The organism is Segetibacter sp. (genome assembly GCF_025963695.1).
Taxonomy (GTDB): Bacteria; Bacteroidota; Bacteroidia; order Chitinophagales; family Chitinophagaceae; genus Segetibacter.
The window spans coordinates 57,672-115,342 of sequence record NZ_JAOQAH010000031.1; the positions used below are offsets into that span (position 1 = coordinate 57,672).

General features: G+C 39.7%; 51 protein-coding genes (2 of these 51 cut by a window edge). 22 read left to right on the forward strand and 29 right to left on the reverse strand.

Annotated features, from left to right (window positions below; genetic code table 11):
* Positions 1-462: the 5' portion of a nucleoside deaminase gene (locus JWR87_RS04860; protein WP_297816249.1), read on the reverse strand. The gene continues 12 nt to the left of window position 1, outside the view; 462 of the gene's 474 nt are visible here — the first part of the coding sequence; the start codon lies at positions 460-462; its stop codon lies off the left edge, out of view.
* Positions 463-731: 269 nt separating this feature from the next.
* Here JWR87_RS04860 and JWR87_RS04865 point away from each other — a divergent pair, with 269 nt between their 5' ends.
* From JWR87_RS04865 to JWR87_RS04885, 5 genes are all read left to right on the forward strand, one after another.
* Complete coding sequence (locus tag JWR87_RS04865; RefSeq protein WP_297816251.1) at positions 732-1,181, forward strand: YhcH/YjgK/YiaL family protein; 450 nt, start codon at positions 732-734, stop codon at positions 1,179-1,181.
* Between the two features lie 33 nt (positions 1,182-1,214).
* Positions 1,215-3,080, forward strand: a complete 1,866-nt coding sequence (locus tag JWR87_RS04870; protein WP_297816253.1) for a M1 family metallopeptidase — start codon at positions 1,215-1,217, stop codon at positions 3,078-3,080.
* 509 nt (positions 3,081-3,589) lie between these two features.
* On the forward strand, positions 3,590-5,035 hold the full coding sequence (locus JWR87_RS04875; protein WP_297816255.1) for a circularly permuted type 2 ATP-grasp protein: 1,446 nt from the start codon (positions 3,590-3,592) through the stop codon (positions 5,033-5,035).
* A 357-nt stretch (positions 5,036-5,392) separates the two neighbouring features.
* Positions 5,393-6,331 (forward strand): alpha-E domain-containing protein, encoded by a 939-nt coding sequence (locus tag JWR87_RS04880; RefSeq protein WP_297816257.1) that lies wholly within the window; start codon positions 5,393-5,395, stop codon positions 6,329-6,331.
* A gap of 14 nt (positions 6,332-6,345) precedes the next feature.
* Positions 6,346-7,317, forward strand: coding sequence for a transglutaminase family protein (locus JWR87_RS04885; protein ID WP_297816259.1), 972 nt, complete (start codon positions 6,346-6,348; stop codon positions 7,315-7,317).
* Between the two features lie 148 nt (positions 7,318-7,465).
* Here the strand turns inward: JWR87_RS04885 and JWR87_RS04890 are convergent, their stop codons facing one another.
* From JWR87_RS04890 to JWR87_RS04950, 13 genes are all read right to left on the reverse strand, one after another.
* On the reverse strand, positions 7,466-8,167 hold the full coding sequence (locus JWR87_RS04890) for a hypothetical protein (protein ID WP_297816261.1): 702 nt from the start codon (positions 8,165-8,167) through the stop codon (positions 7,466-7,468).
* 157 nt (positions 8,168-8,324) lie between these two features.
* Complete coding sequence (locus JWR87_RS04895) at positions 8,325-9,110, reverse strand: urease accessory protein UreD (protein WP_297816263.1); 786 nt, start codon at positions 9,108-9,110, stop codon at positions 8,325-8,327.
* 23 nt (positions 9,111-9,133) lie between these two features.
* Positions 9,134-9,541: a putative toxin-antitoxin system toxin component, PIN family gene (locus JWR87_RS04900; protein ID WP_297816264.1), complete on the reverse strand. Its 408-nt coding sequence runs from the start codon at positions 9,539-9,541 to the stop codon at positions 9,134-9,136.
* A complete protein-coding gene (locus tag JWR87_RS04905) occupies positions 9,538-9,774 on the reverse strand; it encodes a hypothetical protein (protein WP_297816266.1) in 237 nt (78 codons plus the stop codon). Before JWR87_RS04905 ends, JWR87_RS04900 begins: the two co-directional genes overlap by 4 nt.
* A 62-nt stretch (positions 9,775-9,836) precedes the next feature.
* On the reverse strand, positions 9,837-10,475 hold the full coding sequence (gene ureG, locus JWR87_RS04910; RefSeq protein ID WP_297816268.1) for an urease accessory protein UreG: 639 nt from the start codon (positions 10,473-10,475) through the stop codon (positions 9,837-9,839).
* Positions 10,476-10,500: 25 nt separating this feature from the next.
* Entirely contained in the window at positions 10,501-10,878 is a 378-nt protein-coding gene (locus JWR87_RS04915; protein ID WP_297816270.1) for a hypothetical protein, read from the reverse strand.
* A gap of 99 nt (positions 10,879-10,977) precedes the next feature.
* On the reverse strand, positions 10,978-11,667 hold the full coding sequence (locus tag JWR87_RS04920; protein WP_297816271.1) for an urease accessory protein UreF: 690 nt from the start codon (positions 11,665-11,667) through the stop codon (positions 10,978-10,980).
* Positions 11,660-12,175: an urease accessory protein UreE gene (gene ureE, locus JWR87_RS04925; protein ID WP_297816273.1), complete on the reverse strand. Its 516-nt coding sequence runs from the start codon at positions 12,173-12,175 to the stop codon at positions 11,660-11,662. Before ureE ends, JWR87_RS04920 begins: the two co-directional genes overlap by 8 nt.
* A gap of 126 nt (positions 12,176-12,301) precedes the next feature.
* Complete coding sequence (ureC, locus tag JWR87_RS04930) at positions 12,302-14,023, reverse strand: urease subunit alpha (RefSeq protein WP_297816275.1); 1,722 nt, start codon at positions 14,021-14,023, stop codon at positions 12,302-12,304.
* The gene (locus JWR87_RS04935) at positions 14,020-14,394 is read right to left on the reverse strand and encodes an urease subunit beta (RefSeq protein WP_297816277.1); all 375 of its coding nucleotides are present in this window, start codon (positions 14,392-14,394) and stop codon (positions 14,020-14,022) included. Before JWR87_RS04935 ends, ureC begins: the two co-directional genes overlap by 4 nt.
* Before the next feature lie 147 nt (positions 14,395-14,541).
* Positions 14,542-15,120, reverse strand: coding sequence for a Uma2 family endonuclease (locus tag JWR87_RS04940; protein ID WP_297816279.1), 579 nt, complete (start codon positions 15,118-15,120; stop codon positions 14,542-14,544).
* Positions 15,121-15,180: 60 nt separating this feature from the next.
* Positions 15,181-15,483, reverse strand: a complete 303-nt coding sequence (ureA, locus tag JWR87_RS04945; RefSeq protein ID WP_297816281.1) for an urease subunit gamma — start codon at positions 15,481-15,483, stop codon at positions 15,181-15,183.
* A gap of 142 nt (positions 15,484-15,625) precedes the next feature.
* The gene (locus JWR87_RS04950; RefSeq protein WP_297816283.1) at positions 15,626-16,126 is read right to left on the reverse strand and encodes a phosphoribosyltransferase family protein; all 501 of its coding nucleotides are present in this window, start codon (positions 16,124-16,126) and stop codon (positions 15,626-15,628) included.
* Positions 16,127-16,223: 97 nt separating this feature from the next.
* On the opposite strand from JWR87_RS04950, the gene JWR87_RS04955 reads away from it, so the two are divergent.
* Entirely contained in the window at positions 16,224-17,540 is a 1,317-nt protein-coding gene (locus JWR87_RS04955; RefSeq protein ID WP_297816285.1) for a (Fe-S)-binding protein, read from the forward strand.
* Between the two features lie 438 nt (positions 17,541-17,978).
* On the opposite strand, the gene JWR87_RS04960 is transcribed toward JWR87_RS04955, so the two are convergent.
* A complete protein-coding gene (locus JWR87_RS04960; RefSeq protein ID WP_297816287.1) occupies positions 17,979-20,558 on the reverse strand; it encodes a phosphoenolpyruvate carboxylase in 2,580 nt (859 codons plus the stop codon).
* Between the two features lie 294 nt (positions 20,559-20,852).
* A complete protein-coding gene (locus tag JWR87_RS04965; RefSeq protein WP_297816289.1) occupies positions 20,853-21,572 on the reverse strand; it encodes a head GIN domain-containing protein in 720 nt (239 codons plus the stop codon).
* Positions 21,573-21,859: 287 nt separating this feature from the next.
* Between JWR87_RS04965 and guaA the strand changes: the two genes are divergently transcribed.
* From guaA to JWR87_RS04985, 4 genes are all read left to right on the forward strand, one after another.
* A complete protein-coding gene (gene guaA / locus JWR87_RS04970) occupies positions 21,860-23,398 on the forward strand; it encodes a glutamine-hydrolyzing GMP synthase (protein ID WP_297816291.1) in 1,539 nt (512 codons plus the stop codon).
* Between the two features lie 38 nt (positions 23,399-23,436).
* Positions 23,437-24,630, forward strand: a complete 1,194-nt coding sequence (locus JWR87_RS04975; RefSeq protein ID WP_297816293.1) for a hypothetical protein — start codon at positions 23,437-23,439, stop codon at positions 24,628-24,630.
* 274 nt (positions 24,631-24,904) lie between these two features.
* Positions 24,905-26,014: a lipid-A-disaccharide synthase gene (lpxB, locus tag JWR87_RS04980; protein ID WP_297816294.1), complete on the forward strand. Its 1,110-nt coding sequence runs from the start codon at positions 24,905-24,907 to the stop codon at positions 26,012-26,014.
* 352 nt (positions 26,015-26,366) lie between these two features.
* Positions 26,367-27,953: a hypothetical protein gene (locus tag JWR87_RS04985; RefSeq protein WP_366090163.1), complete on the forward strand. Its 1,587-nt coding sequence runs from the start codon at positions 26,367-26,369 to the stop codon at positions 27,951-27,953.
* 186 nt (positions 27,954-28,139) lie between these two features.
* Here JWR87_RS04985 and JWR87_RS04990 read toward each other — a convergent pair whose 3' ends face one another.
* Positions 28,140-29,624, reverse strand: a complete 1,485-nt coding sequence (locus JWR87_RS04990) for a M28 family peptidase (protein ID WP_297816296.1) — start codon at positions 29,622-29,624, stop codon at positions 28,140-28,142.
* Positions 29,625-29,837: 213 nt separating this feature from the next.
* Between JWR87_RS04990 and JWR87_RS04995 the strand changes: the two genes are divergently transcribed.
* Together JWR87_RS04995 and JWR87_RS05000 are read left to right on the forward strand one after the other, a co-directional pair.
* Positions 29,838-31,349 (forward strand): DUF4394 domain-containing protein, encoded by a 1,512-nt coding sequence (locus JWR87_RS04995; protein WP_297816298.1) that lies wholly within the window; start codon positions 29,838-29,840, stop codon positions 31,347-31,349.
* Positions 31,350-31,742: 393 nt separating this feature from the next.
* Positions 31,743-32,741: a methyltransferase gene (locus JWR87_RS05000; RefSeq protein WP_297816300.1), complete on the forward strand. Its 999-nt coding sequence runs from the start codon at positions 31,743-31,745 to the stop codon at positions 32,739-32,741.
* Between the two features lie 164 nt (positions 32,742-32,905).
* On the opposite strand, the gene JWR87_RS05005 is transcribed toward JWR87_RS05000, so the two are convergent.
* On the reverse strand, positions 32,906-33,826 hold the full coding sequence (locus JWR87_RS05005) for an alpha/beta hydrolase (RefSeq protein WP_297816302.1): 921 nt from the start codon (positions 33,824-33,826) through the stop codon (positions 32,906-32,908).
* A 172-nt stretch (positions 33,827-33,998) separates the two neighbouring features.
* On the reverse strand, positions 33,999-35,237 hold the full coding sequence (locus JWR87_RS05010) for a M20 family metallo-hydrolase (protein ID WP_297816304.1): 1,239 nt from the start codon (positions 35,235-35,237) through the stop codon (positions 33,999-34,001).
* A 294-nt stretch (positions 35,238-35,531) separates the two neighbouring features.
* On the opposite strand from JWR87_RS05010, the gene JWR87_RS05015 reads away from it, so the two are divergent.
* From JWR87_RS05015 to JWR87_RS05035, 5 genes are all read left to right on the forward strand, one after another.
* The gene (locus JWR87_RS05015; protein ID WP_297816306.1) at positions 35,532-36,755 is read left to right on the forward strand and encodes a serine hydrolase; all 1,224 of its coding nucleotides are present in this window, start codon (positions 35,532-35,534) and stop codon (positions 36,753-36,755) included.
* 82 nt (positions 36,756-36,837) lie between these two features.
* A complete protein-coding gene (locus tag JWR87_RS05020; RefSeq protein ID WP_297816309.1) occupies positions 36,838-37,371 on the forward strand; it encodes a low molecular weight protein-tyrosine-phosphatase in 534 nt (177 codons plus the stop codon).
* Positions 37,372-37,467: 96 nt separating this feature from the next.
* Positions 37,468-38,829 carry a histidine--tRNA ligase gene (gene hisS / locus JWR87_RS05025; protein ID WP_297816312.1) on the forward strand — a complete coding sequence of 454 codons (1,362 nt, stop codon included), beginning with the start codon at positions 37,468-37,470 and terminating at the stop codon, positions 38,827-38,829.
* A gap of 224 nt (positions 38,830-39,053) precedes the next feature.
* Positions 39,054-40,145, forward strand: coding sequence for a 23S rRNA (adenine(2503)-C(2))-methyltransferase RlmN (rlmN, locus tag JWR87_RS05030; RefSeq protein WP_297816315.1), 1,092 nt, complete (start codon positions 39,054-39,056; stop codon positions 40,143-40,145).
* Positions 40,146-40,274: 129 nt separating this feature from the next.
* Positions 40,275-41,288 (forward strand): fatty acid desaturase, encoded by a 1,014-nt coding sequence (locus JWR87_RS05035; protein ID WP_297816318.1) that lies wholly within the window; start codon positions 40,275-40,277, stop codon positions 41,286-41,288.
* A gap of 394 nt (positions 41,289-41,682) precedes the next feature.
* On the opposite strand, the gene JWR87_RS05040 is transcribed toward JWR87_RS05035, so the two are convergent.
* Complete coding sequence (locus JWR87_RS05040) at positions 41,683-42,717, reverse strand: hypothetical protein (protein WP_297816321.1); 1,035 nt, start codon at positions 42,715-42,717, stop codon at positions 41,683-41,685.
* 166 nt (positions 42,718-42,883) lie between these two features.
* Between JWR87_RS05040 and JWR87_RS05045 the strand changes: the two genes are divergently transcribed.
* A complete protein-coding gene (locus JWR87_RS05045; RefSeq protein ID WP_297816324.1) occupies positions 42,884-43,453 on the forward strand; it encodes an alpha-ketoglutarate-dependent dioxygenase AlkB in 570 nt (189 codons plus the stop codon).
* A gap of 204 nt (positions 43,454-43,657) precedes the next feature.
* The gene (locus tag JWR87_RS05050) at positions 43,658-45,325 is read left to right on the forward strand and encodes a gliding motility-associated C-terminal domain-containing protein (RefSeq protein ID WP_297816327.1); all 1,668 of its coding nucleotides are present in this window, start codon (positions 43,658-43,660) and stop codon (positions 45,323-45,325) included.
* Between the two features lie 170 nt (positions 45,326-45,495).
* Here JWR87_RS05050 and JWR87_RS05055 read toward each other — a convergent pair whose 3' ends face one another.
* The gene (locus tag JWR87_RS05055; RefSeq protein WP_297816330.1) at positions 45,496-48,432 is read right to left on the reverse strand and encodes a hypothetical protein; all 2,937 of its coding nucleotides are present in this window, start codon (positions 48,430-48,432) and stop codon (positions 45,496-45,498) included.
* Positions 48,433-48,454: 22 nt separating this feature from the next.
* Positions 48,455-48,868: a hypothetical protein gene (locus JWR87_RS05060; protein ID WP_297816332.1), complete on the reverse strand. Its 414-nt coding sequence runs from the start codon at positions 48,866-48,868 to the stop codon at positions 48,455-48,457.
* Positions 48,869-49,144: 276 nt separating this feature from the next.
* On the opposite strand from JWR87_RS05060, the gene JWR87_RS05065 reads away from it, so the two are divergent.
* The 3 genes from JWR87_RS05065 (at position 49,145) to JWR87_RS05075 (ending at position 50,945) form a co-directional block, all read left to right on the forward strand.
* Positions 49,145-49,639, forward strand: a complete 495-nt coding sequence (locus JWR87_RS05065; protein ID WP_297816335.1) for a metallophosphoesterase family protein — start codon at positions 49,145-49,147, stop codon at positions 49,637-49,639.
* A gap of 93 nt (positions 49,640-49,732) precedes the next feature.
* Complete coding sequence (locus JWR87_RS05070; RefSeq protein ID WP_297816338.1) at positions 49,733-50,470, forward strand: SDR family NAD(P)-dependent oxidoreductase; 738 nt, start codon at positions 49,733-49,735, stop codon at positions 50,468-50,470.
* A 217-nt stretch (positions 50,471-50,687) separates the two neighbouring features.
* On the forward strand, positions 50,688-50,945 hold the full coding sequence (locus tag JWR87_RS05075) for a hypothetical protein (RefSeq protein WP_297816340.1): 258 nt from the start codon (positions 50,688-50,690) through the stop codon (positions 50,943-50,945).
* 118 nt (positions 50,946-51,063) lie between these two features.
* On the opposite strand, the gene JWR87_RS05080 is transcribed toward JWR87_RS05075, so the two are convergent.
* The 7 genes from JWR87_RS05080 to JWR87_RS05110 form a co-directional block, all read right to left on the reverse strand.
* Entirely contained in the window at positions 51,064-51,882 is an 819-nt protein-coding gene (locus JWR87_RS05080; RefSeq protein ID WP_297816344.1) for a glycosyltransferase family 2 protein, read from the reverse strand.
* A 177-nt stretch (positions 51,883-52,059) separates the two neighbouring features.
* Positions 52,060-52,629 carry a WcaF family extracellular polysaccharide biosynthesis acetyltransferase gene (locus JWR87_RS05085; RefSeq protein ID WP_297816347.1) on the reverse strand — a complete coding sequence of 190 codons (570 nt, stop codon included), beginning with the start codon at positions 52,627-52,629 and terminating at the stop codon, positions 52,060-52,062.
* Positions 52,580-53,188, reverse strand: coding sequence for an exosortase/archaeosortase family protein (locus tag JWR87_RS05090; RefSeq protein ID WP_297816350.1), 609 nt, complete (start codon positions 53,186-53,188; stop codon positions 52,580-52,582). Before JWR87_RS05090 ends, JWR87_RS05085 begins: the two co-directional genes overlap by 50 nt.
* A 321-nt stretch (positions 53,189-53,509) precedes the next feature.
* Positions 53,510-54,643 carry a glycosyltransferase gene (locus JWR87_RS05095; RefSeq protein WP_297816352.1) on the reverse strand — a complete coding sequence of 378 codons (1,134 nt, stop codon included), beginning with the start codon at positions 54,641-54,643 and terminating at the stop codon, positions 53,510-53,512.
* Positions 54,644-54,825: 182 nt separating this feature from the next.
* Positions 54,826-56,214 (reverse strand): hypothetical protein, encoded by a 1,389-nt coding sequence (locus JWR87_RS05100; protein WP_297816355.1) that lies wholly within the window; start codon positions 56,212-56,214, stop codon positions 54,826-54,828.
* On the reverse strand, positions 56,211-57,389 hold the full coding sequence (locus JWR87_RS05105; protein WP_297816358.1) for a glycosyltransferase family 4 protein: 1,179 nt from the start codon (positions 57,387-57,389) through the stop codon (positions 56,211-56,213). Before JWR87_RS05105 ends, JWR87_RS05100 begins: the two co-directional genes overlap by 4 nt.
* A gap of 14 nt (positions 57,390-57,403) precedes the next feature.
* A protein-coding gene (locus JWR87_RS05110; RefSeq protein WP_297816362.1) for a glycosyltransferase crosses the window boundary here: on the reverse strand, positions 57,404-57,671 show its final stretch. Its footprint extends 689 nt past the window's final position; only the last 268 of its 957 coding nucleotides appear in the window; the start codon falls outside the window, past its right edge; the stop codon is at positions 57,404-57,406.

Here is a 57,671-nt window from a genome sequence, read left to right on the forward strand (position 1 = left end):
TTTATCCTCCTTATTTTTCCATTGTTCAAAAACCTTTAACGCCTCACTTCGGCCAATTGAAATGATAGGTATTTTACGCGCGGCGTGATCGCAACTCAACTCTTCGTAAATCATAGAATCATCGAAACCTATGGCAGCAGCGTCGGTTCGGGTGTTAGCAAAATAGACTTTTTTAGGACGGGCCCAATAAATGGCACCCATACACATGGGGCAAGGCTCGCATGAAGTATACACTTCACAATCGCTTAGCTGAAAAGTTTGAAGATTTTTGCAAGCATCGCGTATAGCTACCACTTCTGCATGTGCAGTTGGGTCATTTGTAGAAGTTACGCTATTATTTCCCTGGCCAACAATGGTATCGCCTTTCACTATCACACACCCAAAAGGCCCGCCCTGGTTGCCTGCAATTCCGCGGGCAGAAAGTTCAATAGCCTTTTGCATAAAAAACGCTTCTCTTGTCATTTACTTTACTTTTCGGTACACATGTAAATATAGTTTAGCCTCACCATTTATTGCAGATGCGATACTTTTATAAGGTAACGAATAAAATGCAGCTAAACATAGCATGAGCTATAGTTGCACAATGAGATGCGGATGAAAGGATTGCGACGCAACAATGAATAAACAAGGTTATACAGCCGGTATTAAAGAAGTTGACAGATATAGCCGACAACTAGTTAATATGACGGTACGAAAATGGCAATTACTAACCAAAATATTAATAATACAAAATGATTACAGATGTTATACAAAACGCCCATTTATACGAAGGGTTGAATGAAAGATTTAAAAGGGCTTTTACGTATTTGAATGAAACCGATTTTTCTGCGATGGAGATGGGCAAACACGAGATTGAAGGTGATAACATATTTGCAATCGTTAATGAATTTGAAACAAAAGACAAGCACGAGTGTGAGGCAGAAGCACATAAAAAACACATCGATATTCAATATTTAGTAAAGGGAACTGAAATGTTTGGTTATGCGCCGCTAACAACTCAAAAGCCAGTTACAGATTATGATGAAGCAAATGATGTGGCGATTTACAAAGAGGCGGTCTCTTATTTAAAACTTGAAGCAGGCATGTTTATCATTTTTTACCCAACAGATTTACATCAACCCGAAGTGCGCGAATTTGAACCAGTGCTGGTTAAAAAAGTCGTCGTAAAAATCAAGATCTAACATTTCTCAAAACTTACATTCCGATAGCATTACATGCGTAAACTTTGTATAAGTATAATAGTCGTTTTATTAATAGCAAGCTTCCATTCAGTTGCACAGCAAGCACTTCCAACCCCCAATAACATACAAAAGCTGTTTGCCAGTGGCACTCGTACACAAGACGGGCGCCCCGGCCCAAAATACTGGCAGAACGCTGCTAACTATGAGATAGCTGCCATTTTAAACCCATCAACATTACTACTAAAAGGGGCTGAAACAATTACTTATACCAACAATAGTCCGGATACTCTTTTTGAGATAGTTTTTAAGTTATATCCAAACATCTTTCAGAAAGGTGCAGAGCGCGAGACATCGGTGGCTGCAGAAGATATCGGTGAAGGGATGATAATAGATGGAATTAGTGTAGCAAACAGCCCGGTGCTCACATACTCTATCAACGGCACTAATATGAAGGTTGCCATTCCGCCAATGCTCCCAAAACAGCATATTGTTTTCCATATAAAATTTCATTACTCACTAAATAGTGGCCCAGGTATGCGTACAGGGCAAGTGGAAAAAAATACTGCTTTTGTGGCTTACTTTTTTCCACGCATTGCCGTGTACGACGATATAGATGGCTGGAACATGAATCAATATGTAGGAACGCAGGAATTCTACAACGACTTCTGCAATTTCAAAGCGACGGTAACGGTCCCGAAAAATTTTGTTGTTTGGGCTACAGGCGACTTAAAAAATTGCAATGAAGTTTTTACGGACACATATTGCAATAGGATAAAACAAGCGGAATTATCAGACTCCGTTATTGATATCATCGCAGCCCAAGACCTTGCTGCCGGCAACATTACCACTGACCAACCCATAAACACCTGGGTGTTTGAAGCAAAAAATGTTACTGACTTTGTGTTTGCTACCAGCGACCATTACGTATGGAAATCAGCGAGCCTGGTAGTGGATTCAACGACCGGGAGACGAACAAGAGCCGATGCAGTATTTAATCCAACGCATACGGACTATAACGAGGTTATTAATTACAACCTCGCAACCTTGCAGGCTATGAGCTATTCATTTCCCAAATGGCCCTACCCCTACTCTCATGAAACCGTTTTTGATGGACTAGACCAAATGGAATACCCGATGATGGTAAATGACAATCCAACCTCTACGGCTGCTGAGGCCATTACACTTACCGATCATGAGATTTTTCACACCATGTTTCCATTCTATATGGGCATTAATGAAACAAAGTATGGATGGATGGACGAGGGATGGGCAACCATGGCAGAATGGCTTATATCGCCCATGATTGACTCAACTATTATCGACACCTATGGACTGTCTTCTTACGAAAATGCAGCCGGTAAAGAAATCGACATGCCTGTTACCACACTTTCCACACAGCTTAGCGGTGCACCTTTTTTTCTAAACTCTTATGTAAAGCCTGCTTTGGGCTACCTATATATTAAAGACTATTTAGGTGATGAAGTGTTTACAAAAGCATTGCATTATTACATCAATCAATGGCAGGGAAAACATCCTATGCCATATGATTTTTTTAATTGTATGAACACCGGCTCCGGCAAAAATCTTAACTGGTTTTGGAAGCGATGGTTTTTCGATAACGGCGTGCCCGACCAGGCCATTAGTAACGTAAAAAAGAAAGGAAATAAGTATGAAGTAACGATTACCTTAAAAGGAACTAAACCTGTACCCGTAGACTTACAGGTTACGCTTGAAGACAATACAGTTATAAAACAGCACAAAAGCATTGAAGTTTGGCAGGATGGTAATACAACCACAAAAGTGTCTTTTAAAACAGCCAAGGGCGTTACCAAAATAGTTTTAGGCAGCACCTACGCGGTAGATATACATAAAGCCGACAACACCTGGACGGCGAAGTAGATTTTATAGTGGAACAAAATTTTGGAAGCCGGCTTCAGTTCTCTATTCATTATTTGTTGCGTCGCACCCTGTAGCAGCATAACCTCGTTAACCTTTTAATGCAAAATATCTACGGAATTTGTAGGAGTGATAGGTTTAACAACCAAAAAAGAAGTTCGGGAACAAATAACAGGCATTTTACTGGCGCACTATTAAGGTAAAAAAAGGGCCCCCTGTAGAAACAGCGGGCCTCTAACGATTGCTTGCCATATGAAAAAGGTAGAATATTTTCTTATTTGAGAGTAACTGTATTAAAAAGGTACGCTTTTAATACGTTCGCTGAAGCAAAAATAGGAGAAAAAAGCAAGCGAAAAACAAAAATATAAAACATTTTTATTTTACTAATATATTTATTACTGTCTCTTTTACGCATTTATTGTTATTACTTCTTATTTTTTGGTAGGTTTGCTGCTTCTTAATTTCATACTTTTAAGTATAATGGATTATAAAAACATAAAAGATTTTTTATAATGAAAGAATACTCGATCTTAGAATCCTACCAGGAACAACCCCATATTTGGGATGAAATGATTGCTTCTTCAGGTATCAGATCTTCGTATAAAAATTTCGTTTCTGCTATTGAAGATCTTTCGGGGACAGAAATGAACCACAAAGACGAACTGGCCAAGAAATTATTTATGAGCCAGGGAATTACTTTTACAGTGTATAATAGTGGAGAAGGCATTGAAAAAATTTTTCCATTTGATATTATTCCCAGGATCTTAGAAAACAAAGAATGGAAATTAATTGAGGCAGGAATAAAGCAACGGTTGAAAGCATTAAACATCTTTCTAAAAGACATTTATCATCTTCAATTTATTATAAAAGATGGAGTAATACCGGCGCAGCTCATTTACTCATGCCCGAACTTTTTAAGGGAAATGGTAAACGTAGATGTTCCTTTTGATATCTATACCCATGTTGCCGGGGTTGATCTGATTCGGGATTCTGATGGTTCATTTTATGTACTTGAAGATAATTTAAGAACACCCTCAGGCGTATCGTATATGCTGGAGAACAGGAGTATTACTTATCGCATTTTTCCTGACTTGCTCCCAAAAAACAATGTAAGGTCTGTAAAAGAATATCCTGACCTTTTATACAAAAATTTACTTTCTATTGCCAACCGCCAGATTAGTGACCCAACGGTTGTTTTACTCACACCCGGAATTTATAATTCTGCCTATTTTGAACATTCCACACTGGCAAGATTAATGGGTATTGAGCTGGTAGAAGGACGAGACCTTGTCGTAGACAATCACTTTGTTTATATGAAAACGACAAAAGGATTAAAAAAGGTCGATGTCATTTATAGAAGAGTGGATGATGAATTTTTAGATCCCCTGGTTTTTAGACCGGATAGTGCATTGGGTGTACCGGGAATTTATTATGCATACCGAAAAGGAAATGTAGCTATCGTAAACGCAATGGGAAATGGGGTGGCCGATGATAAAGCAATCTATACTTATGTGCCTCAGATGATTCGGTACTACCTGAACGAGGAGCCAATATTAAAAAACGTTCCAACTTATCAGTTGTCCGATGAGGATAACAGAAAATTGGTATTTGAGAAAATGGACGAGATGGTTATAAAAAAGACCAACGGATCAGGGGGATATGGAATGCTGATCGGCAACAGTGCAACAGAGGAGGAAATGGAAAGTTTTAAGAAAGCAATTATCGAAGACCCCAGAAGTTATATTGCCCAACCGATCATTAGTTTATCATCAACACCTTGCTATATAAACGGCGTTTTGCAACCAAGGAGGGTCGACCTTCGGCCTTTTGCTTTATGCGGACCAGATGGAATTGACATTGTTCCGGGCGGACTAACAAGGGTCGCATTGAGAGAAGGTTCTCTCATTGTCAATTCGTCGCAGGGTGGGGGCAGCAAAGACACATGGGTGCTGACTTAGCCCCGACCCTAAAGCGAGGAAGAAGGATCACGAAACATTGTAGGAACATGGAACACGGATGAGCCGTGTCGGGCGGAATAGAGCAAGATCTTTTTGCCAGCCAGCAGGATTGCTGCCAGGAAACGTTGTTACGTTGCACCTTTGTACAGCTTAGACATCTTTCATCGGCTGATAAAAAACATCGATGCGGGAAAGATAATAGAGCTGAAGAAAAAGCTGCACAAACAGTTGCCAGTACAAGTGAGTGACACAACGAAGATGCTATTGATGCAAATGTCGGCAACCAAAATACATTAGCAGTAGTTCGAAAATGATTAAATAAAATTTAAAAGCCCCTTTAGGGGTTGGGGTTAACATATGCTAAGCAGAGTTGCAGATACTATTTATTGGATGGCGCGATACATGGAAAGAACGCAGGGGATGCTTCAGATTTTGCGAACCAACTACATTTCTTCGCAGGATGAGATCAATGATTTTAGCTGGAAGCCTTTATTGAACACTTATGGAAGCGGACTAAATAAAGGAGAAATTGCAAAAATAGAGAAAGACACTCCGAAAGTTTTTGAATACCTGGTTTTGGATAAGTTGAATTCTTCGTCTGCCTATAACAACATCACACAGGCACGAGAAAACGCCCGTGCCATTCAGGATCACATAACGAAAGAATTGTGGCAATGCCTGAATAATTATTATCATTTTGTACGTGAACCCGAAATTGAGAACCAGGTAAAATATGGCGACCCGGTAACAGCAATTGATTTGCTGATAAGACACGGACTATTATTTACCGGCACCGTTAAAAATACGATGACGAGGGATGAAGGTTATACTTTTTTACACCTGGGCAAGTTTCTTGAACGTGGTATAATCACGACAGATATTCTGAGGATTAAAATAAATGAAATAGAACCTGAAGGGTTTCAATCGGTAGATGCAAGGGGTTTAAGATATCTTTTGTATTCCCTTTTTGGCTACGAAATTTACATGAAAACTTACAAAGGGAACTTTTCAATTGACCAGGTTTTGGAATTGGTTATTTATAACCCTTTTTTCCCACATTCCGTAATTTACAGCCTGGAGCAGTTGAACAAATATTTTCAACGGCTGCAACCGGAAAGCTTGCCGGAGAATTATGAAGAGCTTGAATTTCTGATAGGAAAAAGTTTGAATAATGTCAAGTACAGCAATTTAGAAGCTGAAAATGTAAAATCGCTCAACCAGTTTTTGATCCAAACAAGAAAGGATTTAATAGAGATCGGAAATGCTTTTAGCCGATACTATTTTGGAAATAGTTAAAATAGAAAAGAGAAATGCCCGCTTATAAAATAAAACACATTACCCGTTATACGTACGCCTCGCCGGTTATTGATTGCACTAACCAAATTATGTTGTACCCTGTGATTGATGACCGTTTGGAAGTAAAAAGTCATGAGATAAAAATTACCAATAATCCTGACATCGAAGTTTTTTCTGATTATTTTGGAAACAAGGTTGGAGCATTTAGCGTAATAAAACCACATACAGAATTATTGATCGAATCTACTGCCGAGGTCATTACAAAGCCGGTGTTGGTTCCGATGGATGAAATGTCGGCGGAAGATCAATGGCAGCATTTAGAGGATATAAAAGATGGCATTGAGTTTTTTGATTTTTTAAAACAGGAACCGTTTCCGTCGGCAACTGAAGCCAAAGAAACTTTAAGCGAAGTCGTTAACCTGGCAGAAAAGCCTTTAAAAAATGCGCTCGTTCTGTCTGAGTATGTCTACGACAACTTTACTTACCAAAAAGGTGTAACCAGTATTGAAACACCAATAGCTGAAATATGGAAACTCAAAGCCGGGGTTTGCCAGGATTTTGCGCATATGCTGCTCGTTATGTTACGCATGTTTAAAATACCCGCCCGATATGTGAGCGGGTATATCTGCCCTAAGGAATCTGGCGTTCGGGGCGAAGGTGCTACGCATGCGTGGGTAGAAGCATATATACCCTTCTATGGCTGGCTTGGTCTCGACCCAACTAACAATACGATTGTTACAGATGGTCATGTAAAAATAGCTGTAGGCCGAAACTTTGCCGATTGCACTCCTGTAAAAGGCACCTACAAAGGTTCGGGCGAACACACACTGCAAGTAACCGTGCATATTGAAAACGGCAAACCCCGGGCGATGCCTGCACCTACGGAAGTACCCAATTATACATATACAGTACAAAATAAAGAAGTACCTATAAACTCTTATAGAAAATACCTCGAAATACAGCAACAACAGCAACAACAGCAGTAGACTCTTGCCCCCCTTGCTCTTGCATATTGCCTATTGCCTATTGCATATTGCCTATTGCCTGTTGACTATTGCATATTGCCTGTTGCCCCTTGCCCGTTACCTGCAACCCCCACGTACCAACTGTTAAGCCCCAGCTTCCTCTCCCCTTTCACCATCCTAAAAACACCATCCCTACGCCGCAGATTAGAATGGTTAGGCCGCTCAAAGAATGCATGTATTTCTCAAGTTTCTCTGTTTTTAAAAAACCCAGTCCATAATAGCCAAACACGACCATTATTAGCATAACGGCTAAAGTGAAAATGGTATAAACAACTATGAGGAGAAGCATACCGGATGTAGAGTTTTTGGCTGCAGGAAAATAAAGCAATGGAATCATCGGTTCGCAAGGACCCAATACAAAAATCAGGAACATTACCCAAGGCGTTACTACATGCCTTTCGCCTGGTGCAACTGCCTGTCCATCTTTATGTTCGTAAACATAAATTGACTGGTCATCATATACATCGAAGTGTTTATGCAGCCGACCTCGTTTAGCTGTAACTAACCCCCACATGGCATATGCTGCGCCAAAAGCAACTAACGCCCATCCTGCTATTCCGCCTCTTACATTTTCAAACCAATTCACTTTCGACAACGACCAACCTAAAGCTGCACCGCCAAGGCCGAGTAAGACAGAACTCCATACATGTCCGCATCCGCATATAATTGTCCAGAAAATTGTTCTTGAAAAAGACCATCCGCGCGATTTGGATAAAGCAATGAACGGAACATAATGATCAGGCCCTGCCAGTGTATGCAAACAGGCAATTGTTACCGCCGCCATCATCAATACTTCTATTTCGGTTTGCATTATTTATGCCCTTTCTTTAAAATGCAATAAAAATTGCGCTTCGCTTAATGTTACTTTTGATACAAGCATTTGTTTTTCATAGCCCCACTGTTGCGACGCTCCGTTCATCGTCAACACTTATAGCATCTTCCGCTTTCACGATCGTTGTGCAGTAAAATCATACAAGCTGTTTAAGTGAAAAAAGATTATTCAAAGACTGTAAACAATTGTACAATTGCTCTGCTTTATACCCCAGCAAACGAACAATTACACCATTAACTGGCAAAGCAGAAACACCGAAACAAATATTCTCTTCAACTGAAAGCCTGTCATTTATTTCAGCGATCAATTCATTAACAATAATTGTTTCTTTTATATAAATCAGGCTAGCCTGGTGCGTAAAACCTTCCAATTGACCAATTGATTTTACATTGATCTTCGAAGGTATAATTAACAGGTTTTCTTTAACCACCAGCCTTCCATTCAAAAATATCTTTGCCAGGTTTTGATACTTTGTAAATGCAAATTCTTCCCCGTTTAGTTTCCTTCCGCAAGTAAGCACTTCACCCAATGTCAGGCTACAGCCTTCAGACAAATAGATATTATTTGTTGCAACAAAATCAGACGACTTATGTGGAACGGAAGGATGAGGCAAATAACAAAAAGAGGACCTTTTACCCATGTGTACTTCCATCGTCTGGGAAGCCCCTTTCTTCATATCGAACAGCCTCTGGTAAGATTGAGTTTGTAGCTGCAGAGAGCAATCTTCCTCAAGATCAATTTTTATCTGGTATTCATCACCATCCAAAATTCCCGGCGACGAACTCATCAACATCAACTGCAAACAATGATCATTTTTGTTTTCAGTTATGTCGGCGATTTTAAATGGCGGGGTGAAAAAGCAATTTTTCAGACTGGTCTTATTGTTTTTAACAGCTGTACGGATGTGAAGAAGTGCTTTCAAATTATTCTATCTGGGGTCTGCTTTTAAAGTTCCAATAACTCTTTTAACTGAACAATGGTTAAGATTTTAAGCGAAGGAAAGTCGAGCTGTTTTAATACATTAAAATCTTTATCCTCAGTAACTATTGCCACTGCATTTGCAGCTATAGCACAGTCGATGAATTTGTTATCATCCGCATCATTAGTTATAAGATTGAAATAAAAGTAACGGACAGTTTCTATAACAAAGGGAGAATTTATAAGCGTAGTAATAACAGATTGAGCTGTTTGTGCGTTCATGTGTTCTTCGATCTTCTCATGATATTCCAAAAGAATATCGTAGGTAACACACAGTTCAATAGTCCCATTAAGAATAGATTGAAAGATACAATGATAGGGAGATTTAGATGAAACACTAACTAAAAGAACATTGGTATCAACAACGATTCTCACAAAGAGTGTTTATGATAAGGCGTTTGCATGTTGGCACTAAGCAATTCCTCGACTTTCTTCTCATCCCAATTTTCATTTTCCCATATTTCGTCTGCATGCCTGATAGCCTTTTGAGCAAAATATTCTGATATCATTTTTTTAATGGCTAGCAAGTCTTTTTCATCGACATCACTTTTGCATAGCTGAAGAAGTTCTAATTGAATATTGCTAAAAGGAGATTGCAGAGCTTCCATTTCAAGATTATTTGTTTAAAGTTACAGCGCTTTGAGAAAAAAAAAATTTGTAAAATCTAACCTTATCTCCACAATTTTACATCTTCCACCTCTTCTACCAAGGCATACTTTTTCAACCAACCGATTACACTGTCTAATCCCTCTAATGTCATTAAATTGGTAAACACAAATGGCGTTCCTTTTCGCATTTTTCTTGCATCGCGTTCCATTACTTCGAGGCTTGCACCTACATAAGGAGCAAGGTCTATCTTATTAATTACTAAAAGATCTGAACGTGTAATGCCAGGTCCACCTTTCCTGGGGATCTTATCACCTTCTGCTACATCTATCACAAATATGGTCACATCAGCCAGGTCGGGACTAAAGGTTGCAGAAAGGTTATCTCCCCCACTTTCTATAAAAATGATCTCTATATCCGGAAACCTGCCAGCCATTTCATCTACAGCTTCCAGGTTCATGCTTGCGTCTTCGCGTATGGCGGTATGTGGGCAGCCGCCTGTTTCTACCCCAATGATCCTTTCGGCAGGTAATAAGCTGTTCTGTGTTAAAAACTCAGCATCTTCTTTTGTATAAATGTCATTCGTAATTACACCGATACTATACTTACCCATCAATTCCCTGCTCAATCTTTCGATGAGGGCAGTCTTACCCGAACCTACAGGGCCGGCGATTCCAACTTTAATATATTTTCTTTCAGACATTAATTTATAAATTCCGTTTACTTACTTAAATCAATTGCAGTCTTGCAACTTTTGGATCGACTTCAACTGTGTCGTATTCAAAGTTTAACTTAATTCGCCATTTTTGTAAAGTGGCTGCACCAATGATGGCTTCTTCACTAAGCCCAGGAACTAATAAAAATTCATCACTCAGCAATACGTCATTTATGTAAAACTCCACCGTTATCCTCTCTTTTACTTCTATGTAATGCCCTTCACTTGCAGTAGCAATCAATCTGGTTCGACCAAGGTTAACAGGAGTTTCCAGATTGTTTACATAATCAGGATTTATACAAGACAGATTAGCACCACTATCGAAAAGTGTATACAGATGTTTTTCTCCTTTAGATCCGACAAACAACAAAGGCAATTTTATTACTGACATATTCTTGCATTTTATTAAAGTTACACAACATTCGCTTCTATATCCCTCTTACAAATCCACATCCCGCTTCTCCAAGAAATCCCACATTCCCAGTTCCAACTACGACATATACAACCTCGAATACAACTGTTCATGTTGCATGCACCTAATGTCAAAACCACTGCAACACAAGCCAATTAAATTCCTGTCTGGCTCCAGAGAATGTTCAACGAGCTCAGCAATCAGTGGTTGAAGCGAAAACAATATTTGCTGTCCATCCTGCTGGCCAAGAGGGATTAGCTTAACACTATTTGTTACCATACCAACAGCGGCACTATAATAGAAGCCAGCTAATGCTTCACTTTTCGGGATTTGTAAAGCATGAGCATACAAACCAAACACAATGGAATAATGCCCCACTGTCTTTTGTTGATGTATTGCTTCTTTATACCTAATTGCCATTTCGCTTTCACATATCGGCTGGAAGATTTTCAATAACCTCATTCCTAGTTTTTGGCTTGCCTGCCTTATTTCCCTTGGAAGCTTTACTGCAGTACATTCATCATCTAGCTCCAATATTCGTTCAAAATTATTTTCAAGCGCGGCATCAAAAGCAAGTGAAACAAAAGCACCGTCGGTATACTGAAGGTTTTGAGAAAGCATTTCTGTTACATACTCTTTGGCTGTTGCCACATCTTTCACAATTCCTTTTTGCACATAAGTTTCCAAACCATTTGAATGTGCGTAGCCACCAATAGGCAAAGTAGGATCGGATAGCTGCAAAAGGCTTAACAGGCTTGTATTAAACATCAGTGGCAGAAGTTGTTAATTGAAGGATCTTAGAAAACAGACTTTGTTTACCTTCTACATTCAAATGGGGTGAAACGGTTGTCTTTAATGGGTTTACCAACTTCCGCATTTCTCTTTTTGGTTCATATCCTGCTACAGATAATAGTTTGAAAATCGGAGCTTCGAAAGGAATTAATATTTCCTCATTTTGAAAAAATAAGGGTAAATGTTTGTTACCAATTTCATAACAGGCAGAAGCCATTTGATACATTGAAGCAGGTTGAATAATGATCGCTTCACAAGGCATTATTTCAACCACCAGCACACGCCTTTCGTCTTCCCATAAAACATCTCCTTCAGTGAGCGATTGGGCTTCATTCATAAACTTCATTACAATCTCAGTTCCTGACTTTGCTCTTTTATGTAAGATGCGTTTGTTTGCTTCAAACCATTCGATTGAAACCAGGTCGATGCTTCTTCCTGATACTTCAAATGAATTTAGATTTCCTATTTTCTGCTTTATTACCATTAATGGTTTTACTAAAATTTAAGTAATTCTACAATGAAGACTAAAGTTGCTACTTGCACTGCGGATAAAGTGATTGCGACGCAACGGTGATGCTATGAAAAACCGCTGCCGGTATTCTCCCAAAAATCAAAACAGAAAATACCGCTGCGCCATGGGAACCACATCTACCGGTTCACAGGTTATATGAACACCATCTACCTTAACCTCGTAATTTTCAGGGTTTACTTCAATGTCAGGCGTAGCATCATTATGAACGAGGTCTTTCTTACCAATATTGCGGCAGTTTTTTACGGGCAAGATCATCTTCTGCAAACCATATTGTTGAACCACGTTTTTCTCCAAAGAAACTTTTGAAACAAACGTTACACAGGTATTAAATAAAGCTTTACCATAAGCGCCAAACATATGCCTGTAAATAACAGGTTGCGGCGTAGGAATAGACGCATTAGGATCACCCATTTTACTGGCTATGATCATTCCGCCTTTTATGATCATTTCCGGTTTTACTCCAAAAAAAGCCGCTTTCCATAAAACAATGTCGGCCAGCTTTCCAGGTTCCAGCGATCCCACATAATCACTTATTCCATGGGTGATGGCCGGGTTAATCGTGTATTTCGAAACGTATCTTTTTACCCTGAAATTATCGTTATTGTTCGCTTCGTCTTCGGCCAAAAATCCCCGTTGCTTTTTCATTTTGTCGGCAGTCTGCCAGGTACGGATGATTACTTCAGCAACGCGGCCCATCGCCTGGCTGTCTGAACTCATCATGCTAAAAACGCCCATGTCATGTAAAATATCTTCTGCTGCAATCGTCTCGGGCCTGATACGACTGTCGGCAAAAGCAACATCTTCAGGAACAGATTTATCGAGGTGATGACAAACCATCAGCATGTCTAAATGTTCATCAATGGTATTGACCGTGTAAGGCCGTGTAGGATTGGTAGACGACGGCAGAATATTAGGATACATAGCGGCTTTGATAATATCAGGTGCATGTCCCCCCCCCGCTCCCTCGGTATGATACGTATGTATTACCCTACCATTGATGGCGTTGATCGTATCTTCTAAAAACCCTGATTCGTTCAACGTATCTGTATGTATTGCTACCTGCACATCCAGTTCATCTGCTACCAGTAGCGAGGCGTCAATGACTGCAGGAGTAGACCCCCAGTCTTCATGGATCTTCAGCCCTATTGCACCCGCTTCAATTTGTTCAGTTAAAGGTGCAGTAGTAGCACAGTTGCCTTTGCCAAGAAAACCAAGGTTCATTGGGAAGGCATCAGCAGCTTCCAACATTTTTTGAATGTTCCATGCACCCGGAGTAACGGTAGTTGCATTGGTTCCATCAGCCGGGCCGGTACCGCCACCGATCATAGTAGTAACGCCGCTAAACAAAGCGTGATCAATTTGTTGCGGGCAGATAAAATGAATATGGGTGTCAATTCCACCAGCGGTCGCAATCAACCCTGCCCCACCGTGCACTTCTGTTGAGGCACCGATAACCATATTTGCATCCACACCATCCATTGTATCGGGATTGCCTGCTTTGCCTATGCCCACAATCTTTCCATCCTTAATTCCGATGTCTGCTTTTACAATCCCCCAATGATCAATGATCATTACACTTGTTATCACGAAATCCAGTACTCCATCTTTTCGGGTCGCTGTCGATGATTGAGCCATTCCATCACGTATCGTTTTTCCGCCACCGAACTTGCTTTCATCACCATAAACAGTATGATCCTTTTCAATCTCGATGATCAGGTCGGTGTCCGCCAAACGCACTTTATCGCCAACGGTAGGACCATACATGTTTGCATACTTAATCCTGTTGATGTTAAGGCTCATAGCGATGAATTTTTAAAATTCCGTGCAGTTATTTTTGAAAGCGCTTCTTCTTTCACATTCGCAGCAGTTGTATCTCCGTTGGTAAGATTGCTAAAACCAAAGGCTTTTCGATGACCGCCGTAGGTAACAAGCACTACTTCTTTTTCTTCACCCGGTTCAAAACGCACTGCAGTACCCGCTGCTATGTTAAGCCGCATACCAAAAGCCTTTTCCCTGTCAAACGCCATTTGTTTATTCACCTCGAAAAAGTGAAAATGAGATCCGACCTGTACAGGCCGATCACCAGTATTTACAACGGCAATCGATACAGTAAGCCTTCCAACATTACACTCAATGTTTCCTTGTGCGAGTATGTATTCTCCGGGTATCATGAATTGAAATTTTATGAAGCCAACATTTGAAATTTTATTTGGCAGCCGTTGCGTCGCACACTTGTACAGCAAGTTCATTGTGCTGCACGGCTCGCACTGCGAACTAGATATGGCAATCGGACATAAAGCAAGATCAAGAGACAATCGCTAGGAGACAGTTGTAGAAAATATATCAGCAAGATTAATTGTAAGACCTTCAAACAATGCAGATTTAAATTCCCCTTCAAATATCGTTGCTGCAGTATGTAATTCGTAACGGTTATTTCTGAGAGAGTAAATTTCAATGGCAGCGTATTGAGGATCGACCACCCAATATTCGCTCACACCCACCCGCTCATACAAATTCTTCTTTTCAATCCTATCGCGAATTAAAGATGTAGGAGAAATAATTTCAATTAGTAAATCAGGAATACCGATAATACCGTCATGGGTTATAATGGATTGCTTTTCATTAGAGACAAATACTAAGTCAGGCTGAGGCTTGTTATAATCGTCAAGAAAAACATCGATAGGAGACGGGAAAATTTCACCTAATTTTTTTTCCGTTACAAACTTATCAAGTGTAATAAGTAAAATTTTACAGATCCTCTGATGCATTGGTGTCGGCGCTGATTTCTGTATCATTTCTCCATTAATGATTTCATAATAGTAATTGTCATCCTCGTCAAACAACATTTCACGAAATTCCTTCACACTCACTTTTGTATTTGAGATTACCGTTTCCATACCAAATGCTTTAATTCAAATATAAGAAAAATTAAGGATGCCATAACGGGTCTCACGCGACTATCTTATCGGATCGTGCACCGTTACCAGCTTTGTTCCATCAGGAAATGTTGCTTCAATTTGTATCTCATGAATCATTTCAGGAATCCCTTCCATTACGTCTTGGCGGGTAAGAATTGTCGCTCCAAACTGCATCAACTCTGCAACAGATTTTCCGTCACGGGCAGCTTCCTGCAATTGGCTACTGATTAGTGCTATCGCTTCGGGATAATTTAATTTAAGTCCTCTTGCCCTTCTTTTTTCAGCCAGTTCCCCTGCCAGAAATAATAAAAGCTTTTCAGACTCTCTTGGAGTTAAGTGCATACGGTTGAAGATAAATTGGGTTGTTACTATGGCAAGCACTCAACTACGAAAAATACTAAAAACAAGATACTTTTTAGTAGGTTTTTTCGAATAATTCAAATTCCAGTTCAGAGGTCTTTTTTTAGGGATATTTTAAAAATCTCTATAAAATATATGCTCCCAACAGTTCCTCGCCTTCAACTTCCACCTGTATATGATCTTGTAAGGTAGTAGCTATCGAAAGACCTATGTAATCAATTTTTATAGGGAAGTTTTTGTGCATTCGTTCAACAAGAGACATTGTCTGAATTCTTTTTGGATAGAATTCTAACAGGGGCTTTAATGCATACAAAAGTGTTCTGCCGCTGTTTGTAACATCATCTACCAGCAGTACGTTTTTGTTATTAAAATCTATTGCTTCGCTATAGGTTATTTTACCAGGGTGTCTCTTATTGAGCTGACAGGAAATAATTTGAACCGGTATCTCAAGGAGACTTTCTAATAATAGGAATAACTTTTTTGCGATGACCATTCCGCTACCCGTGATTCCGACGATTATCAATGGTTCGGTTTCACCGTACAATTGCCCCGCAATTTCCAATGCAATTCGTTGCATTTTCTTTTCAGCAACTTCTTTTGAGAGTATCAGGTTTTTGGCCGCCATTGGTAATTTTTTACTTTCAAAAATAGTGATAAAACAACCTGCAAACCTTATATCGATAGCTTTCAAAAAACTTACCTTGCAATTGTAATATTGACTTATGCAAATATTTCAGCAGCTTTTATTTTTAGCGATCACTATTCTTGCCGTTTTATTGTTTGTCAAAAATGTAAAGAAAATCAGGAGAAATATTTTGCTGGGCAGGGACATAGATTTAAGTGACAACAAATCTGAAAGGTGGAAAAAAGTTCTTTTGCTGGCCATCGGTCAAAAAAAGATGTTTAAATATCCGTTAGTTGCTGTATTGCACCTAATGATCTATGCCGGCTTTATAATAATCAATCTTGAAATTCTTGAGATAATCCTTGACGGAATTTTTGGTACTCATAGAATGTTTGCCGGACTACTTGGAAGTGTTTATTCGTGGTTAATTAATTCTTTTGAAATATTAGCTTTCCTGGTTCTTGCCGCGTGTGTTGTTTTCCTTGCTCGTAGAAACGTAATAAAAGTAGACCGATTAAACAAAAGGGAACTTGATGGATTTCCAAAAACAGATGCAAACCTGATTTTGATGACCGAAATTGTTTTGATGACTTTGTTTTTAACCATGAATGCCGCTGACCAGGCTTTGCAACAACAGCATTACGGACACTATACTCAAACGGCCTCATTCTTTATCTCTGGGTTACTAACACCATTATTTACAGGAATGACTACAACTGCCCTCGTTGCAATTGAAAGAACTTGCTGGTGGCTTCATATTGTCGGTGTGTTAGCCTTTTTAAATTATCTGCCCTATTCGAAACACCTGCATATCATACTTGGGTTTCCTAATACTTATTACAGCAGCACCGAGCCGATGGGAAAGTTTACCAATATGAAGGAGATACAAAATGAAGTCTTGTACGCGATGCAACCAGAATTGGCTCCTACAGGTGATGCCGCTCCAGCAAAATTTGGTGCTAAAGACGTTCCTGATTTGACGTGGAAAAATTTGATGGATGCTTATAGCTGTACAGAATGTGGGCGTTGTACTGCAGCTTGCCCGGCAAACATTACGGGCAAAAAACTAAACCCCCGGAAGATCATGATGGATACGAGGGACCGGATGGAAGAGATTGGAAGGAATATTAATAAAAACAAACAATTTGTTGAAGATGGTAAAACCTTGCTTCGTGATTATATAACCGAAGAGGAAGTCAGGGCGTGTACCACCTGCCAGGCTTGTGTGGAAGAATGCCCTGTCAGCATAAGTCCACTTGATATTATCGTTCAGCTTCGTCGCCACCTGGTGATGGAAGAAAGCAATGCGCCGCAAGAATGGAATGGAATGTTTAGCAATGTTGAGAACAACTTTGCTCCGTGGAAATTTTCGCCCGACGATCGGGATAGATGGGCAGAGGAAATGAAAAGCTAAAGATTTCATGCCTTTCTGCGCACCTTAACCTTCTTCACAATTCACTCTTATTGCAAGTTAAGCTCAAGCCGCCGGGCTTCGTTCTTGCAACGGGACTGCTTCGCTTGTTTCAGAAACTGCTTCGCATGTTTCTGAATGCTTTCGCTTCGCTTAGCACCCAACCGGCTGATGTCCCTTATGCAAGAACTGTTGTCGGGAGTTTTGTTAGTTTGACAAAGCTGTATGAGGCCGCGTCAAAAAAACCTACTATGTGTTCCTATGTGATCCTATAAGTCTATGTGGTGAAAAACTTTATCCCTAAATCACTTCCGCGATACATTTAACCAAAAGCTCAAATACTAACTTCAAGTACAAGGGTGCGACGCAAGAATGTATAATAGTAGCTGTTAGCCGGGCTCAAAATAATTTTCTTTATCCTACTCCAATAAAAGAAGAGTATTAGGCTGAGTTTCTCCCTGCGTTGATAATTCCAAACGAGCAACGCATCACCAGCTTCTGATATACTTGCTTTTCTTCGTCACTAGCATTTCTTTCATCGAGGCCGCGAATGACTGCCATAGCGTATTGCTGAATGGTCAAAAGCGGGAGCACAATTTTCTCACGCATTTGAATAGACAAGGCTTCAACGGGGTAATTATCCATTAATTCAGTTTGGTCTGAAATTGCTAAAATGTACTTTCTCGTCAGCTCATACTCGTCATGTATCCGGTTCCACATTTCTCCGTACTTCGCATCTGTAGCCAGATAAGCTGTGAGCGGAAAAAAGCACTTTTTCATAGACATTTCGCAATTATCAATAAGGGTTTTGAAGAACAGGGAATTTTGATACAAGTTCTTAATTTCATCTAAACGCCCTTGCTTGTCTAACACCTGCATTGCATGTCCGACACCGTAATAGCCTGTCAGGTTTTGTTTTATCTGGCTCCAAGATCCAACGAAAGGTATCGCACGAAGATCATTGATTGTTAGTTTCGAAGAGCTTCCACGTTTTGATGGACGGCTACCAATATTGGTTTCGCCATAGAATTTAAGCGGGCTAACATCAGAAAGATAATTCATGAATTCAGGATGCGCCTTGAGATCAAGGTAAGCTTGTAAACTTTCAACAGCCAAATCGTTCATTAGTTGTTCTTCTTTGTCAGTCAGCGTTTTTTCTTTTGCTGCTAACAGCTCGTTACTGATGCCTGCATTTAACAGTTGCTCCATATTAAATCTCGCCGACTCAATGCTGCCATAGCTAGTACTAATGGTTTGTCCCTGGATGGTTAGTTGAATTTCTCTGTTGGCAACTTCCTTACCCATCGACGCATAGAACTTGTGACTTTTACCACCACCTCTTGCCGGCGGTCCACCCCTGCCGTCGAAAAAGACAACATTTACATTATATTTTTTAGAGACCTGCGTCAATTCTCTTTTTGCCTTATAAATACCCCAGTTCGCCATCAGGTAACCACCATCCTTGGTTCCGTCGGAAAAACCGAGCATAATTGTTTGCGTATTATTTCTCTTTGAAAGATGCTGCCTGTAAAATTTATTCTCATACAAGCAACTCATAATTTCGGTTGCATTTTGCAAATCTTCTACAGTTTCAAACAGAGGCACAATATCAACCGTCATCTCTTCTTTCTTCCACCCGCGCAATAAGAAAAGACCGTACACTTCAAGCACGTTTAACGCACTGTTGCACTGGCTAATAATGTACCGATTGCAACCCTGCTCCCCATTATATTGCTGAATTATTTTTACTGCCCCAACTGATTCTAGTGTGTCACGCAATACCCCTGTTTCATATTTTTCGGGATCAGCCGGCGCTTCAACATTCATTAAGACCTCAATCTTCTGTTGTTCATTTAGTGAGGCATAATCGGAAGGAAGTACATCTTCAGTTGATGCAATCAGTTCAAGCAAAGAATTATGTACAGAACTTTCCTGCCGTATGTCGAGCGTTGCGAAATGCAGCCCAAAGACGTGTACTTTATTAATTACGTTTTCAATCAATGAAACAAATAATCCGTTGTGATCCCTTATGGTTATGTCTCTTGCATTTTCGAGTGCTTCCAGTATTTTTTCTCTTGTGACTTCATTCTGGTCGCCCTGAACAAAAATGTTTCTGTACAGCAATCCTTCTAACGTAGCAAGAATGCTATCAACACCTTTAAAAGTAAGGCGTCTTTTTATTCTTCTTATGTCGCGGTAGTAGCATTTTATAATGCTTGATCTTAATGCATTTGCCACTTTTAAGGTCGTCGCTGTATTTACGTTCGGATTTCCATCACGATCGCCGCCGGGCCAGAAGCCCATCCCCATAATAGGGTGATGATCGCTCATAGTTTCAGGAAACTGAGATTTCAAGTCGGTAATCATGTTACCGGTAGCGGCATAAAAAATATTTTCCATAAACCAAAGCAGGCTCATGGCTTCATCGTAAGGAGTAGGTTTTTCCTTATTGAAAAAAGGTGTTTTCGCTAACTGCTGCAAGTACATATTTACACGACTGATCTCGTTGCCTTTCAGCGCCATGGAGAGGTCGTTGATGATGCCTAAAACTGAACCGGGATAAAACTGGGTAGGATGTGCGGTAAGAACAAGTTTTACCGAAAAGTCTTTCAACTTATCAGCAAGCTTGTGCTGCAAAGAATTTTGGATAATCTGAGATGTAAGATGTTTTAGCGTTCCGGGTCCGTTTATGTCAATGACTTCATTATACGCAGAATCTTCAAGGGCATCAAACAAAACCACCTGCCGCTCTACGTAATGAATAAACCTGAAAAGAAGATCTGTTTTATCCTTTTCATTATCGTAAGCGGTATAACGTTCAAAAAATGTCTCAATAATTTGTTGCGGGCTTTCGCTGCGTTTATATCCTTCACTACAGTTTTCAAGCAACAACGAAAGGTGTATGCCTGTATTTTCGATCCTGTGAAAAGGCAATGAAATGAACAGGCTATTAAACAGTTGAAATTTAATAGCAACATTATTCTTAAATACCTGCAAGATGTCTGAAAAGTTAGAATCCATAGTAATGTTCTTTACAAGAGTAGTTTTAGCAGGCAAACATCGTTCGCGATAAAAATATTCTAAAAAAAACAATTCGGTGAAAATTGTATTTCTACAATTACGATGGTCAAAAAGTAAAACAGGTATTTTTGATATGACTATCTAGATAAAGGCCGGTTTTCTTCAGGATGAGCTTTAATTCGTGGTGTAGAATCGCTTCTGACAGAATTCCCTAAATCTATTTAAACAAGGAATGCTATAAAATAAAAAAGGATGAATAAACATCCTCTTTTGTATAATAGCTGTATTAAATATTTATTGAGTCTTGTTAACAGAACCGCTTCCAGCAATGTGAGAATCAACGGTGGCGTTACCTCTATATTTCACATTTCCACTTCCGGCCACAGAAGCTTTCAACTTATCATCTGCAAACACGTTTGCATCTCCTGATCCGGCTATTGAAACGTCCACGTTTTCTGCTTTCAAATCCGGTCCATCATAATTTCCACTTCCTGAGATACGAATTTCCACATCCTTTGTCTCCCCTGAGATGTGCAGATTTCCGCTACCCGTTATATGTGTTTCAACTTTGGGAGCATTAATAGCGGCGGTAATATCACCGCTGCCTGAGATGCTGAAAGAGGTGTTGTTGTCAGTAGAAAATAACGAATTGCTTTTGATATTACCACTGCCGCTTACATTAAGGTCGGTTACTTCAGGCGTGGTAATATATACCTTAACCGGTTCGTTAGTATTGATATTTACGTTATCCCTGGTCCTGATTTCGAGCCAATTATCGTTTACAGTAGTTTCTATATATTGAAGTATGTTATCATCGGCTTCAACCTTAAGAGACCTTGGTCCCTGGTCGATATACACATCCATGTCTCCCGACACTTTTATTTTTCTAGCCTCGCTGATCTGTCTGTTTTCACTTTTTCTATTACCACTGCCCTCCACTCTTTCACCCATGTCGATACAAGAGTTTAAAAGTGTAGCTGCAATAAAGGCAGCATAAAACATTCCTTTTTTCATAACAATTAGTTTTGTAGGGCGAAAATTAGATAAACGATTTAACAGTTGAAATATTTATACTATTATTTCCTCTTTCAACTTGAAACTGCAGGCTGTATAGAATTTGTTGATGCAGGCTTTGGTTTTAGAGCGCTAGCGTTGAAGCGCAATTACTTCATCAGCAAATCATTTTTTGTCTTTGGCTCCTATCACATCAGGTGCTAAAAATTCGAAGGTTTTGGAGGCTAATAAAATAAATTACCTTCGCACCAATTTTACCTGTGACCCCGAAGGTCATTTTTATACTTATGAGCGAGAAAATTCTTATCCTAGATTTTGGCAGCCAGTACACGCAGCTAATAGCCCGTGCTGTGCGAGAAGCAAATGTTTACTGTGAAATCATACCTTATTTTAAACCTTTTATATTTGATCCAACTATAAAAGGTATTATTCTTAGCGGCTCTCCTTTTTCCGTTAATGAAGAAAATGCCCCTGTTGTTGATGTAAAATCTTTCAATGCACAACTACCCATTTTAGGGGTTTGTTATGGGGCTCAGTTAGCTGCTAAACAATTTGGCGGCAGGGTAGAAAAAAGCAATAAAAGAGAATATGGAAGAGCGCAACTGCAAGTGCAACAGCAGCACGACGTTTTGCTCGAGGGCATATCGAGCCGTTCACAGGTTTGGATGAGTCACGGCGATACTATTTTGTCCCTTCCTGAAGATTTTGAGATTTTAGCCACTACCGATTCGATACCTGTTGCTGCATTTAGAAAAAAAGCTGGTGATGGCTACCCTTTACATGCGCTTCAATTTCATCCGGAAGTCTATCATTCCACAGAAGGGAAAAAGATTATTTACAACTTTTTGGTAAATGTTTGCGGCTGCGCGCAGGATTGGACGCCAGGCGCATTTGTGCACGAGGCAATTGAAAGCATTAAACAGCAGGTTGGCGACGGACAAGTTATTATGGCTTTAAGTGGTGGTGTTGATAGTACCGTTGCTGCTACCCTTATCAGCCGTGCAATCGGTGATCGATTACACGGAATTTTTGTTGATAATGGAGTGTTACGAAAAAATGAATTCGAACAGGTACTAGAAACATACAAAGAGATTGGTTTAAATGTTAAAGGCGTAGATAGAAAACAAGTGTTTTACGACGCCCTTAAAGACAAGGTCGATCCTGAAGAAAAAAGGAAAGCAATAGGCAAATTATTTATTGATGTTTTCCAGGAGGAAGCGTCAGACATTACCAACGTCAGTTTCCTGGGACAGGGAACGATATACCCGGATGTTATAGAAAGTGTAAGTGTGCACGGACCTTCTGCCACTATTAAATCGCATCATAATGTGGGAGGACTTCCTGAAAAAATGCACCTGAAATTAATTGAACCCCTTAAATATCTTTTTAAAGACGAGGTAAGAAAAGTAGGCATTGAACTTGACATCCCACATGACCAATTATTCCGCCATCCGTTTCCAGGGCCGGGGCTAGCTATAAGAATTATAGGTGAAGTGACTGCTGAAAAAGTTAAACTTTTGCAGGATGCAGACGACATTTATGTGAGAGCACTAAAAGAACATAAGCTCTATTCCAGTATTTGGCAGGCAGGTTCCATTTTGTTGCCAATAAAAAGTGTAGGCGTTATGGGCGATGAACGAACGTATGAGCATACACTGGCATTACGAGCTGTAACATCAGTAGACGGAATGACGGCCGACTGGGCTCATCTCCCTTACGAGTTTTTGGCCCACGTTTCAAACGAGATAATTAATAATGTGAGAGGCATTAACAGGGTGGTCTACGACATTAGCAGTAAACCGCCCGCCACTATCGAGTGGGAATAGGCACTAATTTTGCAAACCATCTGAAATTATTTTTATTAATGCGCAGCTTCTATCGTTTTGTAATACTGGCTATTCCTATTTTTTGCATTGCTGTTCAATTGCACGGCCAGTATTACGATACGTCAAAACCTGTAAAAGTAGCTGTGTTTATTCCTTTATATGCAGATGATGTTTTCTCCGAAACATCTTTTCTTACCGATAAGACCAACTTGCCTAAAAACGTATTACCGGGGCTTGAGTTTTACAATGGGGTAATGATGGCAATTGACAGCTTAAATGCAGAAGGATCAAGGGCAGAGATTTCAATTTATGATATAAAGCAAAATGCCAAATCCCTTAATACATTATTAAAATCATCTGAGTTAAATAATGTTGGTCTCATAATCGCCGCCATTACCAATACGGCCGAATTAAAGTTGTTTGCTGACCAGGCATTAATTAAAAACATACCCATTATATCTGCTACCTATCCCAATTATGTCGGAGTTAGTCAAAATCCTTTTTTAGTAGTCTTAAATTCTTCCTTCCAGGCACATCTGCAGGGGTTGTATAAGCACATGCAGCGGTATTACGGTTCTCAAAACATTATTGCTGTTACAAGAAAAGGCACATCAGAAACTTTTATAAAAAGCTACTTTACCGCTTTAAATAGGTCCCCGCGCTCCGTTCCGCTAAAGTTAAAGTGGGTCACCATAGATGATGCATACTCAAACATTAATACTTTAAAACGCAGCTTGGACAGCACAAAAAACAACGTGGTTTTTGTAGCATCTCCTCTCGAAAGTTTTGGATTAAACATTGTCGAGTCCCTCAGCCTTAATGAAAGTTACCGCACTACTGCTATTGGCATGCCCACCTGGGACAACATTAAAGAGCTTGATAAACCAAAATATCGTAACATAGAAATTGTGTTTTCTACGCCATTTTTGTACTATTCGCAAAACCAAAGCCTCAGTTCTTTAATAAATAAAAGATATAAAGAAAGATATTACAGCCGGCCAAGCGACATGGTTTTTAAAGGCTTTGAAATGACTTATCATTTTACCAAACTTCTTACCAAGCACAAAAACAATCTGGTAAATAATCTCTCAGACAATAGCTTTACTCTTTTTAACCACTTTATGTTACAACCTATTCGACTTAAAAGCGCTAGCATAAAACCTGATTTTCTGGAAAACCGAAAGTTATACTTTATCAAAAAGCAGGGTGGAAACGTAAAAAGTATCATTTAAGAAAGCTGTGACCGTTAGCTGAAAACAAGTTAACAAAGTGTACGATCTCCAGCCAATCTTGTTCCCTTTTCCTTCGCACCTAATGCAGGTTTGAAACAAAAGCAGTAGCCGTTTTGTAGCCAATAGTTGCAACCTTTAATCATCATTGTTGTGTCACTCCCTTGTACCGCAAATCTTTATTGAAACTTTATCGCTTTTTATTCTCCCATACTCTACTTTATTAATGGATTTTTATTACAGTAATTTGCAACGCAAATTGTGTTAGTATAACAAAATGAAATATTACATTATAGCTGGCGAAGCGAGTGGAGACCTGCACGGAAGCAACCTGATAAAGCAATTACATCGCCTCGACATAACTGCAGACGTACGGTGTTGGGGAGGGCAAATGATGGAATCAGCAGGCGCAACACTGGTGAAAGATTATAAAACGCTTGCCTTCATGGGCTTTGTCGAGGTAATCATGAATCTTAGCACTATACTAAAAAACATTAAGTTTTGTAAGCAAGACATACAATCCTTTCAACCTGATATTTTAATATTAATTGATTATCCCGGCTTCAACATCAGAATTGCGGAATGGGCGAAAAAAGAAGGAATAAAAACAGTTTATTACATTTCTCCCCAAATATGGGCGTGGAAAGAAAACCGGGTTCATACCATTAAGAAGTATGTAGATAAAATGCTGGTAATTTTACCTTTCGAAAAAGATTTTTATAGCAAGTGGCAGTATAAAGTAGAGTATGTCGGTCACCCGCTAGTGGAAGTAATCGAAAGCTTCAGAGCTGCAAATTTGCCTTCGTCCACACACAAAATCAAAACCATTGCGCTACTTCCGGGCAGCAGAAAGCAGGAGATCAATAAAAAGTTACCTGTTATGTTAGAAGTAAGCAAAGCCTTCCCCGATTACCACTTTGTTGTAGCGAAAGCTCCCGGACAGGAAGATGCTTTTTATGAGCCTTTTTTGGCCCCTTATAAAAACGTTTCAGCTTTAGCGGGAAGAACTTACGACTTACTAAACCAGGCAACTGCTGCACTTGTAACAAGTGGTACCGCTACCTTAGAAACTGCATTGTTTGGCGTACCGCAAGTGGTCTGCTACAAAGGCAATCCCCTTTCGTACCAGATAGCAAAAAGAGTAATCAAAGTAAAATACATCTCCCTTGTTAATTTAATAATGGACAAGCCTGTAGTGAAAGAATTAATACAGCACGAAATGACAACAGAAAATTGTATTAAGGAATTGAAAGAGCTGCTGGAAAACCCTGCACGAAAACAACAGCTGCAACAGGATTATTTTAAGCTTAAAAACTTATTGTTGCAAGGCGGCAATGCCTCATCGAATGCTGCCAGCATCATTTATGAATTCGTAAAAAAGCAATAGCGCGTTGTCCCTGTTTTTACAAATGATCAAACGGATCCAACAGTGGCGCCCAAAAACAATAACTTAAGGAGGAATGGCAATTTTAAACAAAAAAAATGGCCTCTCCGTGGAAACGGAGCGGCCTCTAACGATTGCTTGCCATATGAAAATCTTCGAATACTTTATATTTGCGCTGACTGCTACAGCTTAGTTTCTCAACAAGAAGAAAAGTGCTTTTCTCTTTGTTTCTGATACAAATGTAGGTCGTGTTATTAAAGCTAATAAAACATCTTCGACGTTGTTTTATTATGACAAGAGGGTTAATAAAAGTGTTAAAACCCTTGCCAGCATGCTGTTTCACTATAATTATTAAATGATGTCCAACCGATATTCTGATACTTTATTTCAACTCATACACTCACTTGAAAAGGCCGAAAAAAGAAATTTCAAGCTTTATATAAAAAGAAGTTCTGCCAAAGAAGACCTGAAAATTATTCAGTTATTCGATGCGATGGACAAACTGAATGAGTATGATGAGAAATTGCTTTTAAAGAAACTGCCTTCGATAGAGAAGCCGCAATTATCTAATTTAAAAACACATTTATACAAACAGGTTCTTGCAAGCTTACGCCTGTTAAAAACCAGTGAAAATATTGACTTGCAATTGCATGAGCAATTGGATTACGCGCGAATTTTATATAACAAAGGATTGTACTTGCAAAGCCTGAAAATTTTAGAGCGCATAAAAGAACTGGCACGCTCCTATAACCAGGATAGCTTCTTAATACAGGTCATTTCGTTAGAGAAAAAGATAGAGACGCTGCATATAACACGTAGTATGCAAGATCGTGCAGACAGGCTGACTGCTGAAGCAAATGAAATAAACGACAGAAGAAGAATAATTACGCAACTTTCTAACCTTGCATTACAACTGTACAGTTGGTACATAAAAAACGGCCATGCAAGAAATAAAGAAGATGAAACCGGGGTAAGAAAGTTTTTTATCGACAACCTTCCCCCCGATGCCCATAAGCTCACCGGCTTTTACGAGAAGCTGTACCTGTGTCAGAGCTACTGCTGGTACGCTTTCATTCGACAGGACTTTTTAATGTATTATCGCTATACCCAAAAGTGGGTAGATCTTTTTAATGAGCAGGATTTTATGATTAGTGTAGAAACAGGTCATTTCATAAAAGGAATGCATAACCTGCTAAACGCACATTTCGACCTGCGCAATTTTAAAAAGTTTGAAGTCGTGTTACAGGAGTTCGAGAAATTTGCTGCTTCAGATGCCACCATGCACCACGACAATTTTCGCACACAAACTTTTGTTTACATCTACAGCTCTAAACTCAACCAACATTTTATGCTCGGCACGTTTAAAGAAGGCTTGTCGCTGGTTCCGTATATAGAAGAAAAACTGCAAGAGTATTCATTGTTCATCGATCCTCATCGCGTGCTGGTATTTAATTATAAAATTGCTACCCTGTATTTTGGTAACGGCGATTACAGCACCTCTATCGATTACCTGCAAAAAATAATAAACACCAATGCCGACTTGAGAAACGACTTACAATGTTATGCGCGCCTTGTACACCTGATGGCTCACTTCGAATTGGGAAACTTTGACATCATCGAATACCTCATAAAATCAGTCGTGCGTTTTATGGCTAAAATGCAAAACCTGACAGTGATTGAAGAGGAGATGTTTAAATTTTTACGAAGCACTTTTCACATATCCCGAAAAAAATTACAACCAGAGTTTGTAAAATTTCTTGATAAAATAAAACAGTATGAAAAAAGCCGTTTCGAAACGCGGTCCTTCGCCTACCTCGATATTATCTCGTGGGTAGAAAGTAAAGTATATGGAAAAACTATGAGTGAAATAATAAAAGAAAAGCACGTAAGCAACCGAAGAAAATCAGAACAAAAAACAAATATGGTTGCTATGGATGTGTAAGCCTTACTTTCCGCTCCCCTTGCTTAATCCTTTAATTAATTTTAATGTTTTACCAGCTTTAGAACAGGAAGGAGACATCGTTGCGACGCTCCATTCGCCAATAATAACTCTATTGAAAATCCTCATCGCTAATAACTTGCACATTTATAACAGCACCAGTGATGAAGATTTTTAATCCCCGTCGCATTATCGTTCTAATTTAAAACCAGGTTCCAGTGCAGGACGCCTGTTTGTGTTGGCTACTTTCCACCCTGTCCGATACATCCAGTCTCCCATTTTTTTCAGCTTAGAATAGTCTATTCTTTCTGCTTTATCCATAGGAGTATGATAATCTGAATGCAAAAGTGTAGTAAAAAAGACAGCAGGATAACCGGCACGGGCATAAGGTAAATGATCGCTTCTAAAATACCAGCCTTCAACATGAGTAGGTTTATCCCAAAGCGTATCTAACTTAAATTTGGGACCTTCATTATTTGACTGCATTGCCATTGCCACCAATTCACTTGAGTTTTTATGAGGCGGGTAAGCCCCCAGCAACGCCGCGCTGTCAGGATTGTTTCTCCCAATCATATCGCCATTGAGTACAGCTACTACAGATGTTTTCGGAACAGTGGGGTGTGCAGCATACCATTTTGAACCTAACAATCCACGCTCTTCAGCGCCATGCCATACAAACAAAGCCGAACGCTTTCCTGGATTCGATTTAAATGCCCGCGCAATTGCAAGTAAGGCCACACTTACACTCGCATTATCATCGGCACCATTATAAATAGAATCTGTGCCATAAGGTAGTCTTACGCCATCATGGTCCTGGTGTCCACTAAACAACACATATTCCTTTGACAGTTCCTTATCAGTGCCTTCAATTTTTCCAATAATATTTACCGAAGGGTATTCAAAATGCTCAACATTAATAGTAGCATTTAACATTGCTCCATCATTTTTAAACAAGTTTATATTACTCCCATGCAGCCAGAAGACGGGAATATTGGAAGCTGCAACCGCGTTTGGCCCGCCTTCAATATCATACAGTCCCCTTTGCATCGCAGGTACCACCTGGTTCCAGCTTTGTTCACCAAGAGGGTCGGCAATAAAAATAATGGCCACCGCTCCACGATTGATTAAGTCGGCTCTGAATTTATTTAAAACATAGCCCATATATCTCCTTTCCCACAGAGACACATCAAGATGAAGTCCTTCCTGCGAAGCTTGAATAGCAACTGCTTTACCTTTTACATCTGCTTTAGCCAGGTCTGCTTTTGACCCCTTCCCTATAAAGACAACCGGTGCTGAAACTTTTGCAGGAGTAGTGATTGCCACCAATACATCGCTCCATAACTGTAAAGATGTATTGCCGATACTGACACTGGAGTTAGTTGCAATACGATTGCGCTGTAGAGAAAAGAATTGAAAATAAGTACCATCCTCTCCCGCCGGTTGTAACCCCGCAGATCTTAATTTATCTGCCCACCACATCGACACTTTCAGTTCATCCAAAGTTCCTGCTTCTCTTCCTGCAAAATGATCACTCGCCATTTCATACAGGTCTCTTTTCAAATCGGCTTCTTTAATAGCAGACAATGCCGGGGGTATAGAAGCACTTTTATTGCTTTGGGCATAGCTTGTCGTATAAACCATAATGAAGGCAAGGGCTAATACTGTTACTTTCATGTGAGGAGATTATAATTTGATATCAAACCAAAGATAAAAGAGTAATGGATTGTTCGTAAATATGCTTTTTTCATCCTCATGCTATTCATCGGTGCAAATAACATATTTCTTCCTGCTAATAGGAGTTAGCAAAAGCAAGACACTGTCATATTTTTTATTCGAGGCTATAAACCGGAACTCTTAAAAAACCGTAGATAGCTAAAAATCAGTGTTATGAATACTAAAATTCTATTTCTTTTAAAGTCCATTGCTTTAATGTACCTGTCTACATCGTTGTTGGCAGGGTGTAAAAAAGAAGATGATATGCCTGAGAAACCAAACGTTTTATTTTATGTGTTATCCGACAATAATCAACTGCTTCAATTTAATGCAAAAAATGCTACTACGGCAATAAGCACCGCAACCATTACAGGACTACAGAGTGGAGAAAAGTTACTGAGTATTGATTTCCGCCCCGCTACCGGGCAATTGTACGGCCTGGGAAGTACAAGCCGCCTGTATGTTCTTAATACCAGCGGTGCGGCTCGTGCCATTGGAAGCGCTCCTTTTACACCAGCTATTGCCGGCACATCAGCAACTATAGACTTTAACCCAACTGTTGACCGTATTAGACTTATTAGTTCAAGCGGACAAAACCTTCGATTAAACCCCGAAACAGGAACAGTTGCAGCTACCGACGCTCCGATTAATGGTGTTGCCAATGCTGTTATAACTGAGGTCGCCTACACTAATAACACTGCAGGAGCTGCTGCCACAGTACTATTTAATCTTGATGCTACTACTGATAAATTGTATAAGCAAGACCCTCCTAATGATGGCAAACTCGTAGAAGCAGGAAGTTTAAACGTAGATTTTACAGGAACAGCCGGCTTTGATATTGCGGCCGGCACTAACACTGCTTTGGCTGCTTTATCGGTCAATAACACAACAGGTCTCTATGCTATTAACCTTGACAATGGGAGCACAACATCTTATAATAATCTTCCGGCTAACCTTAAAGTTGTTGGCCTGGCCATTCCCACACAGCCCGTTGCTTATTCTATAGATGCAGATAATAACCTGCTCATATTTAATCCATTTTCAACAACCCAACAGCCAGTTTCAAAAGGTGTAACGGGGATACAAAACGGAGAAAAAATAGTGGGTATAGATATGAGACCGATTAACGGACAGTTGTACGGCCTTGGAAATACGGGTCGTTTGTATACATTTAATGTTTCCTCAGGCGCAGCATCTGTTGTTGGCGCTATTCCCCTGGTTTTAACAGGTACTGATTTTGGATTTGACTTTAATCCAACTGTTGATAGAATAAGAATAGTTAGTAATACCGGTCTAAATCTTAGGGCTAATCCTAACGACGGCACACTTTCAGCAGCAGACCTCACTTTAAGTCCTGGCACACCTGCAGTAACAGCCGTCGCATATACAAACAGTTTCGCCGGAGCTACGTCAACTACCTTATTTGATATCGACACTAACACTGACCGGCTTTACAGACAAGACCCGCCTAACAACGGCGTGCTCGTTGATTTAGGTCCGATAGGTATTAATGCAACCACTGTTAATGGCTTTGATATTGGCGGCACAAGCGGCATAGCATTCGCCATCTTTACAGTCGGTTCTTCTGCTGGTATTTACACCATCAACCTGCAAACAGGAACGGCTACTAAAACTGCTGATTTTCCTAAATCTGTTATGGCAATGGCTGTAGGATTGGGATTTTAATTACTGTTAGGATTTGAATATTAAACAGCAGGTTCCATTTTTCAACCAGTGTATAACAAAGAGGGTGGTTTGCTTTAAAGCAAGCCACCCTCTTTGTTTGAAGGTATAAATTTGGAAGATGTGCCGGAAAGTGAAGAAGTGCTTTTCCGGCAATACTTCACCCCGATGTCATCACTGCTCGATAGTCTTTGTTTGATATATTTAATTATCTATGTTGATACGAATAGTGTAAAAACCTGCTGACATAACAATGAGCTTAACGGTGGTAAGATTAGAAAGTATTTGAAGTTCTGCTCCCAGATCAGCGTTTATAGGTAAGCGGCATTTGCAAGGGTTAAAATATTAGTATATTTTACTTTGTAACTGATACCTTTTAATATTCAATCACTAGAAATGATTTTTAATAATTCTAATCCATTTGACACTATACAACAGATCGCGGGCGGCTATTGCCTTGCCCGGTGTCTTCATGCAATTGCCGATTTTGGCGTTGCCGATGTTCTCAACGGCGAACCAAAAACCGCGGAAGAAGTTGCATCTGCTACCCAAACTAATCCGGGGGCACTTCGACGAGCAGTGAGATTACTTTCTGCTTATGGAATTTTTGAAATAAATGACAATAAAATTTCTCATACTCCCGCATCGCAACTGTTAAGAAAAGATCATCCGCAATCTATGAGAGGTTTTACAAGAATGTTTAGCCTACCTATTAACTGGAAAGCGTATGAAGACTTTAATGAAGCTATTAGAACAGGTGAGCCAAATGTGGAGAAAGTGTACACCGGAGGTTTCTGGAAATACTTTGGTGACCATAAACAAGAGAGTGCCATCTTTAATGAAGCAATGGCTGATAAAGCAAACGCACAGTTGTATGGTATCATGTCGTCGTACGACTTTTCAAATTTTAAAACAATTGGTGACATAGGGGGTGGGCGTGGTCATCTCTTACAAGCCGTACTACATTCAACTTCAGGGGCACAGGGAGTATTGTTCGATCTTCCACATGTGATTGAAGACGCCAGGAAAATGGCATCAGATAGGCTAACATTACAAGCAGGAGATTTTTTCAAAGACAGCCTTCCTGCCTGTGATGCTTATTTGGTTATGGAGATTATTCATGATTGGCCCGATGCTGAGTCTATAGACATTTTAAGAGCTATCCGAAAATCGGCACCACCCCAGGCTAAACTATTATTAATAGAGTCAATTATACCAGATAGCCCGGATCCCGATTGGTCGAAGATGTTAGATATACATATGTTGACATTGTTAGGAGGCAAACAACGAACCACGAAAGAATTTGAAGCATTACTAACAGAAGCGGGATTTGCACTAACACAGGAAATAGATTGCCAGGTGGGAATTTCTATTTTGGAAGCGTCGGTCGTTTAGTAAAATGTGGCAGTTTAGGTTGCCGACTCACGACTTTAAGAGCGCTCACACTTCTGTAGAAATAAGCTCTCCGTATTCAATTAGTCCGCTTTAAGATTTTTCATCCCCAATAATTCCACGCCGAACAGTTTTAAGAAAGGCTTTCCTTTAACAATTGTTATCGCCTATTTTAAATACTTGTCAAACCAGGAAATAAATTGCTGCTCGTCAATTCCAATATTGTCCCATCCATGTGCACCGCCTTTTTTAATGACTAGTTGATTTGAAATATTAGTCTCCTTTAATTTTTCGATGATCGTTTCCGATTGTTGCAGGGGCACAGTTCTGTCGGCATCTCCATGAATAATCAAGACCGGTGGATCATCTGAAGTGACAGCATATATGGGAGAATTCTGTTTCACTATTTCCGCCAATTTGGTCGGCTCGGCTATAACCTTATACGTCCTGGTGGAGTCACTCCACTCTTTAAACTCAAAGGCTGAAGCTACTCCAGCTAAAGCAAGTAACCCCCTCGCCTCTGTAAGGTTTGCTTTTTCCTGGCCCCAATTTAAAAAGTCGGTTGGGGGATAAAAGACAGCTACTGCCTGTACCCTGCTGGAAACCTTATCGATAGGATCTTTTGAAGCGGTATCAACTTTATCATCCAACAATCCTACCATCAACGATAAATGGCCACCAGAAGATGAACCGGTAATGCCAATATGTGAAGGGTCAATATTGTATTCTTTAGCATGATACCTTATAAATCTTACAGCTCTTTTCAAATCAGCTATCTCATCGTTGATTGCATATCTTGGTTGAGAGCCATGCATGGTAACAAAAACGGTATACCCTTTATCAACATAGATCTTTGCACGGTTAGTAAGGTATGTTGCATAATTATAACTCGATACCCAGTTTCCACTAACAACACTAATGATGGCTTTTCCGTTAGAACGTTCTTTTGGAGCCAGCTTAAACATCGTTAAAGCCATACCATCTTTTCTGCCATAAATAATTTCAGTGTTTTTAAAAGCAATAGGGTTTTGTGCTTTGCAGGCTGCAAAAGAGGAAAGGGTTATTAAGGATAATAATAGATATCTCATAAGTCGAAGTGATAGCTTTATGATTTGTAAATTCTGCAATAATTTTTATGCCTCATTGTACCTCGGCTCAATATTTACCTTTTCCTATTAGGCCTATAATCCTGTTGAAAATAGTGATGCTTTCGGGCGACGGATTGAACATCTGAAAGTCCGAAAAGGCTCAATTCAAACTTCAACTATCCCTCAATACTTCCAAAAGGGTTCGATACAGCACTTCCGCTCCCATCGTTAAATCTTCGTAAGAAGCAAACTCAAGTGGGTTATGACTAATTCCGTCTTTACAGCGAACGAAGATCATCGCGTAGTCAGTGGCATAACTTAAAGCCATAGCATCGTGAAAAGGTCCGCTCATAAGTTCCGGAGCATCAAGGTTAAGAGCAGTGCATTGGTTGTGGATAATCTCTCTGAGCCAATCTGCACAATAGCGAGGTTCGCTGTTCCAGTCTTCACTAATGATGTAAGTGAGGCGGTGTTTATGGCAAATGGCTTCTATTTGTTCGCGTAGCTCTGCTTCATATCGGTTGCGGCGGGCGAGGTCAATATCCCGAAGGTCAACGGTAAAAGTCACTTCTTCGGGAATGATGTTTCGGCTTGCGGGAAAAACATTCAGGGCGCCTACGGTGCCTACGGTAGGCGCACCAGCTATTTGGGTAGCGATGCTGCGAAGTGCAAGAATAATTTCAGCTGCACCAACAAGGGCATCCTGGCGAATAGCCATAGGCACCGAGCCGGCATGACCGGCCATTCCCCTAAGCTTTACCGTCCACCAAAGTGGTCCGGAGATACCTGAGACAACACCGATAGGTTTATTGGCAAGATCAAGCACCGGGCCTTGCTCTATATGCAGCTCAAGGAAGCAGTGGATGCTGCCGGCGGCATACTGGCTCTCGTGAAATTTATCCGGATCGCAACCAAAGTCTGTTAGTGCCTGCCTTCGCGTGATACCCTCTTTGTCTGCCCGATCTAGTTCGCCTTCTTCGAGGCGTCCAAGAATGCCACGGCTTCCAAACAGACCTTTGTTGAACCGCCATCCCTCTTCGTCGGCAAAGGAGACCACTTCAATGGTCCGCTGCGGTTTTATAACTTGTTCGGTAAGTGTTGTAACAGCTTCAATCGCACAAAGTACGCCAGCTACACCATCAAAGCGGCCGCCGTACGGTTGGCTATCAAGATGAGAGCCCATCATTACAACAGGCAGTTCCGGCTGGGTTCCTTCCAGCCGTCCTATCAGGTTTCCAAAGTGGTCTATCCGGGTAGTCATGCCTGCTTCGCGCATCCACATTGAGGCAAGTTCGAATGCTTGCTTTTCGGTTGGTGAAAGTGTTGGTCGATTGGTTCCGGTTTCACCTAGCTTTCCGATTTCACTCATTTGTTCAAAATGCTCCTGGAGGCGGATGGGGTTTATAGTCATGAAGTGGATGTAAGTTGTATGCGGGAAGTTATGAAATTATAGTTACGAGTGCCCACTTCTGAAACCTGCGGTTCTTGTTTGCAGCTGCGGGAAGGAAAGTTCATTTGCCCGTGAGTATTTTTGGATAAGAAGAAATAACCGCAGAGGAAATGCAAGTGATTTACAAAGATAACCGGAAGGTAAGTTTCGTACTTGTCCGTGTTTTTTTGCGTGCCCTATGCGGTGAAGTATTTTTTCAAGGAATGAAACAACAGCCTCGCTTTAGTTTAAACAAGCTTAAGTTATCTTGCGATCATGAAATATCTGCTCATTTCTTTGTTCGTTCTACAGGCAGCAATTTGCTATAGTCAAAGAAATAAATCACAAAGTAATAAGGCGTATTTCCCTACTTACGGCGAATGGAAAGAACAAAGTCCGTCAGTCTCATTTGATACTGCGAAACTTGCTGCAGCTATACAATTTGCCAAAGCCTCAGAGGTGAAGCAGACAAGAAGTATGGAATTATCACAAGCCCAAACATTTGGCAAAGAACCTTTCGGGCAGGGAGTTGGGCCTTTTTCAGACAGGGGCGATCAAACAGGAATAATTCTTCACAAAGGATATATTGTCGCATCGTGGGGAGAACCTTTAAGGGTAGATATGACACATAGTGTTACCAAAAGTTTTTTGTCATCTGTCATCGGCCTAGCCGTTGACGCCGGGCTAATAAAAAGTGTAAATGACCCTGTTGCTAAATACGTTCCTCCTATTGAGATCTACGATCCTTTATACCATCGTTCCCCTGAAAATATAGGCACTTCTGAAATGCTTGCCCCTTTTGCTTCCCCGCATAACAGAACCCTTACGTGGGATGTTATGCTGCGGCAAACAAGCGATTGGGAAGGAACGTTATGGGGCAAACCCGAATGGGCCGACAGACCAGATGCGGATGTTTCGAAGTGGTTGACCCGTAAAAGAAACACGCCCGGAAGTGTATATGAATACAACGATGTACGTGTAAACGCATTGGCGCTGGCAGCAACGTGTGTATGGCGCAAACCATTACCACAAGTCCTTAAAGAACAAATTATGGATCCAATAGGGGCATCTAACACCTGGAGATGGACCGGTTATCGCAATTCGTGGATTGTACTCGATGGACAACCAGTTCAGTCAGTAAGCGGTGGCGGACATTGGGGTGGAGGCATGTTCATTAATGCTTATGATATGGCTCGTTTTGGTCTACTCACCTTGCACAAAGGCCATTGGAATGGAAGGCAGTTGATATCTGAACAATGGATAAAACAATCGGTTACCCCTACCTCTGCACAACCCGGTTATGGTTTTATGAACTTTTTTGTAAATGCTGATAAAAAGTTTATGCCGAATGCACCTTCCACTGCATTTGTGCATGTAGGCAACGGAACTAATATTATTTATGTAGATGCGGAAAACGACATAGTAATGGTTGCAAGATGGATTGAAACAAAAGCTGTTGACGGATTGGTACAAAGGGTTTTGGCAGCCCTGAAAAAATGATCGGTGATTATCGGGAGAAAAGTAATGTAATGGCTACAGAACCCGGTTGTGCAACCTGGAAGAAAAAATCATCCGCAAAGAAATGAAGCATGTTGAAATCCTGTTGAATTATCACTCATCTAGTATTGTTTATCTTTGCCCCATGAAGATTTTAATGGTTTGCCTGGGGAACATTTGCAGGAGTCCACTGGCAGAAGGGATATTAAAAGATAAAATAAAAAAAGCAGGTCTTAACTGGGAAGTAGACAGTGCAGGAACGTTGGGTCGTAATGAAGGTTGTGCGCCACACGCGTTTTCACAGAAAGTGGCGCTGGATAATGGGTTAGATATCTGTGAACTTAAATGCCGCTATTTTACAAAGGATGACATAAAAAACTTCGACAAAATTTATGTAATGGATGATGAAAACTATCTGGACGTAAAAAGAATAAGTGGCAGTAATTGGGACTCCGGTAAAGTTGATTTGATATTAAATGAACTTTACCCCGGTGAAGATAGAATAGTACCGGACCCCTGGTATGGCGGTGAAGAAGGTTTTCGAAAAGTATATGAAACACTAGATAAAGCATGTGATGCTATAATTAAGAAGTATGCTCCATCAATGCACCTGGTTTAGTTTACGCTGTTGAACCCGGTAACGATCCTCAACAAAAAATTCAAAAACAAATTAGTATATAATTTAAATAAAAGCCCTTAAGAATTGGGGTAACACATGAAAGCAACATTACCGCAAGGAACAAGAGACTTTTCTGCAGAAGTAGTTCGTAAACGCAATTACATATTTAATACAATCAGGAGTGTTTTTGAATTGTATGGGTTTCAACCTCTTGAAACTCCCGCGATGGAAAACATGGAGACGCTGATGGGCAAATATGGGGAAGAAGGTGACAAACTTATTTTTAAGATTTTAAATAATGGGCTCGATAACCCCGTAAAGCATTTACAGGCACAACAGGATTTCGAAAAAGTACTGGAAGGGAAAAATACAAAAGGTCTTACAGAAAGAGCATTGCGCTACGATCTGACAATACCATTTGCCCGGTATGTTGCCATGAACTTTGGACAGCTAACGCTTCCTTTTAAGCGTTACCAGATTCAGCCTGTGTGGCGGGCCGACCGACCCCAGAAAGGAAGATACCGGGAGTTTTACCAATGCGATGCAGATGTGGTTGGAAGTAATAGTCTTCTAAATGAAGCAGAGCTTACAAGCATTTACAGCACCGTTTTTAAAAAGCTGGGAATAGACGTAGAAATAAGGATCAACAGCCGTAAAATTTTAGCCGCATTAGCGGAGTTATGTGGAGGTGCAGATAAAATGATGGACATCACCATTGCAATAGATAAGCTGGACAAAATTGGGATGGAGAAAGTAAAGGAAGAACTTTCTCAAAGAGGGCTAGATGCAGGCCAAATTTCGGGAATTGAAAATTATCTTTTAATAAGTGGAACTAATAAAGAAAAAATTCACGCATTACAAAACCTTATTGGCGGTATAGAAACTGGCAAAAAGGGAATTGAAGAAATTCAATTTCTCCTAAGCTTCCTTCCTGAATCAGTCACTAGTCAACTGTCAACTGACTTTACACTTGCCCGCGGCCTTAACTATTACACCGGGATAATTTTTGAGGTAAAAGCGAAAGGCGTACAAATGGGAAGTATTGGTGGAGGGGGAAGATATGATGACCTAACAGGGTTGTTTGGTGTACCAAACGTACCGGGTGTTGGAGTCAGTTTTGGAGTTGACCGCATCTACGACGTGATGGAAGAATTAAAACTTTTTCCGGAAACTGTGCAAACAGGAACTAAAGTTCTGTTTTTTAATTTAGGCCAAGCTGAAAGTAAAACAGCTTTTGGACTGATGCAGCAATTACGGGATAAAGGCACTACATCAGAAATTTTTCATGAAAACGCAAAGTTTGACAAGCAGTTTAAGTACGCCGATAAAAAAGGAATTGCATATGCCGTTATTATAGGAAGCAAGGAATTGGAGGAAGGGACTTGCGTTATCAAGGATTTAAAGAAGGGAGAGCAAAAAACTATAGGACAAGGAGAATTGATGGATGAAATGTTTTAGTAAGTCTGCTACCCCCCGGCGCATCGCAAAATTACGCAGGCCGTTTCGCTGTTGAAAAGAGATTTGCAGTACAAGTGAGTGACACAACGATGTTTAATATTTATTCAAAAGTCTATCTCAATAGCTGCCTTAAAATAAATTTTCATGCACATTTCTCCTTGATTTCGGAAAACTTTACATATTGAAACTCAGTATGAGATGAGCGGTCACTTACCTTTGCACCCATGAAATCACAAAAGAATATTCGCCACTTGAGTTTAGAAGAGTTGGCGAATTACTTTGAACAAATCGGTGAAAAAAAATTCAGGGCTAAACAGGTGTATGAATGGCTGTGGCTAAAACAGGCGCATAGCTTTGAAGCGATGACGAACCTGAGCAAAGAATTACGGACCAAACTACAAGAACATTTTACTTTACCTGCACTGAGGGTAGAAACTACACAATATAGCGAAGACGGAACGGTTAAAAGCCGCTTTAAAACAGTGGAAGGCCATATGGTTGAAGGTGTTTTAATACCAGCAGATGAACGCCAGACCGCTTGTGTTTCCTCGCAAATCGGTTGCAGCCTTAGCTGTAAGTTTTGCGCCACAGGCTATATGGAGCGCAAGCGAAATCTTGATTACGATGAAATTTATGACGAGGTTGTTTTGCTGAACCAGCAGGCCAATAAGGTATACAATAAGAAGCTGAGTAATATTGTTTTTATGGGCATGGGTGAACCTTTGCTTAATTACAAAAACGTATTAAAAGCCATTGAGAAAATAACTTCGCCCGAAGGACTTGGAATGAGCCCGAGACGAATAACCGTTTCGACAGCGGGTGTGGCCAAAATGATCAAACAATTAGGCGACGATAAAGTACGTTTCAACCTTGCGCTTAGCTTACATGCTGCCACAGATGTGAAGCGTAACGAGATTATGCCGATCAACGAAAGCAACAACATTAAGGCGCTGATAGAAGCTTTGAACTATTTTTATAAGCAAACCGGCAACGAGATAACTTTTGAATACATCCTGTTTCAAAACTTTAACGACTCAATAAAAGACGCGGACGAGCTAATCAAAATTTACCGCCAGGTTCCGGCAGACCTTGTCAATATTATTGAATACAACCCTATTGATGCCGCAAAATTTCTGAAGCCAGACGAGGAAACAGTTGAAAGGTTTATGAACCATTTATCTAAAGCGCGTGTAAATGCAAGACTTCGCAGAAGCCGGGGTAAAGATATTGATGCGGCGTGCGGTCAACTTGCCAACAAAAACACGCTTGAACTTGTTGAGAAAACGAATAATGAACAATTAATAATGAATAATTAACGGAGAAGCTTCAATTATTCATTATTAATTATTCGTTGGCGCCTCTCCTTAAATTATTGTTAGTCTGCATTACGAATAAAAATATCTGCCTAAATTGTCGCCGATTTCATAACACTAATACAAGCAGCTTTGGAAAAAAACTTCAAGTGGTCCAACGAAAGTGAACCACACAAACAGCGCACCAAGGAAATTATAACGAAGCATCCCGAGATCCGCCAGCTAATAGGTAGAAATCCGTACACCATTTTTGTTATTCTTTTGTGTGTAGGCATCCAGATTACCTTGGCAGTTTTATTAAAAGATGCCTCGTGGTGGTTGGTCTTTGGAGCCGCTTATTTAATCGGCGCATTTGCATGTCATACTCTTTTTGTCTGCATTCACGAATGCGCTCACAATCTTCTCTTCAAAAACAGGATGGCCAATACCTGGTCGGGTATTTTAGCCAATCTGCCCCTTGTTTTCCCTAGTTCTGTTTCTTTTCAAAAGTATCATATCAAGCATCACTCTTTCCAGGGAGTTGAAGAATTAGACGCCGATATGCCTTTTCAATGGGAGGCAAGACTAATTGACAACTCCAGGATCGGCAAGGCTATTTGGTTATTGTTCTACCCTCTTTTCCAATTGTTGCGACCTATGCGTTTAAAAGAAATTAATATTTGGGATAAGTGGACAGTAATTAACTGGATAGTACAATTTAGCTTTATGGCTGCTGTTGTTTACTTTCTTGGCGCCCACAGCGTTGTTTATCTTGTTGCCGGCTTCTTCTTCTCGGTTGGTCTTCATCCGCTCGGTGCCCGATGGGTGCAGGAGCATTATCTTACTCACGGCGACCAGGAAACCAAAAGCTATTATGGGGTTCTAAATACAGTTAACCTAAACGTAGGCTATCACAACGAGCATCACGATTTTCCTTCAGTAGCCTGGAATAGGTTGCCAAAAGTAAAAAAGATAGCAAACCAATACTATGACACACTGGGTTATCACACATCATACACAGGCTTACTTTTCCGTTTCCTGTTCGACAAGAACATCTCTATTTATTCCCGTGTTGCCCGTGCAAATCGGGGCAAAGTAAAGGTTACGAAAGAGCATGTTATTCCGGCAGCTAAAATGGTTGAAGCAGGCGAAGAAGTAATTGCATAACAATAAAAAAGATTTTTTATAAAAAGGAGGTGCAGTTGCATCTCCTTTTTTGTTTTCTATATTTTTATTTGCCAGCCAACAAACTTCTTTCGACATCCTTGTGTCACTCACTTCTACTTGTAATCTTTCTATTCATCTTTTTTCAATTGCGGATCAAAGCTCGACAAAGCAATAACATAGGCCAATATTGTAATGAACCCGAAAAAGGACTGCAGAGAATATACCTTCGTCCTGGCAAAAGATCAAGTGAGCCTGCTGGTGTTGTTGGTTCGAAAGCTTATAAAGAACCCACATCGGAACACCTGGTATACTACAGGTTGGTGCCAAAGAAAAGATCCTAAACATAAAAACGCCGCTGCTATTGCAACGGCGTCTAATAGCTTTCAATCCATTCTTATTGGTACTGTATATAAATTGGCTTTGGAGTAAACTGTAGCAACTCCTGCGGAGTGTACAATTGGTTTGCCCCGGTTTTAGTATCGTTATGATAAAACAATTTGAACCCGGTAAATTGAACCGGTTCTTTTTTAATGTACCTCAAATAAGTTGACCTTTTAAGAAATTTAGGTCCCCATCCATCCATGTCCATTACGATTTGCACTTCCGGAACTTTTTTTATTTGATCAAACCCTGTAACCATTCCCTGGGTGAACCGGTGAATAATTAAAATTTTTGGAGGTATATTATTTTTACGAACTACCTCCGCTAAATAATCAATTGCACTGTTTATATCAGCTGCATTAAAAGTTCCAATCTTCGAACCTGGTATTTCACCGTTTTTAAGTGAAAACTCAGGATCGATGCCGAGGTGTACGTTTGGCATTTTTAAATATGGCTCAAGGAGAGGCACCTCGGTTTTAACATCACTATGAGCCACCTGGATGTCAACAAATACCTGCGCGTTAATTTCCTTTGCCCAGCTTACAATCGTGTCAATTTGCTTAAAAGGCATCCTGTACCGATACATGTTATCCTTTTGAGGTGTTCCCTGAGCAGTAACTGCTACATAATGCAACGCAGGAATTACGGGAATCGAAGGATCTGCTGCCTGCCACTTAGCTACCTCACCCTTTAGTTTCGCTAACATTTGTTTTTTAGGCAACTCACCTAAAATACCCATCTTCTTCGAAAAAAGGTTTCCATAATACGCAACAATTCTATTAAAAGGCAGGATTGCACCAGCTAAAGGATATGGAGCTTTTGCCGGCCATTTTCCGGTTGTATCTCCATTGCTTAAATCTCTTATTATTTTATCATAAGCTGCAGTATCAACAATTTTTCTTGCAGGTTCGCCGGGCCGGGGCTGGCCCTTTTCATTCGTAACATCTGCTTTTTTTTCATTGCCGGCCGGAGCCTGGCTACAACCAATAGAAACTACCAGTAATAAGGGTAATAATTGTATTCTTTTCAAAGAAGATCTATTTTTCATAACGGTCAAATATATTCCAAAATAGAATGTACACAAATCATAGTTCTAAACATTATAGCGAGAGTAGCAACAAATTTCAGATCCGCCCCTCACCAGTTTCGAATTCTAATCACATAATTTTTCGGGGTAGTTTTAATGCTGGCGAAGATTTTGTCTTTTATTATCAATGAATACTTTATTTCCTATAGAGCCTACGTACCCTGAAGGTTTTTCCTACGTACCTAATTTCATCACCGCCGATGAAGAAGATGAACTTCATAGGAAAGTTTCAAAAATCGAATTACACAATTTCAATTTCCAGGGGTTTACCGCTAACAGGAAAGTAGCAAGCTTCGGTTACGACTATAGCTTCGATAATGGAGGTCTTACAAAAGGAAAAGACATCCCGCAAGCATTTCACTTTTTGGTTAACAAAGTAAACAGCCATTTGGCATTGAAACCAGGGCAATTTGCAGAACTCCTAATAACAGAATATCCTTCGGGTTCAGTAATCAACTGGCATCGTGATGCTCCGCCTTTTGATATCATTGCAGGCATCTCTATCATGGCTGATTGCACTTTTCGTTTACGCCCACAGGACAAAGTAAAACAAGGGCGGGGAAGCGTTATTTCACTTCCTGTAAATCGCCGGTCTCTTTATATAATTCAGGGACCAGCAAGAACTGACTGGCAACATAGTATTTCACCTGTTAAAGAAACACGATATTCTATTACATTGAGAACATTACGACCGTAGTTGCGCCTTCTCAAAATGTTCGAAATACCTCTTTTTCAAACACAGCCTTCAAAGCAGGATGCACGCATAAAAATATGAGCCACTTCCCCTTTTGTTAATGACAAGCTCAAACTACTATTGCACATTAATCCTCTCTTTTTCCCCGGTTAAAATATTTTCTTACCTTACTCACGCGGTTTCTGCTCTCTATCGTACGCTGTTTTTATGCCGAAGTTTTGTATAATTATATTACTTGTTTTATCTGGTGACCTCGTTGCCCAAAATGCTGCATGTATACCCGTAGTCACCATCACTGCCAGTCAGAACAATATTTGTTTGGGTACCACGGTTACGTTTCATGCCACTGTAGTAAATGAAGGCGCGAACAACGTGTACAAATGGAAAAAAAACAACTTGAATGCAGGGGTAAACAACAATGTCAATTACACTTCCGCTGACTTTAATGATGGTGATTTAATAACCTGTGAATACAGTACCAAAACTGTTTGTGGAGTGGACACAACAATTTTGGGCATGCCAATTACTATACACGTAATTGAAGGCATTAAACCTATTATCACGATTTCCAATAACGATCCGCTTATTTGCGAAGGAGAGGTGACGGTTTTTACGTCGCAGGCAACGTATGGTGATGCTATACCTTTTTATCAATGGCGGGTTAATGGACTACCGGTTGGAACAAATAGTCCTGAATATTCAACTACCACCTTAACCAATGGTGCCCGTATAGAATGTGTATTAACTATCTCAAGCCAATCATGCCCAGGTATACCCAGGTCTGCAACTTCTGAAATGACCATTTACGTGTACCCGATGATTCACCCTGCAATTACTATAACGCCAGGTAAAATACAGATTTGCAGGGGTCAAGAAGTTACTTTTACTGCTAAAGCCAATGGTGGTGCTTCTCCCCGCTTCAGTTGGGAAATAAATGGCAAGGCCACCGGCGATGTGGGGCCTGCCCTTATTACAAGTACCCTAAATGATGGCGACTCGGTAAGCTGCACCATAACGATTGACCAGGATTCAAGATGTCATACCAGTACTAGTGCGCCGTCGAACAAGATCGGAATGCAAGTACGGGATTATGCAGATCCCACGTTAATGATTGGTGCCGCACCTACGAATGTTTGCGCAGGTACAGCGATTACTTTTACGGCAACAGAACAAAATGCAGGAGAGTTTAAACAGTATCAATGGCGGGTAAATGGCCACAACGCGATTGGGAACCTGGGGACTTATACCAATAGCAAGCTGGCTAATGGCGACAAGGTTTCGTGTACGTTAACAACAAACATTCCCGGTTGTTCCATAACAGCCAGCGTGCCCTCTAATATTCAATCGGTAACTGTAAGAGATACGCCTTTGATCACTTTTTTGCCACCCGAAATTTCTGTTATGTCGGGCGGGACTGCTCAACTAAGTGCAACTGTTTCCGGTAATCCAGCCTCTGTAACGTGGCAGCCTTCGGCAGTGTTGCTTACGCCACAATCATTAACCTCCCTGACTGTTCCGCTAAAAGCCGACACCACATTTAGTCTAACCGTTGTTGATGTAAATGGTTGCGCCGCATCAAAAGAACTGATCGTAAAGGTGCTGCACAGCTTGCGGATGCCTACAGCCTTTACGCCCAATAAAGACGGGAAAAATGACCTCTTCAGAATTCCTCCGGGTGCATCAATTCGTTTGCACGAATTCGCAATTTTTGATCGCTGGGGAAGTGCTGTCTTTAGAACTGCCGATATTACCGAAGGTTGGAACGGCAGCTACGAGGGTAGGTATCTTGACACAGGCGTGTATATCTATGTTATTAAAGGAGTGGTTCAAGACCAGGAGGTGATCATAAAAGGAACAGTGGCTTTGTTAAAATAATTTTACATAAACGTACCATAGGCTTTTACATGTTCCTTAAGCTTATTGAAATTGATCTTTTGAACAGTTTTAAAGATTGCGATAAAAGCTTAATTATTAATTAAAAGATGAACGGATTGCGACGCAACAATGATCAATCGGAGAATTAATGCCGGTATCAAAAAAGGTTATCAAAATAATCCAACCGGCAGAATTATCTCCCATTTATTTGGCTGTTGTAGCCCAAGAGTATTATAGTCCAGCAGGCGACTGTAACGGATACCGAACGAAACATCTTGTTGGTTCCACCATTTGGTGTCAAAGAATAGTTCGCCTCCGACCGAGTTAAGCGAAAACTTATTACCCGTGCGCAAACTTTTTATCCTGGTGTAATCGTAAAAAGCGTTTGCCCTCAGGCGCTTGAAATAAACCATGTTACCAACTCCCCAATCGGGATAAAACAGCGGGAAATGATAGTTAGCACCAATCCTAAACATTCGGGGAAAATCGACACCTGAATATCCGCGCGAGAATGGAAAATTGTTTGAAAACGGGTACTGACCAAGCGTATCGCGTCTCTGGTAGGCGCCGGTAAAAACGACATTATGGTTTATATGAAAACCGGGTAAAAAAAGGGAACCATTAGCGAGAAACTGGTTGGCAGTTATTCGGTTGACAGTACTGCGGTATTGAAGCAACAGGTTCTGAGCCCATCGAGGATAGATTTGTTGCGGAGCTTTTTGAATTTGCCCGGAGTATTGCAACCTTCCCTGCCAGTAATTAGAAGTTTGGCTTCGAACAAAATTTTTATAAATACCGGTTCCTCTGATAGATTGACTGTTAATAGTAGCAGTTGCGGTAAGGTTGCGGTACTGTTTCCCCGAAGAAAAATTTAGAGGAAGCCGAAGCCCGGCGTTGACATTGAACTCGCTATAATTTGCAATGCTGTCACTTACCACGTTAGATGTTCTGTTTAAGGAGATAGAACGGTTCCATGTTTGACTTGCTCCTACTAAGGGCTGAATAAACCAGCCGCCATAAATAGCATTAACCCCCGCTTTATGACTGCTTTCATTTCGGTTGTAAGTATAATACATCCCGGTCTGCAGGGTATTAAGCACGTTTTGCCCTAAGAGCATTAGGGAGAATTCGGGATCGCTGTACTCGGGTCTCCAGCTATGGAAATTAAACAGGTTAAAAGCTTTGCCATATTTTTTTACCGGAAAATTTCTTGTCGTAATATTTTCAAGTGTGGTATATTTTTCTTGTTGCAGTGCCTGAACTGTATAGATATCAGGGAGAGCATCTTCTTTGTTTTCTAACGGGTACCACAGCAAATCTGCCTGGAAAATACTGGCGAGGCGATAACCATCAGCAGTAAAATTCGATGCTACTAATCTTTTATTGGCAGCATCGTAGACACCCTGGTAAAGACCGGTTGGATGAACAGCTACCCTAAAGGTTTTGTGGCTACTTTCAACAAATGCCCAAATCTCGTCACTTGATCTATAGGAGCTGGTAAAAAAAATGGTATCGCCCTGTACAGTTGGCAAACCAAAAATGCGCTCAGAAAAAGGAATAAGGCTGGTTTCCTTTCCCGTAGAAAGTTCTACTTTAACCAGCGCCATTTTACCATCCTCTTTCCGTACAGGCGTATAAACAAAAGAATCGTTGGAACAGAACTTTGGATAAGTATATACAGTTCCCCGGGCTGCTTTTGAGCGGAACAAAGTCTCACCTTTAAGGTTTAAAGCAACCAGGTTTGAGATCTGGTTTGTTCTCATTTCGACAGCAACTACCTTTTGTCCGTCGTGAGAAATGTCAGGCGAAAAAAACCGGCCATTAGTGGTTATTCTCTGCGTTTTGCCGGTTTTAATATTCAACGCTTTTATATCGCTAAATTCCCGATAACCCCACCTCTTGTCGGCCCTGTAGCTTGCATATACAATATTGCCTGTATTAAAAGAAAAGTAATCATCATTTGCAATGTCTCTTACCCCAATTTTTTGTTCCTTTCCGCTTTGAAGTATTCGATAAAAAGCCGGAATACGGCGGTAGCTTCTTTTTAAAACAATAAGCGATCCCTCAAAGCTTAAATATGGGTACTTGTAATCGGATACATAATTGTTGTTAGCAGGGGTAATGTAATTCACCGTTTTTCCTTTAGACAAAAACCACATGTTATGGTAGAAAGCAAATGCATCGGCTACAAATTTTTTATACGAAACACGTGCATATTTTTTTACAGCTCCCTGCCAGGGGTAGATTAAAGGTTTAAAACCAGCAGCATCATGAGAAACTTTTTTCCAGAAATCAGCCCCGTATTTTTCGCGGCCATACGCCACAAGCAAGTATCCAAGCTGGTAATGATCAGGAACATAATCTGTAAGCGACCCGTTTCGAAGCTTCATGTAAGAGTATCGCTTGTCTTGCTTAAACAGCGACTCGTAGCCTTTAAAAAAATAGGGCAACCGCCCCCTGCCCTGTCGGGTTAAAGCAGTTTCATTGAAAACAGCATCCCCTTCAAAAAACCAGTCAGGCACTGAGGCAGAATTTGCTAAAGCCTGTCCTTCCTGTCCAAATAAAAAGCTCGCTACCTTAGCAAGACCGATATTAAAATTGCTGTATTGCCCAACATGCCTATACTCGTGCAGAGACAAAAGATCAACCCAGTTGATAGAACCTAATTCAAAAGAGTTTGACGGAGCATTTAAATAAAACTCGCTGCGATATGGCCCGAGTCCAACATAAGCGTTTGAGACTGTCGATTGGTTTTGTAAGACAATATTTATTTTCCTCAGCTTGTTCCCGATCGTTTCTGTATGATTTTTTTGAAGCTCATGTATAATCGATGAAACCCTTCGCCCTGCATCTTCAAGTCCGGCAGGAAAAATAACTCTTGCAGTATCGGTTGTAATCTGGTTCCATTTTATTGAAGAAGGGTTGCCGCCAAAAACCTGGCAGTTGCCAGGGACAGCATAAAGGCACAAAAAAATAAATGAAAAGGTACGAAGCAAGTGTTGGCGCTTTAGGTATCCGGGCCCTGTTTCTACCAGGCCTCCTTGTTTGCTTAAGCCTAAAAGAAATGTGGCAAATACTTTCACATTAAGACAGTGAAAAGCATTCATTTAATACTGTCTACTAATCTCCTTAGTGGCCAACCTCACCTTGTATCAAGGGAATTTTGGTCATATCGAGAAAGTTATTTTGAAACTCGTGAACGTATATCGGGTGGGCTATGTGCCGCTTGTCTTCACGATACCACATTTCAAAGTTCGAAAAATTCCCCGGCTCATGCACCAGCGTTCTAAATGCCCCTCTTGTGTACTTAATTGATCCATCGTCATTCGCCTGCTTCTGAAAACCCAGTTTAAACAAATAAGACTCGTCAAGTAAAATAGGGTTAATATGCTTTGGATCATACCAAAAATTCTGGTCTTCTGCAGTTGTAATTTCCGCCTTTCCATCATGGCGGTCCACGTTTGTCACTTCACCTTCCTTCCATTGTCCGTCATATTCAGCCATTACAAGATCACCTTCTTTTAGTTCACTGATTTTTAGCATAAGCTGTCGTTTTTTAGTTTATTAATTTTCTTATTATTTGTAGTTGTCTAAGAAAGCTTTTTTTGATAATACTCGAAATCATTGTTGGCCCACCCGTATTGCCACTATTGTGCATTGTTGCGTCGCACTCTTGTACGTCATTTCAATAGGCAACAATAGAGCAATTGTCAAACAAAAAATATTATACCATACAATTGCATTATGGCTGGAAAATTTAAGTATCTAAATTACTGAAATTGCGAAAAGGATAAATTTTTAAATCTAATAAAATAAGTATTGAAAAAAATCGGGCTGATATCTGACACACATCACTACCTTGATGAGGCCGTTTTCAAACACTTTGATCAGTGCGATGAAATTTGGCATGGGGGAGACTTCGGGTCCGTTGAAGTAGCGGAGGGCCTAGAGAAGTTTAAACCTTTACGAGGCGTATTTGGAAATATCGACGGACAAGTTATAAGGAGCAAATTTCCTGAGGTACTAAAGTTTACATGCGAAGATGTAAAAATATTAATGATACACATTGGCGGCTACCCGGGAAGATATAGTGCACTGGCAAAAACTGAACTGATAGCCAGCCATCCCAAAATTTTCATTTCGGGTCATTCACATATTTTGAAGATTATGTACGATGAGAAGTTTCAGTGCCTGCATATAAACCCGGGTGCAGCAGGAAAACAAGGCTGGCATAAAGTTAGGACGCTGGTACGCTTTGTAATAGACGGAACAGACATTAAAAATTGCGAAGTGATTGAGTTAGGGAAAAGATAAAGGCAAGTTGCTGTGGCAGCTTGCCAGCTCCCAGTTAGTAGGGCACTCAACCATACAGTAATTACATTTTCCAACATTTTTAAAACTCGAAAAATGAAAACGACAGGAAACACTATATTAATTACCGGAGGAACATCTGGTATCGGGTTGGCATTTGCCGAAGAATTTTTAAGCTTAGGAAATACAGTAATTATTTGTGGTCGCCGTAAAGAACGGCTAGCCGAAATAGCGCAAAAGCATAAAGAAATTGTTACGCAAGTATGTGACGTAGCCGAAGCAAGTGACAGGGAAAATCTGGCAAGTTGGGTAATCAGTAATTATCCTAATGTAAATGTGCTAATTAATAATGCAGGGCTACAATTATTAACAGACTTAACAAAGCCTGTGGACTTAAACAGGGTAAATAGCGAAATTAACACCAACGTTACAGCGCCTATTCACCTGACGTCTCTATTTGCGCAACATTTTTCTGCTAAAAAAGAAGCTGCCATTATAAATATTTCCTCCGGGTTAGCTTTTGTACCAATTGCCTTTATGCCTGTCTACTGCGCCACAAAAGCAGCTATTCATTCCATTACCTTATCACTTCGGCACCAATTAAAAAACACAGCTGTGAAAGTGTTTGAAATAGCACCTCCGGCTGTAGATACAGAATTAGGATCAGACAGACGGGCAGATAAAACACAGTCACACGGAGGAATGCCGGTGGCAGATTTTCTTGCAGAAGCAATGGATGCTATAAAAACAGATAAATTAATGGCCCCCATAGCAATGGCTAAAAATTCGTATGAAAACAGGGAAGCGATGTTTGATTTCATGAACAGAAATTGAGAACAAAAAAATTTCTTATAGCCGTCGCTGCCCGCTTTACCTTATCGTTTCTTCATTCATTGCAGAGCATTGTGGCGCCTTAGAATTTTGGATATTAAGAATACTGCATGTTCGGCTTTGTATACAGAAAGCAGCCTTAGACGCTTGTCACATATTAACTTTCACTATGGCTTTAGTTTTGCAGTTTAAATTCTTCAGTAACTATTAAACGTAACATATGGACAACTACAAAAACCTTGAAGAAGCAAATAAAGAAATTGAAAGATCAAAGGTGATCCTTCACGAGACGGAAGAGTTTAAAGATAAAAAAGAAGATAGTGACCTCAACGAAAATGAAAAAGTTGAAAATGAGGAAACAGAAGAAGGTTCAGGAATTTTTACTACAGACGGAAAAGAATTACCTAAAATTGAGGGAGGGTATGATATAATAGAGCCAGGAGGTAGCTTAGGAGATGATGACTTTGTTTCGGTTTAAGTTTTATGCAAAACAAGCATTTAAAAATAGAACTATAAAAGAGAATAAAGAGACAGAAAAGGAATAAAAGGGTTATTTGCCTGTTGTAAAAAGATGTGTATACAATATAAGCATGATTTTAGAATCCGTCTGAACTAGCTTGACCCTGTAGCAAATTATTCAACATCAAATGATCCATCATTGTCTTTTTGTCTGCCACTTTAAACTGCCTTATTTTACTCAAGGGTTTCATTGCTAAAGTATACCATCTTGGAGAAATTCCATTAGATAACCATGCTAAATAATCTTCTTTGTGTGCTTTAAGTCGATTACCTAAAGATTTGTTGCTTTGACCTCCTGTTCTCATTTGTACCAACACCTTAGGAATGTATTGCACTTTAATGTTTTCCACTAACATCAAACGTAACAATAATTCGTAATCCGATGAACTCTTGAACTTGAGATTGAATAAACCATACTTTTCATAAACCTCTTTTTTAATGAATACAGTAGGATGCGGGGGCATCCAGCCTTTATAAAAAAGACTTTTGTCGTAACTGCCTGCTATCCATTTACGTACAACTTTATTTGTCTGTTTATTATCGATGAATTCAAGGTCTCCGTATACTGCGTCGCAGCCAGAACTTTCAAATGCTTTAACCACTTTTTCAACAACTTGGCTATCAGAATAGAAATCATCTGAGTTTAATATGCCAATAATATCTCCGCCTGCTATCGAAACTCCTTTATTCATTGCATGATAGATCCCATTATCTGCTTCAGATAATTTAGGACCCTGGTGACCATATAGATCAAGAAGATTAATTGTTTTATCGGTAGAAGCGCCGTCAATAATAATATGTTCAATGTCTTTATGTGTCTGTTGTTTTACAGAAGAAATAGTGTCTTTAATAGTACGTTCACTATTGTAAGTAGCGGTAATTATCGAGACTTTCATAAATTTGAAATATTATACTTTTTTTAAAATTTATCCTAGTTATTGAAAATTGAAAACGTGTTTCTTCATCGTTATCAACGCTTTCCGCTGCCTCCAGTCTATCAATCTTTTTAGTAACCTTTTGATTATTATGTATGTAAACGCAGAAAGAGATAAAATATTTTCCCAAATAAGGAATTAAGTAATAATTCGCATTTTAATTTTCTCTGCAGGCATTCCCTGATATATTGTATAAGCATCGAGATTTTTAGTAGCAACAGACGAAACGCCAAGCACAGCATGAGTTTTACAAATAACATTAGGGCAAACTATAGACTTGGCCCCAATCCACACTCCATCTTCAAGGATGATAGTACCGATCAGTAAATCGAAAAAAGATTTATTGTAATTATGGTTACCTGTTAATAAAAGTGCTCCCTGTGAAATGCAAACGTTGTTTCCTATTGTCACTAAGCCCAAATTGTCTATCCAAACTTTTTCTCCTATCCAAACGTCGCTGCCAACGTGCAAGAACCAGGGATATTTTATGTTTACTGAGGGTTTTATAAGCACCCTTTTTCCAACTCTAGCGCCAAACAGGCGGAGTATTGAACACTTTAAACCGTTGAAAATTGCAAAGCCATTGTTGAAGAAAAGCACGCTTACTACTAACCATAAATTTCTCTTCCATTTTGGTCCGGGCTTATACCAGCTATTATCATATTGCGACAAATTCACTGCCTTGTCCTGCAGAATTAATCCTTTCATATTTTTTTTGCACACTTATATACCAGCCTATGAGTATAGCTATACAAACATAAGAAGCCACATTGAAAGTTTGGTGATGATCCAGGGAAGTAATGGGTTGCCAGTTCAAATGGTTAGCGACGGCTATTAAAGCTATGCGTGTAATATTAAGTAGAAAAACTGCCACAAGTCCAAACGTCATCCACTTCAGCTTGTACTGTAAAGCTCCTTTATTTGCAAATACAAATGCAACCCAAAAACTCATCACAGCCCAACCAAGGCAAGAAGGATTGACAGTAACACCTTTTGAATATCCAATTCGTAAAGATTGGTAGTTATTTTGAAAGATATCAAAACCAGCGGCCTCTAATAAAAATTTAGCAGAACATGTAAGAAAACTTGTAAGGCTTGTAACCAAATTAAAATGACTTTCAAAATATGGAAAGTAAATTTGCCCCCCGGGAGCAATCACTCCACGATAAAACGGGAAAAAAAAATAGAGTGTAAAAAAGGTAAATAAGAACTTTAATAAAAAAAAGTAAGCCGGATTTTTATTTAAAATACTTTTTATAAAGTTCATATTTTTATAATAATATCTTTCCTCTCTCAAAAGTAATTATATTAATAGCACTGTGTATTAAATTATTTTAATTCACTTTTTAAACAATATTTACTATTATAATACATAGCGCCTACTGTAATAGCGGTTTAGCATCAGGCTCCCTTTGCTACCAGATGAAAACTTTAAAATACAGAACGTCCTATCCAATATAAAATTGCATGGGGGAACTACATATAAGTCGTTTTTCTGAAGGGTATCAGGTTTTGGGTAAAATAAAAAAAGCCCGTTTTAGGGCTTATAATTTTAGAGCAGTGAATGATATAATCAGGTTCTTTCTTGCTAAAAGAGCTGCTTATACCTTTGCCCGGTTTCCAAATTATTATAATAGTTCTTTGCCAAAACGTGGGCACCGGAGCAAAAAATATTATATTCTTCCTGGGTCATTTTTAAAAAAACTGTCATCTTATCAATGCAATCATCGGTGCTGTTTAAATCTACATTTGCCCCTGCATGTTTTTCATAGAGACTTTGCCAGGGAGTGAAGTGGCTTGTAATTACAGGTCTTCCAACGCTTAGGCTTTCAAATAGCGCATGTCCGAAATTTTCTCCCTTTGTAAATAAAATGAAAGCGTGGTAGTTCTCAATCAGGCGTTGAACTTTTGCTGGTTCAACAACCCCTTTATATTGCACTTTGCCAGTCATTTGTTTTATTAATTCTTCACACTTTTGCCAGTATGCAAAATCTACAACCGGGCCATAAATGTCTAGTGAAATCTTATCGTCTATTTCATTTATCGCTTGAAGCAACAACAGTAATTTTTTGTGCTCATTAATTAAAGACAAATAAACAAGCCTCAATTCGCCTGCTACCTTAAATATGGGCAAAAATTGGGCAACTGGCTTTTTGGGAATGTTGTCTGCAACAGAAACTCCTTGATTAATTGGGAAGTGGCTAGTTATGTCAACAAGTTCTGCAGCAGATGTAGCATGCCAATGCACACGATTAGGCAACCGGGAAAATCTTAAATAACTAATGTAAATTTTCTTTTTAAACGCTTTTCCTGACAGTGCACCTTTCTTTAGCATCCCCCGGGGACAAACCACTACCTTGATATCGCTTTTAAATGCTTTTAGTGCTAATAGCGGCAACATGAAATACCTATAGGAAAAAATACCATTTAGATAAACTACAGAAGGGCTTACTTCCCTTATCAGACTGCCAACTTTCTGTTTGTTTAAAGTCTTTTTCGAAGCGTAGAAAACAGTAATAGGTACAGCGTTTTCGTTCAGCTGTACGGTGTTCCAGCTATTTACATTAATGTTATCGTAAGGTGTTTCTGAATTTAAATCGCAGGCACCGGTTATAACATAAATATCAAAATCAGGAGTTAATGCTACGGCAAGATTGGTTAAAGATTGTATAGGCCCTCCGGCCTTGAAACCGGGATAAAACCAATCATAAAAAATTAGCATTTTTTTTCTGCTAATCATATAAGAATTGCCATTGATGCATTAATGATACAAACTTGATTTGAAGCGTTACAATTTGACGTACAAATGTGCGACGCAACGATGCCTCAAAGAAGACCGAATGGTGGGCACATAGAAAAACGTAACTTAATTTCTGCAATGAAAAAATACTTAAAGATTGAATTTTAGTAACTGATAAATTTTTCCATTCGAGGAAAAAGTGTGTATTTAAGAACCAGGAAAACAATAAAACTAGTAAACAGACGGCCAAACATAAAAGTTCCGTCCATTTCGAAAAAGCTAAACTGAACAAAAAAGGCAATGACAATGGAATAATTAACTACTATGTTACCCGTGGCCTTTAGGAGGAAAAAACGGTAAATCTTAGCGAAAATAAAAGCTATTATTGCAAGGGCTACAAACATACCCGGAACTCCGAAATCAACATAACAATCAGCAAAATATCCCAGGCTGAAAGAAACACCTCTTGATGCGCCGGAAAAGTGAATACCTGTGTATTTACTAGCTTTTACCGAATGATCTAATGACCCTTTATTAGGATTTAATATTCGGGGAACAGTAACAAACTCAACAGTTTGCCGCCACACTGCCCCTTGTTGAAATGGAATATTAGCAGGAACCATATCGATACTTTTCGCTAGATGATAGACATACTGGAGACGGTAAAAAAACGAACCTATACCTTCATTAATAGATTCTTTATTTACTGATGATACTAAATTTGATAATTTATCGAATGCCTTTTCCTGCGAAACATTTACCACCTGCTGGCCGCTGCCTTCATTTAAAAATCCACGGTAATCGCCTTTTACAACTGTCCATATTACAGCCATGAAAAACAATGAAACACCTAGTACTGTTGCTTTAAAGCTTACATTGAAATTGATTTTTGAAATGAAGGTCATAAAAATAATAGCGGTATAAAAGAACACATCTTTAAACGATGAGAAGAAGCTTAGAAGTCCACCAACAAAATCCAATGCAAAAGCAATGAGAAAAAAAATTCGGTATTGCTTATTCTTAAAACTTAAGTAGCCCAACAAGACAAAGCCTGCCCATTTCAATAATGCAATATTTATAAATACCTGAGTTAATCCACCAAACCCAAATGCAGCCCTACTTAACACACCCGACATAAAGTACAAAGCCAAGTACAGGTAAAGCACCTTTTGAGGATTAATTTTATTCAATGCTTCTTCAAAAACCGCTATTGAAATCTGAAGGTTTTTGTAAGCTACCTGCGAAAAAATAATTGACATTACAACAAGGCCGGTTAAAGAATAAAAGAATGCTGACCCGGAAGATTTGGTAAGAAAACTCATATCTCCTTTCCAGGAGCTATTTATAAAGAAGATATAGGTGATAATTTGCAGCCAATGATAGAACATCATAAATGTAAAAACATTAGGTAAGTATAGTCTCCAGGTAAGAACAATTATTAATAAGAGTACTGCGTATCCTGCAATTACGTAAAGACTGTTAGGCATTGCTAAAGACAATGCTGATACAAGTACCATTAATCCACCTAAACCACTAATGTCTATTTTATTCATCCGGCAATTGTATGCTTAAAGACGCTTTTTATTTGATCAACCGTTTTCGAGTAGTTCCATTCTTTAATTGTTTCCCCTGAACAAATTCCGAATTCCTTGTAATTATACAGAATTTCGTTCATCCTACTTTTCAGGCTTTCTGTGTTGCTATTTTTAAAAACATATCCATTCTTACCATTTTCAATTAGGTCAACACTTCCTCCGCATTTATCACTTGCAATCACTGCTCTACCACATGCCATTGCCTCATTCAAAGCTAACCCCCATGTTTCTCCAGGCCCCCTCGATGGTAAAACAAACACATCTCCTAATCTATAAACAACTGGCATTCTACTCTGATTTTGAAAATCAATGAACTTAACGTTGGAAAAAGACTTGTACTTTTCTTTCAGCTCCTTTTCTAATTCTCCGTTACCCACTAATATTAACCACGTTGAAGAAGCTTTTAGCCTAAGAAATGAATTTATTAATAACTCGGGATCCTTTTTCTTTATGAGTTTAGCGGCAAACAAAAAAATAAGGTCCTTCTCAGGAATCCCCAACCGGAGACGCCATTTTTTTGCGTCCTGGCAAAAACCATATTCATTTGTTGTAAACCTGCTATTATCTATGGCATGAGGTGCAAACAATAGCTGTTTTGAATTAAAACCAACAGACTCAAAATATTTTTTGTTTGCAGAACCAACATACAAAGCAAAATCAACATGACTATATACCCATCTTAGGAATAATCGTCTTACTAATTTTTTTACTGAATATCGGGAGGATTCATCTAACAAAGTAGAGTCGCCCCTGAATAATACCGGTATCTTTTTATGGAAGTGTCTTATTGCTTTTAAATGACTTGAAAAAGCCCAGCCATATACGAGCATTGCATCTGCTTTCCAATCTTCAATCGCTGAATTTAAAGTAGGATTTATGACGCCTTTGAAATGATGAGAACCGGGAGTAGCTGAAACATTATCAACAAACTTATAGTCATAACCATCTAACAAAGGAATATCCCACGCAACCGACAAACCAAAGTCTTTATCAAACACTTTTTGCTTTGACTGGCTCCAGGTATAAAATACTTTAATAGTAAAACAGCTCTCCTCATTAAGCAATTTGAAAAGAGGGGCATTATATTGTATTGGGTGAGTAGTAACTATTGCCAGTCGTTTTTTCGACTTCATGTTAAGTCGGCTATTTATACTATGAATTCCGGTTTTCCCGGTTTAAACAATTTCCCCTTTATAAAATAGAAAGTCAAAATAAAAAAATTATCAAAAGAAGACAGTTGTTTATAATAAGCATAAAAAGCTGCGATCTTCCCTTTCAATAAAGTTTTTATCATAAGCGTATAGTAAAAAACAAACTTGTGTTTTCGAAGCATCGATAAACCTCTCTTCTTAATTGGGTCACTTACATAACTTAGGAGGTATCGATAAATCTGCAAATCTTCACGCACGTGATTT

Excerpts from the sequence above, each read along its gene's own strand:
- JWR87_RS04985 (WP_366090163.1), top strand. The coding sequence starts at position 26,367 with ATGATGTCCAACCGATATTCTGATACTTTATTTCAACTCATACACTCA.
- JWR87_RS05015 (WP_297816306.1), top strand. The coding sequence starts at position 35,532 with ATGAAATATCTGCTCATTTCTTTGTTCGTTCTACAGGCAGCAATTTGC.
- JWR87_RS05105 (WP_297816358.1), bottom strand. The coding sequence starts at position 57,389 with ATGAAGTCGAAAAAACGACTGGCAATAGTTACTACTCACCCAATACAA.
- JWR87_RS05075 (WP_297816340.1), top strand. The coding sequence starts at position 50,688 with ATGGACAACTACAAAAACCTTGAAGAAGCAAATAAAGAAATTGAAAGA.
- JWR87_RS04920 (WP_297816271.1), bottom strand. The coding sequence starts at position 11,667 with ATGTTTAATACAAGCCTGTTAAGCCTTTTGCAGCTATCCGATCCTACT.
- rlmN (WP_297816315.1), top strand. The coding sequence starts at position 39,054 with ATGAAATCACAAAAGAATATTCGCCACTTGAGTTTAGAAGAGTTGGCG.
- JWR87_RS05095 (WP_297816352.1), bottom strand. The coding sequence starts at position 54,643 with ATGCTAATTTTTTATGATTGGTTTTATCCCGGTTTCAAGGCCGGAGGG.
- JWR87_RS05040 (WP_297816321.1), bottom strand. The coding sequence starts at position 42,717 with ATGAAAAATAGATCTTCTTTGAAAAGAATACAATTATTACCCTTATTA.
- JWR87_RS05005 (WP_297816302.1), bottom strand. The coding sequence starts at position 33,826 with ATGAGATATCTATTATTATCCTTAATAACCCTTTCCTCTTTTGCAGCC.
- JWR87_RS04935 (WP_297816277.1), bottom strand. The coding sequence starts at position 14,394 with ATGATACCCGGAGAATACATACTCGCACAAGGAAACATTGAGTGTAAT.
- JWR87_RS04890 (WP_297816261.1), bottom strand. The coding sequence starts at position 8,167 with ATGCAAACCGAAATAGAAGTATTGATGATGGCGGCGGTAACAATTGCC.
- JWR87_RS05055 (WP_297816330.1), bottom strand. The coding sequence starts at position 48,432 with ATGAATGCTTTTCACTGTCTTAATGTGAAAGTATTTGCCACATTTCTT.
- JWR87_RS05045 (WP_297816324.1), top strand. The coding sequence starts at position 42,884 with ATGAATACTTTATTTCCTATAGAGCCTACGTACCCTGAAGGTTTTTCC.
- JWR87_RS05010 (WP_297816304.1), bottom strand. The coding sequence starts at position 35,237 with ATGACTATAAACCCCATCCGCCTCCAGGAGCATTTTGAACAAATGAGT.
- lpxB (WP_297816294.1), top strand. The coding sequence starts at position 24,905 with ATGAAATATTACATTATAGCTGGCGAAGCGAGTGGAGACCTGCACGGA.
- JWR87_RS05070 (WP_297816338.1), top strand. The coding sequence starts at position 49,733 with ATGAAAACGACAGGAAACACTATATTAATTACCGGAGGAACATCTGGT.
- JWR87_RS04885 (WP_297816259.1), top strand. The coding sequence starts at position 6,346 with ATGCCCGCTTATAAAATAAAACACATTACCCGTTATACGTACGCCTCG.
- JWR87_RS04975 (WP_297816293.1), top strand. The coding sequence starts at position 23,437 with ATGCGCAGCTTCTATCGTTTTGTAATACTGGCTATTCCTATTTTTTGC.
- JWR87_RS04870 (WP_297816253.1), top strand. The coding sequence starts at position 1,215 with ATGCGTAAACTTTGTATAAGTATAATAGTCGTTTTATTAATAGCAAGC.
- JWR87_RS04995 (WP_297816298.1), top strand. The coding sequence starts at position 29,838 with ATGAATACTAAAATTCTATTTCTTTTAAAGTCCATTGCTTTAATGTAC.
- JWR87_RS05100 (WP_297816355.1), bottom strand. The coding sequence starts at position 56,214 with ATGAATAAAATAGACATTAGTGGTTTAGGTGGATTAATGGTACTTGTA.
- JWR87_RS04950 (WP_297816283.1), bottom strand. The coding sequence starts at position 16,126 with ATGGCGGCCAAAAACCTGATACTCTCAAAAGAAGTTGCTGAAAAGAAA.
- JWR87_RS05050 (WP_297816327.1), top strand. The coding sequence starts at position 43,658 with ATGCCGAAGTTTTGTATAATTATATTACTTGTTTTATCTGGTGACCTC.
- guaA (WP_297816291.1), top strand. The coding sequence starts at position 21,860 with ATGAGCGAGAAAATTCTTATCCTAGATTTTGGCAGCCAGTACACGCAG.
- JWR87_RS04905 (WP_297816266.1), bottom strand. The coding sequence starts at position 9,774 with ATGGAAGCTCTGCAATCTCCTTTTAGCAATATTCAATTAGAACTTCTT.
- JWR87_RS04915 (WP_297816270.1), bottom strand. The coding sequence starts at position 10,878 with ATGTCAGTAATAAAATTGCCTTTGTTGTTTGTCGGATCTAAAGGAGAA.
- ureE (WP_297816273.1), bottom strand. The coding sequence starts at position 12,175 with ATGGTAATAAAGCAGAAAATAGGAAATCTAAATTCATTTGAAGTATCA.
- ureG (WP_297816268.1), bottom strand. The coding sequence starts at position 10,475 with ATGTCTGAAAGAAAATATATTAAAGTTGGAATCGCCGGCCCTGTAGGT.
- JWR87_RS04875 (WP_297816255.1), top strand. The coding sequence starts at position 3,590 with ATGAAAGAATACTCGATCTTAGAATCCTACCAGGAACAACCCCATATT.
- JWR87_RS04965 (WP_297816289.1), bottom strand. The coding sequence starts at position 21,572 with ATGAAAAAAGGAATGTTTTATGCTGCCTTTATTGCAGCTACACTTTTA.
- JWR87_RS05060 (WP_297816332.1), bottom strand. The coding sequence starts at position 48,868 with ATGCTAAAAATCAGTGAACTAAAAGAAGGTGATCTTGTAATGGCTGAA.
- JWR87_RS04940 (WP_297816279.1), bottom strand. The coding sequence starts at position 15,120 with ATGGAAACGGTAATCTCAAATACAAAAGTGAGTGTGAAGGAATTTCGT.
- JWR87_RS05020 (WP_297816309.1), top strand. The coding sequence starts at position 36,838 with ATGAAGCATGTTGAAATCCTGTTGAATTATCACTCATCTAGTATTGTT.
- JWR87_RS04955 (WP_297816285.1), top strand. The coding sequence starts at position 16,224 with ATGCAAATATTTCAGCAGCTTTTATTTTTAGCGATCACTATTCTTGCC.
- JWR87_RS04865 (WP_297816251.1), top strand. The coding sequence starts at position 732 with ATGATTACAGATGTTATACAAAACGCCCATTTATACGAAGGGTTGAAT.
- JWR87_RS04960 (WP_297816287.1), bottom strand. The coding sequence starts at position 20,558 with ATGGATTCTAACTTTTCAGACATCTTGCAGGTATTTAAGAATAATGTT.
- hisS (WP_297816312.1), top strand. The coding sequence starts at position 37,468 with ATGAAAGCAACATTACCGCAAGGAACAAGAGACTTTTCTGCAGAAGTA.
- ureA (WP_297816281.1), bottom strand. The coding sequence starts at position 15,483 with ATGCACTTAACTCCAAGAGAGTCTGAAAAGCTTTTATTATTTCTGGCA.
- JWR87_RS05090 (WP_297816350.1), bottom strand. The coding sequence starts at position 53,188 with ATGAACTTTATAAAAAGTATTTTAAATAAAAATCCGGCTTACTTTTTT.
- JWR87_RS05085 (WP_297816347.1), bottom strand. The coding sequence starts at position 52,629 with ATGAAAGGATTAATTCTGCAGGACAAGGCAGTGAATTTGTCGCAATAT.
- JWR87_RS04880 (WP_297816257.1), top strand. The coding sequence starts at position 5,393 with ATGCTAAGCAGAGTTGCAGATACTATTTATTGGATGGCGCGATACATG.
- JWR87_RS04990 (WP_297816296.1), bottom strand. The coding sequence starts at position 29,624 with ATGAAAGTAACAGTATTAGCCCTTGCCTTCATTATGGTTTATACGACA.
- JWR87_RS05000 (WP_297816300.1), top strand. The coding sequence starts at position 31,743 with ATGATTTTTAATAATTCTAATCCATTTGACACTATACAACAGATCGCG.
- ureC (WP_297816275.1), bottom strand. The coding sequence starts at position 14,023 with ATGAGCCTTAACATCAACAGGATTAAGTATGCAAACATGTATGGTCCT.
- JWR87_RS05080 (WP_297816344.1), bottom strand. The coding sequence starts at position 51,882 with ATGAAAGTCTCGATAATTACCGCTACTTACAATAGTGAACGTACTATT.